The organism is Clostridium sp. AF21-20LB (assembly GCF_003478795.1).
GTDB lineage: Bacteria > Bacillota > Clostridia > Lachnospirales > Lachnospiraceae > Otoolea > Otoolea fessa.
In genome coordinates this window covers 1-56,918 of the sequence record NZ_QUGD01000017.1, presented here as the reverse complement: position 1 = coordinate 56,918, position 56,918 = coordinate 1, and the positions used below count along the sequence as shown (strand labels likewise).

Here is a 56,918-nt window from a genome sequence, read left to right as displayed (position 1 = left end):
TCTTGTCTATTTTTTCTGTTTTTCTCACTATGAATTGTATTTTTTTAGATAATTTATCATAACCCTTGTATCTAATCTCTTATTTATGTTATACTAAAGCCAATATTTTATCGAAAATATATCGTTTATTTTTTCACATTTATGAAAGGAGTTACACACCCTATGAGCAGACTCGTCATTCCAACCAACAGCGAGGCTCAGAATGTCGTAGAGGGACTTTACAAGGATCTGGAACGGCGCATCATCGCCAGCCCGCCAGGTCTTTGTCCTGTCGACCTGACCGCTGCATTTTTAAAAATGTGCCATGCACAAACCTGCGGCAAATGTGTTCCCTGCCGAATCGGTCTCGGACAGCTCTCCAATCTTCTGGAAGACATCCTAAACGGAAAAGGAACCATGAAGCATTTAACCATGCTGGAGGAAACAGCCCGTGTCATCGAAAGCACGGCTGACTGTGCCATCGGCTATACCGCTGCCCAGATGGTTTTAAAAGGTCTGGACGGATTCAAAGAGGATTTTATGGAACATATTTTACATAACCGCTGCCGCAGCAACCTCGACCAGCCGGTTCCGTGCGTAGCTTTATGTCCGGCCGGCGTCGATATTCCGGGCTACATCGCCCTGACTGCCGAAGGCCGTTATGCCGATGCCGTCCGCCTGATCCGCAAGGACAACCCGTTCCCGACCGCCTGCGCGCTCGTCTGCGAACATCCGTGCGAATCCCGCTGCCGCCGCAACATGCTGGACAAATCCATCAACATCCGCGGCATCAAGCGCGTGGCAGTTGATATGGCTGGTCATGTGCCGGCTCCTGTCTGTCCTGCGCCGACCGGAAAGCGCATCGCCATCATCGGCGGCGGTCCGAGCGGTCTTAGCGCTGCCTACTATCTGCAGCTGATGGGACACCAGACAACTGTCTTTGAAAAACGAAAGAAACTCGGCGGCATGCTCTTGTACGGCATCCCGAGCTACCGTCTCCCCCGCGAACGCCTGCAGAATGATATCGATGTGATCCTGGAAACCGGCGTGGAGATCCGCCTGGAAACCTCCATCGGAAATGAGCCGGGACAGATTTCTCTGGAAGATCTCCGCAAGGATTACGATGCCCTTTACATTGCCATCGGCGCGCACAGCGACAAGAAAATCGGCATCGATGGAGAAGACGCTGGCGGCGTGATTTCTGCGGTTGAATTTTTACGCGCCATCGGCGACGGCAAATATCCGGATCTGACCGGAAAGAAGGTCTGCGTCATCGGCGGCGGAAACGTTGCAATGGATGTGGCTCGTTCTTCCATCCGTCTGGGTGCTGAAAAGGTGGCCGTCGTCTACCGCCGCCGCAAAGCCGACATGACAGCACTTCCGGAAGAAGTGGAAAGCGCGATGGCAGAGGGTGTCGAGATCATGGAACTCTATGCCCCGCAGCGAGTAGAAGCCGACGAGGACGGCAACGCCAAGTCCCTCTGGGTATCCCAGCAGATGCCGGGCGAGATCCGCGGCGGACGTCCGTCTCCGAAATCCGTCGGCACAGACCCGATCCCGGTTGAATGCGATATCGTCATCGCTGCGGTCGGTCAAGGCATCGAAAGCCGCTACTTCGTAGAACAGGGAATCGACGCCAAATGGGGCGTGATCCAGGCGACTGGCTGGACCTCCATCCAGAACATGCCGGGTATTTTCGCCGGTGGCGACTGTGCAACCGGTCCGGCAACCGTGATCCGCGCGATTGCAGCCGGAAAAGTAGCGTCTGCCAATATCGATCAGTATCTCGGCTACAACCATCAGATTACCTGCGATGTGGAGATCCCGGAGCCGGATCTCTCCGACCGTACTCCGTGTGGACGCGTCAACCTGACCGAACGCCCAGCCGGAGAACGCAAATGTGACTTTACACTTACCGAATGCGGCATGAGCCTCAAGGAGGCGGGACAGGAAGCCAGACGCTGCCTGCGCTGTGACCACTTCGGTTATGGAAACTTCAAAGGAGGGCGGACCACATCATGGTAAATACGAATCTTGTATCCATCAAAATTAATAATATACCGCTGCAGGTTCCGGAAGGAACCCGGATTCTGGACGCCTGCCGCGACAACGGATTCCACGTTCCTTATCTCTGCTTTTTAAAGGATATCAACGAGATCGGTGCCTGCCGCGTCTGCGTGGTAGAGGTCAAGGGAATCCACCATCTCGTTACCTCCTGCAACAACCAGGTGCAGGACGGCATGGAGATTCTCACAAACTCCCCCAGAGTCCGTGAAGCCCGCAAGATCAACGTAGAACTGCTTCTTTCCCAGCATCATACGAACTGCCCCACCTGTGTGCGCAGTTCCAACTGTGAATTAAAGCAGGTGGCAAGCGATCTGAACCTGACGGTAGACCGCTATAAAAACGAATACCCGGAAATGAACTGGACTTCTACATTCCCACTGATTCGCGATGCTGGAAAATGCATCAAATGTATGCGCTGCGTCCAGATCTGTGATAAGATCCAGACCTTAAATATATGGGATGTATCCGGAACCGGTTCCCATACCACGGTCGATGTTTCCCACAATCTGGAAATCAAAGAATCCGATTGTTCTCTCTGCGGACAGTGTGTAACCCACTGCCCCACTGCCGCTCTGCAGGAGAGAGATGATGTGGAATCCATCAACGGTATTCACGGCGAACTGGCAAACGAGGAGAAGGTAACCGTTGCAGTGGTAGCTCCGGCCGTCCGGGCCGCATGGGGTGAAGAATTTGGTCTTTCGCCGGAATTTGCTACTGACAGACGTTTAGTATCCACCTTAAAATCCGTTGGATTTGACTATGTATTCGATGTTGACTTTGCAGCCGACCTGACCATTATGGAGGAAAGCAACGAGCTTTTAGCCCGCTTACAGCAGCCAGATAAATACAGCTGGCCTATGTTCACCTCCTGCTGCCCCGGCTGGGTCAGTTTTGCAAAGAGTCAGTATCCGGAGCTTCTGCCGCAGCTTTCCACTGCCAAGTCCCCGCAGCAGATGTTCGGTGCTGTCATCAAAACTTATTTTGCACAGAAAAAAGGCATTGCACCGGAAAATATCACCTGTGTTTCCATCATGCCGTGTATGTCCAAGAAGCGCGAACTGACTCTTCCGGGCATGGACAGCGCCGGAACCGGACAGGATATTGATTATGTTCTGACCACCCGTGAGATATGCCGTCTCATCAAGGCCGATCATATCGATGTATCCAGACTTCCGGAGTGCGATTTTGACGATCCTCTCGGTGAAGCAACCGGAGCCGGTGTGATCTTCGGTGCCAGCGGCGGCGTACTGGAAGCAGCGCTTCGTACCGCTTACCACACCGTAACCGGTGAAAATCCGGAGATCGACGAGCAGAGTCCGCTGAAGGTTCTGCGCCAGATCGGTTCCTTTAAGGAACTGGAAATCGATATCAAGGGTGTGAAACTGCACTGTGCAGCACTCAGCAGCCTAGGAGAGGCCAGACGCCTCATTCAGGCGATGAAACGCGGCGAATGCCACTATGATTTCGTTGAAGTCATGGCATGTCCGGGCGGCTGTATCAACGGCGGCGGTCAGCCGATCCGCCCATCCTTCCAGAATAAGCCGAAGGACTGCGCAGACCGCGACCAGTGCCTGCGTGCTTATGATGTAAACAGCGCAATCCGGTTCAGCCATGAAAACCAGGCCGTTCAGACACTGTATGACGAGTATCTTGAAGCTCCGTTATCCGATCGTGCACATCATCTGCTGCATGTGGAGGAATATTAATATATCCAAACGGTCACACAACAAAACCCCAGAGAGTTGCCGCTCTCTGGGGTTTTGTGTCATTCACAGATGACCAATCTGAGGCTAGTTACCAACTACTTACTCCATCTTTTCTTCTAGCCTCTCAGCTCTCTTCAATTTCCTCCATCTCCGGAATTGCCGAGATTCCGCCGCGGCGTTCGACGCACAGGCTTGCCACTGCGTTGCCGACCCTGCCAAACTGAATCATCTGCGCCCGGGTCAGGTGTTCCGGCGAGGTTTCTTCCTGCAGATAGGAGGCGAGAAAACCTCCCCAGAAGGAATCACCAGCGCCGGTTGTATCGACCGCATGGGAGGAAAAGCCCTCCGCTTTTACGATTCCATTTTCATTGCCGATCAGGGCGCCATCTCTTCCGAGCGTCACTGCCACCAGGTGCACGCCCTGACGGAGCAGATACTGAATCGCTTCCTCCGGGTCCTGATACGGGGTCAGAAGCGAGGTTTCTTCATCCGAAATCTTCATCATATCTACATAGGGAATCAGCGACTGCATCCGAAGCTGTGCGGTCTCCGGATCACTCCAGAGCGCCGCCCGGTAGTTCGGATCGTAGGAAATCACCGCACCGCTGTTTCTAGCAATATTGATCGCCTCATAGGTTGCCGTCCGGGATGGATCATCGGTCAGCGACAGGGAACCGACATGAAATACTCTCGTATTTTCCAGGATCTCCGGATCGATCTCTTTCATGCACAGATTCGTATCTGCCCCCGGCTTTCTCGCAAAGGCAAATTCGCGCTCCCCGTTTTCTTTCAGGCTTACAAATGCAAGCGTGGTAAAATACTTCTCATCCTGAATCAGGTTGTCCGTATTGATACCTGCCCGGATCAGGGTTTCCTTCAGGAAATCACCGTGCATATCCTTACCCACCTTGCCAATAAATGCTGTCTTCCTTCCAAATTTCGCAGCCGCCGCCAGCAGATTGGCCGGCGCACCTCCCGGATTCTGCTCAAACAGACGCATTCCCTGCTGTGAAACGCCTGCTGGAGTAAAATCAATCAGAAGCTCTCCCAGCGCTGTGATGTCTGTTTTTATTCTCATACGAATCATCCTCCGTATTACAAGTTATATCAATGGTGCCGCCATCCAGCCCTCTCACAGGCGGACAGCCACATCCGTTCGTCTCTCACAAGGAATTTTACTTCCGAATCGCGATATTTGCAAATTCTACTTTCGCGTCCTGCGCCAGCAGACCGAGCTCGTACTCCGGTTTCCGGAAAATACGATAGGTAAATGCCACCTGCTCGCCCACAAATACCTCTACCATGTCATGATCCACCGAAATCTTGACGTCGATTGCCGCGCCATTTTCAATCGCGAAGGTTTTCTCTGCCACGCGCACGCCATCCGGTCCCGGTTCCGTTGCTTTCGGAACCGCCTGGCAGGACTGCTCCCAGAACGGGTCAACTCCCATCGGCAGGGACAGAAGGGACACTCGCTGCATCGCCACATCAAACTCTAAGAACAGGCAGCCGCTTGCCTCCCAGTCGGATTTCAACAGGATTCCGAAGGAATCATTCGCTTCTTTCGGGATCACCGTGCCGGTAAACAGGAACTTTTCTTCCGGCTGCTCCAGGAAACCATACGAGGTTGTCCCGCATCCATCCAGCTCAACCGTTGTATCTCCATACAGCTTGTATTCTCCCATGACCGGAAGGTATTTCCAGTCAACTTTCTCTTTAAAGCAGTTTACATATTCTTCCGGAAGCTTCACGTCCAGCTGTCCGTCTGCCGTTGCAACGACCTCATGCGGAATACAGAACGTGCCACCCCAGTACCACTCGCCGCGGTCGCTGTTTTCTGCACGGTCATGCGCCCAGGCAAAATAGAAACGGCGCCCGTTGTCATCCTGCATGGATTTAGCTGCATAGAAGCGGCGTCCGCCGATGCCGTCTTTCTTCGGCTTTTTCCACGGTCCAAACGGAGATTTGGAAGTGCGGTAAATCGTGTTGACAAACTCGGAAAAGCGGGAATAGGAAAGATACCAGGTATCGCCTATCTTGTACATCTCGCTGCATTCCGGACAATTCGTATTGCCTGCCGAATACAACGGACCATAATACTCCCAGTTTACCAGATCTTTCGAGCGGTACAGGACGATACAGCCGCGTCTTGTCACCGGCATATCCAGCCGTCTCGCCGAGATCAGAATCCAGTAGCATTTATCTTCCTCATTATAAAATACATACGGATCACGCCAGTCCAGCTTTTCATATAACTCTATCATCGGCGTGATAACCGGGTTTGCCGCGTCCTTCGTCCAGGTGATACCATCCTCGCTCGTCGCATGGCAGATCGTCTGCTGATATTCTGCCGTCAGGCAGTAACCCGTATAGAATGCGTGATATTTTCCTTCGCCGTAGATAACCGATCCCGTCCACACGCCGGACGCATCCGGCTCATCGCCCTCGCCCGGATACAGTGCTGTCGGCAGCTCCTCCCAGTGCACCAGATCCTCCGAAACAGAGTGGCTCCATGTAGTACGCAGTCTCGCCGGATATACCGTGGTTCCTGGCGGGGATGTCAGTGAAAAAATATGATATTTACCTTCATGATAAAACGGAATCGCGTCACCGGTCGAATCCGCAAATGACATTTTTCTGAAAAAGTCCATTCTTCTCTCCTTGCCTTTCTAAATGTGCTCTTGGAATCATTTCTTTTTTCTGAGGAGTGCCAGATTGCCCTTCTGGGAATCCAGTACAACCGCGCAGGCAATGATCAGACCCTTTACAATCAGCTGCCAGTAGGAGCTGACACCGATCAGATTCAGACCATTGGAAATAATACCGATTACCATCGCACCAAATACTGTGCCGCTGATACGTCCGCGTCCGCCTGCCATCGAGGTTCCGCCGAGGACACAGGCTGCGATCGCATCCATCTCATAGCCACTTCCGACGGACGGCTGTCCGGAATACATTCTCGATGCCAGAACCAGACCTGCAAACGCCGCCAGGGCGCCCGACAATGTAAACACGATGATCTCGACTTTCTTGATCGGAACACCAGAGAGACGCGCCGCCTCACGGTTTCCGCCGATTGCATACACATAGGTACCAAATTTTGTTTTAGAAAGCAGAAAACTAAATACGATAATTAAAATAACCATATAGACAACCGGCAGCGGAATAATGTTAAACAGATAACCCGTTCCGATTGCAATGAAAAACTTATCCGTAATACGGGTGGACTGTCCGCCCGAATATACATACGCGATACCGTTGCAGACATTCATCATTGCCATCGTAATGATAAATGCCGGAACACGGAATTTCGATACAACCATACCATCAATCAGACCAGCCACAACACCGATGATGATGCCAGCCGCAATCGCCACGCCAATCGGAAGTCCCTGATTAACTACAAATCCTACGGTCAGAGTTCCGCTCATCGCTACGATCGCGCCAACTGCCAGATCGATGTGTCCGAGAATAATAATCAACGTCATTCCCAGTGCAATGTATGTATTAATGGAAATCTGTCTGAGCACTGAAATGATATTGCTCGGTGTCAAAAATTTATCGGTTGCCAGTGCGACTACCACACATAAGATAACCAGCACTCCAATAATTCCTGTATTTCCGGTAAATACCGAGAGTACCGAATTGCCTGCTGTACTTTTCTTTCCGTTCATCACTCTTCGCCTCCTGCTGCATACTGCATGATTCTCTCCTGATCCAGTTCTTCTCTTCCGAGCATTCCCGTCATTTTTCCCGCCTTGATGACACATACGTTATCGCACATATTGATGATCTCCGGCAGCTCGCTGGATACCATGATAACGGCGATACCCGCCTTCGCCAGCTCATTAATAACGGAATAAATCTCAAACTTCGCATTGACATCGACGCCTCTCGTCGGCTCGTCCAGAATCAGGACATCCGGCTTGATTGCCAGCCATTTTCCAAGGACAATCTTCTGCTGGTTTCCGCCGGAAAGACTTCCCGCTTCCACCAGTTCCACCCGGTCTGCCACTGCTTTGATATGAAGCTTTTCTTTATAATAATCAATCACTTCCTGACATTTCCGGTCGCTGATGGCAATTCCGTTAATATAAGAGTCAATCGATGCCAGCGTGAGGTTAAAACCGACCGTATTGCCAAGGACAAGTCCCTGTTTTTTCCGATCCTCCGGCACCAGTCCGATGCCCGCCTTGATTGCCTGGATCGGTGTCGTGAAGCGGACTTCCTTTCCATTTAAAAGAATGGTTCCGCTCTGGTATTTTCTGGCTCCAAAGATACATTCCATGATCTCGCTTCGTCCGGCTCCGACCAGACCCGCAAATCCCAGGATCTCTCCCTTTCTTACCCGGAAGCTGATATCTGAGAACACACCCTCACAGGTTAAATTCTTCACTTCCAACGCCGTTTCTGCATGTTCCAGATCGTTGTAATCTCTGGCATAGAAGCTCTCTAACTCCCGTCCTACCATCATGGCTACCAGCTCGTTCGCATTCGTCTCCGATGTTTTTTTCGTTCCCACATAGGCGCCATCGCGGATGATGGTAACTCGATCCGAGATCCGGAACAGTTCTTCCATACGGTGGGAAATATATATAATGCTTACCTGTTTTGCTTTTAATCTCTCAATGATTCCAAATAACTGTTCTACCTCGTCATTGGAAAGGGAGGACGTCGGCTCGTCCATGACGATGATCCGTCCGTCGAAGGATACCGCCTTTACAATCTCAACCATCTGCTGCTGGGCGATCGTCAAAGATTCTACCAGCGTATCCGGGTGGATATTGACCCCGAGGTTTGCCAGCATCTCGCCTGCCCGGCGGTTCGTCTCCCGCATATCCACGGTGCCGAATTTCGTCTTGATTTCCCGTCCCAGGAACAGGTTCTGCGCGACCGTCAGATACGGAACCAGGACGATCTCCTGATGTATGATTCCGATTCCTTTCTCCTGGCGTCCGAAACACCATTTATCTCAGCTTCCTGACCATTAATCTTGATTGTTCCGCTGTCCGGTTTATAAATTCCTCCAAGGACCTTGATAAGCGTTGATTTACCCGCTCCATTTTCTCCCAGAAGCGCATGAACCTCGCCCATTTCCAGGGAAAAATTGATCCCTGACAATGCATAGATCCCGGAAAAACTTTTCTTGATATCTATCATTTCCAGAATTGTTTTTCCCATAGAACCCTCCGTTTTTTAGAAATGCGGCAATGAACCCCATCGCCGCATTTTCCATGTTTTATTTTATTTCACGTAACTGTTAAGCTTCCTCGCAGTTCATTACTGCCAGTCGTTCAGAGTCTTCTCTGCCTCTTCTTTCTCTACCAGATGGGAATCCAGATATACTTTCTTCTCATCGATTGCGGTATCGCCGCCTACATATTTCTCAGCTGCGTCAAATGCATATTCTGCAATTTGAAGCGGAACCTGGCATGCAACTGCGGTGAACTCGCCGTCTAAGAGTGCCTGTTTTCCATCCGGGGATGCATCGATGCTATATACACCGATCTCGCCGGTCTTGTTTGCTGCTTGATAGCTGCTGCCGCACCCAGGGCAGACGGGTCATTGATACAGAAGAATGCTTCCAGATCCGGGTTTGCTGTGATGATATCCTCAGCCAGTCCCATCGACTGATCCAGCGCTGCACCGCCATCCTGCTGTGCTACAATCTCAAATTTATCTTTCTGATCGCCAAGACCCTCAAGGAAACCATTGACACGATCCACGCAGCTTTCATTGGACGGGAAATCCAGAACTGCAATCTTTGCGCCATCCGGATAATCTTTCGTCATCTGCTCGCCCACTAACTGACCTGCCATGTATGCGTTGGTTCCAACGAACTGTGTCACGAACTGTTCGATATCATCATCGATGACTGCGGTATCTACGTTGAAAATCGGAATGCCTGCGTCTGCAATCTCAGCCAGTCCGGAGGTAATACCTGCGGAGTCAACCGGGATAACAAACACTGCATCGTAACCGCTGTTTGCACAGTCAGATAACTGGCTGAGCTGCTTGTTTAAATCATAATCTGGATCCAGGCAGGTGTAGGAAATGCCGTTTTCCTTGCACAGCTCGCTGAGCTTTGCATCAATGGAACTCTGGAAAGTATTGTTTAAAGTATTCGTACAGAATGCAAACGATAAATCGCTGGTCTTTGCCTCAGCTTCCTGCGTATCTGCCGCTGCCTCAGAAGCATCAGCTGCCGCTGTTGTATCGGTACTGCTGGAAGAGCTACATCCTGCCAGCATTGCTGCCATCATGCAAATTGAAAGACCTGCTGCTGTAAATCTAAGACTTTTTTTCATAAATCTGATCCTCCTCTTACTTCATCACTGTTTAGTGCATTTCAAACGGATTGTTATAGTTTTCTTTTTATTTTTACGTAAAAATTTTTCTCTCTGGAAGGAGTCTCCCTGTCTGATATCTAGATATTACTCTATCCCATGCCCTTTCGTCAATACTCTTTTGGCATATTGCACTAATTTCAGCGATATATTCATCCTGTTTTATTGATATTTATGCACTTCTACCGCTCTTTCTGATTTTTTACGTAAATTTTATTTACCTTATCGTTTTGCTCCTATTTTTGTGCTATAATCAAAAAAACAGAAACACAAAACTGCGGCAAATTCAAATCCAGCCGCGCAGGAACAGCCGGACTAAATCCGTACCAGCAAGGGGGAGTTTTATGACCATCAAAGAAATCGCCGCAAAGGCAGGCGTCTCCATCGCCACCGTTTCCCATGTTATCAACCATACGCGCTATGTCAGCCCGGAACTGGTGGATAAAATCGAAGCTATTATTGAAGAAAGTGGATATTCTGAAAAAATCAAAAAAAAGGTGCGTAAAATCCGCAGCGGACGCAGTTCACAGATTGTCGCTGTCTTTCCAAATATCAAGAGCGCGCTCTACTGCGATCTGTGCAATCAGCTGCAGTCCTACGCGACCAGCCAGGGCTATCAGTTTTACACCGCCGCCACCAACGACAGCCCGGAAGAGGAGAAAAGCATCCTGCAAAACTTAATCTCCAGTGCCAAGACCATCGGCATCTTTCTCTCCCCGGCAAGCAGCAATCCGGCTGCCTATGCATTTCTATATGAATCCGGTATCCCTTTTGTCTGTGTCGAACGATTCATCGATGACGATGTCACACCGCGGATTCTTTTTGATTACACCAAAGCATTTCACTCCGCTACTTCCTATTTTTTTGAGAGCGGACACGAAAATGTGCTGTTTCTGGTAGAAAAAACAGACAGCCTCGCCAAACAGGACAAGATTGCCGGATATGAGCGGGCACTTCTCTCCGCCAACCATACCCTGAGCAGTTCCTGCATCGCGGAGATCAATCTGTATCAGTCCAGTGATACCATCAGCCTGAATATTCAGAAAAGTATCACCCGGTATCTCCCCACCGCTATCATCGCCGGCGGAAACAGGCTGACTATGTTTCTTCTCAAGGCGCTGCGGGAGCTGGGAAAAGACTGTCCGCGCGATATTTCCATCATCGGATTTGACGATATGCTCTGGTGCGAGCTGACCGCCCCACCGCTATCCTGCATCCACCGGGATATCGACCAGATGGCAGAACTCGCCTCGCAGGCACTCTTTGACGAGATCAACCACCTCTCCGGCGCACCTTTGACCCACTACGCAGATGTAGAGCTGATTTTGCGCGATTCCACCCGGATCATCGACAACGGACCGCTCGGTGAACACGCCGTATCTCCGGACAGCATCCGGCTCTCCAAGGAGGAAAAACAGCTTTTGCGAACCGGAAATTACCGCGTCGCCATCTCCTTCCACTGCACTGGAACTGCCTGGGCTGCCCTGCATCAGAAAGGCATCCGGGATGAACTGGAACAGTACGGAATCGATATTATTTCCACCATGGACGCCCATTTTGATCCTGCCCTCCAGAATATGCAGCTCGAAAGCATCAAAATGCAGCACCCGGACGCCGTCATCGCCATCCCCACCGACGATGTCCAGACGGGTCCGGCATTTCAGGAATTGTCCAAAATGACGCGGCTGGTCTTTTTAAGCAATGTCCCGCAGAACTTCAGCCGGAACAATTACGTCTCATGTATCTCCGTCAATGAGCGGGAAAATGGCACCAATACAGGGCGCATGATCGGCGAATACCTGAAAGAAAAACCGCACGCCAAAGTCGGCTTCATCATCCACGGCGCCATGTTTTACGGCACTACCGAGCGTGATAACTGTGCCGAGAAAATATTAAGGGAATCCTATCCCGACATTGAAATCACTGCCAGAAAGGGATTTATTCAAATTGAAAATGCCTACAAGGTATGCTATGAGATGATAAACGAGCACCCGGATATCCAGGCGCTCTATGTGAGCTGGGACCGCCCCGCCCTACTTGCCATCAAGGCCCTGAAAGCTTTGAACCGGACGGATATTGCTGTCTTTACCACAGATCTGGATTTTGAGATTGCAGAAGAAATGAATCAAGGATTTGTAAAAGGACTCAGCACCCAGAGGCCATATGACCAGGGAAAAGCGGCCGCTCTTGCAGTCGCTAAATCCCTGGTCAGTGATAACGTTCCTAAATATATTGGAGTGCAGCCCTATGTAGTTCATGAAAAACAGCTGAAACGTGCCTGGAAGGATATTTTCTTTGAGGCACTGCCGGAGGAGCTGGGGGAGAAGCAGATGGGTCAGTAGCTATTTTCCAAACCCATACACCTCTTCCGGATATGGCGCATCCCGCTTTCTTTTAAAATCTTGCCAACCACTTTCCCCCATGATATGATAAAGTTATTCGTAACAATTCCGTATCTTCAGAAAGGAGCATCATCGATGACACCCTTAAAAATCCCTGTTGGTATTTCTGATTTTAAAAAGCTGCGCGAAGACGGCTATTATTATATTGATAAAAGCGGGCTGATCGCTGATCTTCTGACGAATAACTCGGAAGTCACCCTGATTACCCGCCCGCGTCGTTTTGGAAAAACACTGGCGATGAGTATGCTTGCCAATTTTTTTGATATTCGAAAAAAAAGCCAGAATCTTTTTACCGGACTTCAAATCGAATCTCGTCCAGATCTATGCCAGGCATGGATGAATCAATTTCCGACGCTCTTTCTGACCTTTAAGGATGTAGACGGACTGGATTATGCTTCTGCCAGGGATATGCTCCGCTCCCAGATTGCCCGTCTCTGCAATGAACACAGCTATCTGGCAGACAGCCCTTCGGTTAATGAAAATGATCGGAAAGAGTTTATACAGCTTGCCGATATTGTCGATGGGAAACCGACGGATACTATGTTAAAAACCAGCATTCTGCTCTTGATGCGTATGATGCAGGCACATTTCCAGAAGCCCGTCATTCTGCTTCTGGATGAATATGATGTACCACTTGCCAAAGCCAGCGCAAATGGTTATTATCCGCAGATGCTGGAACTGATGAAATCCCTCATGAGTACAGCACTGAAAGATAACAGCACCCTGCGTTTTGCCTCTATTACCGGCTGTCTGAAAATCGCAAAGGAAAGTATCTTTACGGGAACCAACAATTTTGTTTCCGACACTATTTCCTCTTCTTCACTGGATGAATATTTTGGATTTACCCAGGCTGACATGGAAAAGCTTCTTCTGGATGCTGATATGCTTGATCGGGCTTCGCAAATCAAGGCGTGGTATGACGGCTATCACTTCGGTGCTTCGGATGTCTACTGTCCGTGGGATGTAATGAATTATCTTCTCGACTGCCAGAAAAAGCCAGATGCAAGGCCCATCGGTTACTGGAAAAATACCAGCGATAACGCGATCATCCGTTCGTTTATCGACTATGCCGGAAGCAATATCACGATGAAGCTGGAGGCGCTTCTTTCCGGAGGCTATATTCTTCAGCATGTGGAAGAAAATCTGACGTATGATTACCTCCATTCCTCCGAAGATAATCTGTGGAGTATCCTGTATCTTACCGGCTATCTGACGCAGGCTCGCATCGATAACCTTCCAGATGGTTTAACTGCCTGATGATTCCGAATGCTGAAATCCGGGAAATCTTCGAAAGTACCATTTTAAAATGGTTTAACGACAGCGCCAAAACCTGGAATCGGGAACAATTATTTTATGCTGTATGGCACGGCAACACCGACCTGCTCACACAGGAGATGAATGCCCTGCTGCGTATGACAATCAGCTACCATGATTATAAAGAAGATTTTTATCACGCCTTTTTAGCCGGAATTTTTGCCGGAGCCGGATATGTGGTAGAATCAAACCGTGAGCATGGCGAAGGACGAAGCGATGTGGTTGTATATGATCTGCACGGTGGACGAATGGCGATTTTCGAGGCGAAATATTCGAAAACATTTGAAAAACTCAGCGATGACTGCGACAAAGCCCTGCGCCAGATCGATGAACGCATGTATGCAAAAGAATTTGAGGGAAATTATGATGAAATTTTCTGTTATGGAATTTCCTTCTTCAAGAAACGGTGTATGGTAAAGGGGATAGGTAAATAATGCTGGCCGATAACCCTATTTTATAGCCAAAAGGAGCTGCTGCACGGTTTGTGCAACAGCCCCTTCTTACATCTTCACTTATTAAATTCTTACAGTCTCGCAATCACTGCGTCCACATATTCCTCGGTGGTTGCAGTTCCATGCAGATCTCTTGTCAGGTGCTTGCCTTCTGCCAGAACCTCATCCACAGCCTTGCGGATGCGTCCGGCGGTCTCATTTTCACCTAAGTACTCTAGCATCATGCAGGCAGACCACAGGAATGCGGTCGGGTTTGCCAAGTGCTTGCCTGCAATATCCGGTGCGCTGCCATGTACGGCCTCAAACATAGCATAGTCAGAACCGATATTGCTGGATGGAACGAGTCCCAGGCCTCCGATCAGACCGCTGCACAGATCCGAAAGAATATCTCCGTACAGGTTCTGCATTACCATAACATCAAACTGGTTTGGATTCATGACAAGCTGCATGCAGGTGTTATCGATGATTTTATCATCACCTTCAATCTCCGGATATTCCTTTGCAATCTCTTTGAAAATGGAAAGGAACATGCCATCGGACATTTTCAGGATATTTGCCTTATGAATACAGGTTACTTTCTTGCGTCCGTTCTTTTTCGCATACTCAAATGCATCGCGGATAATGCGCTCGCTGGCCTGTCTTGTGACAATCTTAATTGCATGAACCGTATCCGGATTTACCTGCTCCTCCACACCGACATAAAGTCCCTCTGTATTTTCGCGGAAAATCACAATATCTACATTCTTAAACGGAGTTTTTACGGCTGCGTTGGACTTAACCGGGCGGATATTGGCATACAGGTCATACTGTCCGCGGAGTGTTACATTCAAAGAGCGGAAGCCCTTTCCAACCGGAGTTGTAATCGGGGATTTTAAGAGTACTTTGGTGCGCTCAAAGGAAGCATATGCTTCCTCCGGAATCAGGGCACCATTGCGTTTCCACTCATCCTCACCAACATTGAAAATTTCATATTCCAGCGGAGCATCTGCCGCTTTTAAGATTTTTAATACATTATCAACCAGCTCCGGTCCGATACCATCGCCGCGAAATACTGTAATTTTATGACTCATTTCTTTATCCTCCTTCTTGATTTTCCCAATCGTAACTGTTCAGTACCTTCACAGTCACGCGCAAAAATCCATTAAAAATTTCATCGAAAGCTGCCAGAACAGGCTGACAGCTTTTCGAACAAACAACTTTTCAATTAAATTTCCCTTACAGAACAACTGCTACAATCAGGTTATATACCGCACAGCAGATAACGCTGATAGGTACTGCTACAAAGAGAAGACGGTTGAATAAGTGATTTCGGTCCTCCTCGTTTCCGCAGGAACCAAGAATCAGGCTGCCGCCGGATGAGAACGGGCTGATCGCACTGCTCTGTGCACCAAGAATCGTGCAGGCAAAGAGTGCTGCCGGATTTAATCCGGTTGCTGCCGCAAGTCCCGGAATCAGCGGGAACAGGGCCGGTGCTACAACACCGGTTGTAGAGCTGAAGAAACTCATAAATGCGCCTACAAAGCTGAATGCCAGCGGAATCAGGCTGTCGGAACATTTGAACCAATCCATGCAGATAATGCATCAATGGTACCGGCCTGAACTGCAACGGCGATAAGCATGCCGGCTCCGGCAATCATGAGGATGGTGTTCCACGGAACACGTGCGATAACTTCCTTCTGCGGTGCCAGATCAAAGAGCAGTGCGATGATGGTAAAGCAGAATGCCACCAGTCCTACATCAACCTTTCCGGCAATTTTTCCAATCAGTTCATTGCCAGGAACTGCCATCTTTAAGAGCGGGAATACCAAGACAATCACCATCATCAGAATCATTAAATGCAGGGTTGTTTTCTGTTTCTTGTCAAACGGCTCCGGGCGATTGAACGTTACGCCTTTTCCGATACCGCGGTTGCTCTTGAAACCGAAGCGGAAAATTGCAATCAGAATCAGAGAAAATACAATCGCGAAACCAAAAATTTTCATTTCATCTACAAAGGAATTCGTTGCTTCAAATGCCGGTTCTGCTTCATAAGCAGTATCAATCAGACCGCGGAATACGACGCCCAGCGAAGCTGTGGGGAAGTTTCCGCCTGCCAGTGCACCGCAGTTGATCGCCACCGCACCGGTCAGCTTGTCCATCTTTGCTTCCTCACAGATAAGGATGGTAATCGGTGCCAGGAATGCCAGAACGGTAAAGTATGCAGCACCCATAACAGAAAGTACAACTGCTACAAAAAATAATGCAAAAGGAAGCATGCCCGGAAACTTACGGCACATATAGAGAAGACTGGCCGACATTTTTTCAAGGGTTCCATTCACAGCTGCAAAGTTGTAAAACAGTGATACTGACAGGATGACGAACATGGTGCTGACCGGCCAGAAGCCAATCAGTTCTTTTGTTTTCAATCCCATGCCAAAACAACCAATCAGGTATGCAAAAGCAATACAGAAAAATCCCGTATTGATTTTCGTTTTATATCCCAATATAACGGCAACCGCAATGGATGCCACCAAAACTGCACTTAACATATGATGCGTCCCCCTATTCTTCGATGCCCAACAGTTTTGCCGGAATAGTGTGTGTCATATGGTACACGTGTTCTTCCGGAATTCCATGATCTACCAGATACTGCATATATTCTGCCAGCGCCAGCTCCCAATGCGGGTTTTCTGTCTGGCCGCCATCGGTATCAACCATGACATTTTTATAGCCAACCTCTTTGATGAGTTCCAGGTTGTCTGCCAGATTGCTCTTATACTTTCCGCCGCCCATATTCTGTGCATAGCAGCGCTCTAAGATAACGTCATAATCCTTTACCAGGCGAAGCTGATCCTCATGGCTCATGCCTACAATCCACCATTCAGGATGGGTTACAACGATGTTTTTTACTCCCATATCCCGTGCAGCTTCCACAACAGTGAAAATCTCCTCCGGTGCGATGTGAGCGGTTCCCAGTACCGCATTGTGGTCGCGGATCAGTTCCAGCACGGAACGAAGCTCCGGCACGATCTTTCCATCTTTTACGACCTCCACGCTCTGGCTCAGATCCTGGTTCATCTTCTGCATATGGTTCTTCGCCGACTGGGTCGGAAGCCATACCACCTTTGCTCCCAGGCGAAGTGCCACATCGACTGCCTTCGGATTGATGCCGCCGACTACCTTATTTAAGGTAATACTGCCAAACATCGTAAAATTGTTCGTTTTCCCGTGTACAATCTCGTTGTGGCGGTTGCACAGATAGGCCCGATCCATCGTGGTTCCCTGATGCGTCTTGATGACGATAGCGCGTGCCCCAACCCGGATCGCCGCCTCCATCAGTTCGAAATCATCATACGCCCGCAGACGCAGATCTGGATTCGTGTGAACGTGCATGTCGATAACACCCTTCATTAAATCCTGTTTCATCTTGCTTATTCCTCCTATTTATAATCGTCCACAGAGGCTTTTTCAAAGCTGCGTTCCCTCGCCGGATTTCTATTCGATTTTCCAGCCGCTGCTTCAGTCTCTGCCATTGATTTTTGCTTGTTTTTATCTTATACTATTTTTGTTATAGGAGAAAGACAAGATTTGTTATACCAGATATCGGAAATTCCGATATCTCGTAAGGGAGATTTTCATGGATTTAAAGGAACTAGACTATATCGTAACCGTCGCTAACGAGGGAAGCATCTCCCGCGCAGCTGAAAAACTGTTTATGGCGCAGTCGAGCTTAAGCCAGGCGGTCCGCCTGTTTGAGCAGGATCTGGGGACGCCGATTTTCGTCCGTACTGCCCGCGGAGTCCGTCCAACCTCTGCCGGGGAGGCATTTATTTTCCATGCCAGACAGATTTTACAGCAGTACCAGGAGGCACGCAGCGAGGCTTCGGATATTGAAAATTTAAAGGGCGGCACTGTCATTTTCGGCATCAGTACCTACCGGGGAACCTACCTGCTGCCGCCGGTCCTGAAAAAATTCCATGCCCTGTATCCACGGGTTCATGTGGAGATCTGTGAGATGGACAGTATTGATCTGGAAAATAAGATTTTAGAGGGACTTTTAGATCTGGCGCTGATAGCTGCGCCGCCGGTTCGGATCAAACACGGTGTGGATTTTCTGATGCGGGATGAGATCATGATCGCCACCACCGCCGACCACCCGGTCATGGCGTTTGCGAAGCCATGTGAATCGGAGCCGGAACAGATGTGGATCGACCTAAAGGACACCGCACCATTTGAGTATATTCTGGGACCGCCCAGCACCGTCCTCGGACGGACTGGCCGCCACTCCCTGCGAGAGGCTGGCGTGGAACCGCTGGGACTCGACACCTACCTCTCCGCCTCCTTCGCTGCGGCGATGGCGCGGGAGGGAGTCGGACTCGCATTCACCTACCGTTCCTGCCGCATCATGCGGGATGAGTTCCGCTATCTGCGGATCGGGAAAGATGGTATTTTCCTCGATCTGGCGCTCGCCTGGCCCGCTGGAAAATACCGCTCGCGGGCGGCGATGGCGCTCGCGAAGCTGTTTCAGGAGATGGCGCCGGAGCTGTTGCGGAGGTAATTTTCTTAAAAAGCTTTTTTCAATCTATCAAAACAGCCGCCCCGCGATTCATTTCATCGTTCGCGGAGCGGCTGCTCTTTTAACTATATTTACTCAAAGCAAACCCGCTCTGCCCCTTCAATCTGAAGAGTGGTCTGATAGAATTTGGTCAGAGCACTGATTGCATACTCCACATCCTTCACACCTGCCGTTTCGTAACAGGAATGCATCGCAAGCTGCGGCAGACCGATATCGACGGCATGGACGCTGACCTGCGTGTTGGAAAGGTTTCCAAGGGTGGAACCGCCTAAAATATCACTGCGGTTTGCAAACACCTGAACCGGAACACCTGCCTCATTGCAGACATTTGTAAATACCGCACGGCTGAATGCGTCCGTGGTGTATTTCTGGTTCGCGCTCTCCTTGATGACGATACCTTTGTTCATCCAGGAGCAGTTGACTGCATCCGTCTTCTCCCCGTGGTTCGGGTGAACGGCGTGTGCGTTGTCGCAGCTTACGAGGAAAGAACCGGCAACTGCCTGATAGTAGTCCTCCGGCGTCTTTCCAAGTGCGCCGTTGATGCGGTGCAGGACATCCTGTAAGAAGGTGGACATCGCCCCCTGCTTCGTATTGGAACCAACTTCCTCATTGTCGAAGCAGCAGTATACGCTGACATCGCGCTCATTCTTCGCCTCCAGGAATGCTTTCAGGGAAACGTAAGCGCACTGTAAGTCGTCCAGTTTCGGGCTGGAAACGAACTCATCCGCATACCCCCAGATCGTACCCGGCTGGCGGTTTACAAGGAAGAGATCCTTCCCTAAAATATCCTCCGCTGCCACACCAAGCTCTTTCGCAATCATCGCGTCAAACGCGCCTTTTTTCAGCTCACCAGCGGAGAACAGCGGACATAAATCAACCTGACGGTTGTATTTGTATCCATTGTTCACCTCACGGTTGAAATGAATCGCTACGTTCGGAATGATGATCAGGTCTTTATCGATGTACAGAAGTCTCGCGCTCACGCCCTGACCGTCTTTTACCAGTACACGGCCTGCAACGGTCAGAGGGCGGTCAAACCAGGTGTTGTCGATCATGCCGCCGTATGCTTCCACATCGAGGCGCAGATACTCGCCCGGACCATTTAACTCCGGCACACTCTTGATCTTGTAAGTCGGTGAATCACTGTGGGAGGCACACATCTGGAAGTGATAATCAGTCAGCTTCTCTCCTACGCGAAACGCAATGATACTGGAATGGTTGCGGATTGTATAGTAATCTCCGCCCTGTTTCACGTCCCAACGAGCCGACTCCGGCAGGTATGTAAAACCTGCCTCGTCCAGCATACCCTTGATTGTCTCGATGGAATGAAACATACTCGGGCTGTTCTCAATAAAAGTCAGTAATTCGTTTGCAGCATTCATTATGCAGACTTCCCTTCTCTCTTCTTAATCGCCGGTAAGATAAGACCCAGTGTTACCAGGACAATCGGCGTAATGACATTCAGCACAGTTGTATACATATCGCCCTGCTTGTACATGCCTAAGATACAGCAGGCTGCTGTTACGAAGAAGCACCATGCACCGAAGCCAAGAGCGACTCCGTTATTCTTTACAAAGCGGTACTCACGTTCAAACTTGTTCGTGTGTTTACGAAGCATGAAGTAAGCGAAGAATACCCACAGATAGCGCATCGGCATAGTAACCGAGTTTAACTGGGTCAGCTGACGCAGTACAGTATCTGCGTTCGGAACCAGGACCTGAGCCAGGATAATGGAACCGGACAGGATAACAACCATCCAGATACCATTGATGTAAGCGCCGAATTTGTTCTTCTTTAACAGCTTGGTCGGGATGAACTGACGCGCATCCTCGTTGTCAAGCAGCATACGCAGCGGTGCGTCGATGCTGACTACCAGCGTCGAGAACTGTCCGATCGCGTTGCAGGCTGCGTAGATGATCATGAGCAGATTGCCGACACCGTAGTACTCACCCAGTTTCTGGAATGCCCAGTAAGAACCGTTTGCGTTGTAGGAGTCAAAATTCTCCTCAATCAGTACCGGATCAAACATCATGCCCATTGCGATGGTACCGAAGATCGCGCAGACAATAACCATGATTGCTGCAAAGATCATGCTCTTCGGAAATCCCTTTGCCGGATCCTCTACCTTGTTTACATACGGGGAGATCTTCTCACAGCCGCCTACCGCAAATACAAGAATGGACAGGCTGCTGAAGTACTTCCAATCAAAATGCGGGATCAGATTCTTCATGCTGAAATCAACAGACAGGTAACCGCCGTTCGGGTTGATTGCCGGTGCAGCGAACATCAGCAGAATGTACAGGATACTCATAACGAACATACTGGTTCCTGCTAAGGTTGCCATCTTTTTCAGCGGATTTAAACCGCGGCTTGCTACCCAGCAGAAGAACAGCAGAACGGCAAAAGTAACGAGCTGTACTGCCTTTGTGTTAAAGGACGCATACTTCTCTGCGTTCTGGAAAATCATCCAGCTGAGCGCTTTCAGACCGCCAGAACCTTTGGATGCGATGTAGGTGACATGACACGCCCAGTAGGTCCAGCCTGCGTAGTATGCAGCCTTCGCACCGGTTGTCTCATGAATCCAGGAACTGACACCACCGCCCGAATTCTTAAATGCGGAACCAAGCTCTCCGACCATCAGTGCGTACGGTACAAAGTACAGTGCAAACATCAGAATCCAGGAGAAGATAACCTGTGTTCCATTGAAGTATATGAAACCATTTAAAACGTTTCCAAATGCCCAGAGGGTGGAGAAACACATAAAGGAAAGCATATACCACTTGATTTTGTCTTGTGACTTGTTCATATCTTATTTTCTCTCCTTACTGCCAGTATCTTTTCTATCTTCTCATATGCTGCGTTAATTGTCAAAAGTATTTTTTATTAACCCAGTATTTTCCAGTCGGATTTGGTAGTATTCTGTTGTTTGCGTGTATTTTTTGTTAAAGTCTCACAATATATACCTATTTCCCTCGCAAAAAAAGCGGCGTTCCGTTCCGAATCGCCGCTTTTTTCCTCTTTTTGTACGTGTCACAAAAACATACGGTCTGTGAACTGCCGTATCGTCCGTGACAGAAATACACTTTTTGTCTAAAAATCCATTTTTTACCGGGCAAATGCCGATCCATGAGGATTTTATGCCCCTTATTTTATAAGCATTTTATTATATCATTTTCGATATATACACCTCCTCCAGCGCCACGTTAACCCCCGCGCAGAGGAAGTGCCAGAGACTTAACTTCTGTCCCTACTTCATGTAACCTTTCAGCGCCCACTCATACGTCTCGATCGCCTGCTGCAGGTTCATGTTAGCTGTCTCTTTGTCGATCTGTTTCTCCAGGAAGGAAACTTCCTCGCTCTTGTACTCCAGCTGGGTCGCCATGCCAAGCTCCAGCTTCTTCTGCATCGCATTCATCGTCTGCGTCTCTGCTGCCAGGGACGCATCGGCAAGCTGCAGGGCTGTCTGCTTCTGCATGATGTCGTTGTAGAGTGTCTGCATACCGGAGCGGATCGTCTGTTCCTGGTTCTTGATGGTGCGATCCATGTTTTTCTTATCGGCTGAACCTTCTGCCATATTGGCATAACCGCGCTTGTTGGACTGTAAGGACAGGTTCTGCTCGAGTGCCGTCTGCGTGTCCGCCGCCAGGTTCATCGCCGCGATCCGGGTGAGATCCGCCTGCGGCAGATCCTGGATATCCGGTTCCGCGTCATAGGACCATCCGGTCTGGACGCAGAGCTGCTGATGCTGGGCCTGAAGTCCCGCTTTTGTCTGGGTCAGCGTGGACTGGAGCGACTGCAGCGACTTCTGTGCATTTAACACATCAATCTGGGTCGCCTGACCTAGCTGCTGGCGCTTCTGGGTCAGCTGCATGGAAAGTTCCTGCAATTCCACTGATTTCTCCATCAACGGAATTGTCTTTTTGATCTGATTATAAGCAGCAAACGCCGACTGCACCTGCGCGACAACCGCATCCTGGCTGTTGATATAGTCCAGACGGTCCATCTCGCTGTCGCGGTAAGAAGCATCGGCAGACTGCTGGGTTTTTAACGCATTCTGCTCCACCATGACGGACGCTGACATCAGGCTTGCGTAAGCACTCGCCATGCCCGGCACCGCCAGAAAATCCTCAATCTGATCCGCCTGATCCCGCAGGTTATCCGCGCTGTCGTACAGATCATTCGCCTGATTGTACTGCTTATCCTGCACTTCCTTCGCATTCTTTGTGTCGCGCCCTGCCTGATAGGTCGTCTGATTGTTTAAATACGTCGGGTTGTACTCCTGTACCAGATACGGCAGTTCGCTGTATTCCATCACATTGTCCTGAAGCTTCGCCCATGTATCTGCGTCATAAGCAAACTGCGGGCTGGCTGCCAGCGCCGCAAACGGTCCCTGCAATGCCAGAACCGCTGCTGCCGCTGCGGTCAGAAGCGCCGTTTTCCTTCTTCTATGTTTCATTTCTGGTTCCTACTTCCTTTCTGTTACCACCATGTTATCTTACGGCACTTTCTGTTCCAAAAGTGCCTACCCGTGAATAGTAACCTGTTCACACCTTAAGTAAACTGCCATTCCTGACGGATTAATTCGTCACAATCAGACCTTTCACAGCCCACTCGTAGTTTTCCACAGCTTTGGTATATTCCAATTCCGCGCTCTTATACGACGCCACACTGCTGAGCCAGGAGCACTCAAGCCCTAAATAATTGGCTCTTGAGAGCATTCCCAGTGCGTTCTGGCGCTTTGCCGCCTCGTAGCTCTGCGCTGCCGCCTGATATCCAGCCGTCGCACTGTCATACGCCTGTTTCTTTGATACCACCGCCGCATAGAGGTTCTGAACCGTGATCGTCACCGAATCCTCGGTATAGGCGACGTTTCGCTTCTTGACTGTGCGGTTGGAAGACCCTTCCGCTTTCGCTGCACGCACAGACATAAAATCATAATTTGCGCTGACCGCCGCCTGTGTATCGGCTGCCAGATCCATCGCCGCAAGGCGGGTGGCATCCGGAACCGGCACATCCGCAAATGTCACCGGCGCATCCGCGTCAAATCCAAGCAGCATCAAAATATTCTGCTTGAGCTGCAGTGCCCCATTCTCTGCCTGCTGGGCGCTGGAATTGGCCTGCTGCAGCGCCTTCTGCGCCGTCAGGACCTCCTGCGCGGAAGCACGGCCGAGCGCCTGCATCTTCTGTGCGGCATCCGCATTTACCTGGCACATTTCCACATTCTTTTTCGCTGTTTCCACCTGCGGGAGCAGTTCCTCATACTGGATGATCAGGTTCTGCACCGCCTTGACTAACTTATTCTTTGTCTGACGCAGGGTCCGGGCATAGGTGCCGGAAAGCTCCTTGTTCGTGAGCTTTGCCCCCTGTTTGCGCAGCTCTCTCGCTGCCGCCTTGTAGCCCTCAAACAGCTCTCTCGTCTCCGCATCCATATCGTCGGACTTCAGGTCCATCGCATCTTCCATGAGGGCGCTCGCCTCTGCCGCCAGGGCAGTTCCCGCCGACTGGCTGGTCGTCTGGCTGTAGAGCTGGGAACGCAGGTTTAAGTACGTGCTGTTGTACCCCTCGATTCGCCATGCGATCTCGCCATATTCCAGCGTCCCATCCTCTAGCTGTTCTTTGGTGTACGGGGAAGTTTCCTCCTCCACCTCGGTATTGCCGCCCGTCAGCACCGGACCGGTCGCATCGTCGCCGATCAGCGCATCTGAGCCGATCCCCGGCGTTTTAGCCGCATATGCCGGCATCGTCATAGCCGTGCTGACTAACGCCGCCTGTAAAAGAATGGCAAACAGTTTTTTCCTGTTTTTCTTCATCTTACTCATCTTCATTTCCTTTCGGCGCTCTGCGCGCCCGCTCCCGATTCTATCCCAGCGCCCCGTTTCAGGATGCCGAGTGTCAGGGCAAACCGTTCCCGGATACGGTTTTCCGGAACTCCGTCGTGAAAGCTCTTGATCTCCATCGCGATCGACATCATCGCCATGCGGAAAAAACTCATATATTCCTCCCAGCCCATCTTCCGCAAGGATTTTCCCACGCACGACTCATAGGCGGCACGTTCCAGCTTCCGTCCACGCACGACGCGTGGACTGTCCGGATCGGAGCTGAATATATCAAAGGTCAGCGCCTCACGGCTGCTGCACTCCATGATGTTGCGGATGAAATCGGCGCGTCTCTCATCGCGGCACAGGGCAAGCGAACCGTTTAAAAACTGCTCTAACATCTCCCAGATGTCCCCCTGCGCCTCTTCAAGGCAGCGCACGCCGCACTCATAAAATTCATTGATAAAACTCTCACACAGATATCCTAAAACATCCCATTTACTGTCAAAATACGTATAAAAACTGCCCCGGGAGATCCCGGCATCTTCTATCATACGGTTGAGCGATGCTTTTTCTATCGTTGTCCGCGTATATTCAGCCATACACGCGTCCCGGATTTTCTTTTGTTTTTCCTCCGGCAACCGCTTAAATCGTTCCGACGGCATCTTCTTCTCCCCCTTTTTCTATCCGTACAGGCAGCTTCCCCGCCCCGGGTCCGCCGCCTGACAGATTCACTGCTTAACCTGCTTTTCCTTAGTCGCAGTCCAGCTTATCATACTCATCTTCTTTGCCTTTTCCCATGTTATAAACCACTCTGTAGAAGGACGGAAGCAGTACCAGCGTCAGGATCGTCGCCGCAACCAGACCGCCGACGTTTACAAGCGCTAAGCCCTGCATCATCTTGCCCGCCTTACCAAACGCCAGACAGTTCGGGATCATCGCAATGATGGTCGTCAGTGTCGTCATGCAGATTGGGCGTACACGGATCGCACCTGCCTCTACCAGCGCCTCGTCTAACGGCATCTCCATCCGCAGCTGGTTCACCGTATCCACGTATAAAATACCGTTGTTTACAACCGTACCGACCAGCATCAGGAAACCAAGCATGGAGTTCATACTGATCGGGCAGTCCGCCAGAAACAGGAATCCAAAGGAACCGATCAAACTGAACGGGATCGTTGCCATAACCATCAGGGAGAATTTCGGGGACTCAAACTGGATCGCCATGACAATGAAAATCAGAAAGATCGCTGTGACAAGCGCCATTCCCAACGCGGAAAGCTCCTCGCCCATCGACTCATCCAGGCTATTGGTCGCCATCTCAACGCCGTACGGGAATTCCCAGTTCTGCACGAAGCTCTTGACATCTTTTTCAGCCGTCTTCTTATAATCTGCCTGTGCCTGCATCGTGATCGATACCTGGTACTGTTTCTCTTTTCGTGAAATCTCCTGTGGGCTATCCTGGTAGTAGATCTCTGCCAGATCCTCCAGCGGAAGCGTATTACCCGTCGCCGTCGTGATCATCATGCCCTGCAGTTTCGCGATGGAATCGTAGCGATCCGGCGCAAATTCTACCTTCACGTCCTGATCATTGCCGTTGACGGAGATCGTCGCCGCTTTCACACCGCTTAAATTACTGTATACCATCGAACCGATGCTGGCCGGGGTCAGTCCCTCTGCCTCTGCCTTAACCGGATCCACATTTACCTTGATAACCGGCGCCGCATTCTCAACAGAAGAATGTACCTGCATAACATCCTCGCGCTTGCGAAGCTCAGTTACCAGATCATCCGCTGCCTTCTTTAGGGTGTCGTAATCGGTACTCTGCAGATCCACCTCAATTGAATCACCGCTGCTCATGCTGCTGCTCATACTGCTGCTGCCCTGTTCCAAGGTAATGGTCGCATCAACGTAGTCTGTGTCGCATATCTCCACTTCTCGATAACCTCGTCCGTGGAAAGTTTTCTCTTATCTTTTAAGTAGGCATTCAGCGTCACATCACTTCCGGAAGTCATGCTGACACCACTGTTTCCATATGTCATCAGGTAATGATCCACATCCTCGTCTGTCTCTACCATATTTTCCAGATCGAGCACAGTGTCACGGATCGCCGATACCGAATAACCCGGTTTCGTCTTGATCGTCATCGTGACGATACCTTCATCGATCGAAGACATCAGCTCCAGGTTCAGTCTGGACGCCATGAGGATGGACAGGACAACCAGCACTGCAGTCGTTCCGAATACAAGCGCATAGCGCTTGATGACATGCGGCATATGCTTGCGATACCAGCCCTGGATGCCTTTGATTATACGTCCTGCCGGCGCATGATCCTTCTCAACCGGATGCCAGAACATATAGCAGAGCGGCACGATGATGACTGCTGAGAATAAGGAAGCCGTCATACAGAAAATGATCGTGTACCCGAGCTGTGTAAAGAGCTGTCCAGACATACCATTTAACATCAGAAGCGGAATAAATACAACACAGGTTGTCAGCGTACCGCCGGTGATCGAGCCGATCATCGTGCGCGTACCTTCCAGCGCCGCATCATAGAAATCCAGTTTTTCCTTTGCCCGGAAACATCCGTCGAGGACGTTGATCGAGTTATCAACCATCATACCTACACCGAGAACGAGCGACGTCAGGGAAATAATATTCATTGAGAATCCCATCGCCGCCATACAAATGATCGCCAATACAACGGAGATCGGAATGGACGTACCTACGATGACCGACGCACGCAAATCGCCATAGAATAAGAACAGAATGATCATGGACAGGATGATCGCCAGGATCAGGGTCTGGATTACGCTGCTTAAAGACTGTTTCAGCGTGTCACTGGCATCATCTACCACGGTGATTTTAAGACCCGGATACTGCTTTTCAATTTCCTGCACCTTCTTGGTTACCTGGTTAGAAACCTCGATCGCGGTGGAACTCTGCTGTTTTTTGATTCCCAGGGAGATAACATCTTCGCCATTGTAACGTCCGATCGAGCTTGCATCCTCCAGCGCCTCATAGACATTTGCGATATCAGAAAGATGGATCGTCTCACCGTTTGCCAGCGGAAGTACGACATTTTTCAGACTTTCCGTGCTCTTAAATTCGTTGCCGACACTGACGTCGAGATCCTGTTTTCCAACCCGGACATCGCCCGCCGGGATCGTGAAATCGGCGGCACCGACTAACTGTGCAACCGTATTCATATTCAGGTGGTACTGTGCCAGTTTTTCCGGAATCAGTTCCACGCGGGTGTAGCTATCCTGACCGCCGGCAATCGAAACCTCGCCGACCGAGCTTAATTTCTCAAACTCAGGAACAATTTTGTCATCTACATATGTATAAAGGTTCTGATCAGCGTCGCCGCTGACTGCCAGCGTAACCGTCGCCATCGAGTTGATATCCAGCTCCATGATATTCGGATCGTTGGCATCGTCCGGCAGATCGCTCTGAATGCCATCTATCGCCTTTTTCAGGTTAATGTATGCGGTATCCATGTTGGTACCGTACTCATACTGGACAATGACGATCGATACATTTTCACGGGAAATGGACTGTACCTTATCGACCGAGTCCAATGATGTGATCGCATCTTCTTCTTTCTTGGTAACCAGATCGGTTACGTCCTCCGGGCTGGCTCCCGGATACACCGTAGCGATGATTAACATCGGCATCTCCATCTCTGGCGTCAGTTCCAGCTTCATGCCCATGACGGACTGAAGGCCGAAGTACGCGATGGTAATCAGACAGAGAATGATGGTAACCGGACGCCGCAGTGCGAGTTTTGTCAGTCGAATCATTCTTTGTCACCTGCCTCTGTCGTCTCCGCTGCTGTCTCATTGTTTCCGTCTGTCTGCGCGCCATCGGTATCCTGTGCTAACAGGACTTCTCCCTGATCCACCAGCTCGTTGCTCCAGCTCACGATGACCTGGCTGTCACTCGTCAGACCCGATTTTACTTCCATATTTTCATCGTCATAGATACCTGCTTCGATCTCGGTCTTCTCCGCTTTTCCATCCTCATAGAGGTATACAAACGGGGCACCGTTGTCATAGCTGACTGCATCGACCGGAACGGTCAGCACCTGGCTGACATGGTCCATGATAACCGTCATTTTTACGCGAGAACCATTCGTAAGACCTGCTGCATCCGGCACCATCGCACGCGCGTCATAAAGGCCGCTGCTCTCGTTGACCATAGATCCGATTTCGGTTACAGTACCGGTGTAATCCGCACCATTTTTCTCCAGCGTCACGCTGTCGCCCAACTCCATCGTCTGGTGGATCTTCTCGGTGATGCCGAATTTAACCTGTAACTGGCTGGCACCGGAGATCGTGCAGATCTCGCCTGCCGGAGATACATGATCATGCGGCTCGACGCTCCGGGACTCGATCACACCGTCGATCGGCGCCGTCACGGTCGTGTATTTCACCTGCAGATCGTACTGGTTCTTCGCAGATTCATAGGAAATCTTCGCATTCTGTGCGCTGTTTTGTGCCTGCTCCATCGCCTCCTGGGAGACAAAACCATCAGCAAAGAGCGCCTGGGTACGGCTTAAATTGCTGTCCGCATTCTTTAAGGCAACGGAAGCCGCATCCACCTGTAGCTTTAACGCTGTCAACGCGTCGGAATCGATCTTGCACAGCGCCTGCCCTGCCTGGACCGTATCGCCCGCCTGGAAGTAAACCTCCAGCACCTCGCCGCTCATCTTCGGCATGACGCTCGCGCGGGACTGCGGCTCTACCAGTCCGGTCAGATCCGTGTACAAGCTGATGTCCTGACGAACCGGATTTTCTACTCTTACGGTTGGACGGGATTCATATTCCACCGCCGTATTCTTATGACCGCATCGGGACAAAACGACAGCGCCAACAACTACAATCGCAGCCAGCGCCAGAATCTTTCCTCTTTTTTTCATAATTTCCTCCATCTATGCTTGTTCTTGGTAAAAATTTTTCTCAGTCTATATTTTACTCATCTCGTATACACTTTGCCACTCCCAAGTTCGGACAGGTGTGTACACAAATTTGTCAAAATGTATCCATCTATGTTCATCTTTTTTCATAGAACCCGAATTTTCCTGCCGCTGACCGTTTTTTCCGGATACATGAGAGCAAAAACGCAGGAAAAACCAACCAAATACCGCTGATTCCTCCTGCGTTTCCTTGTTCCATTTTCTAATTGATAATAATTCGTAACTGTTCAGTACCTTCACAGTCACGCGCAGACCTACTGAACAGTTACAATAATTCTCAAAACTGCCGGAAACCTGCTTTCCTAACGGACCTGCATAGGGTCGCACCCGGTGCATTTGCGGATCACGCTCATGAACGTGGCGACGCGCTCCTTCACATCCGCCTCATCCTTAAACGGCGCGTCAAACGCAACTCCCATAACCGAGAAAATGATGATCTGCACCGCCATCGCCGCCTCCGGCATCGTCAGGTTCTTAAACATACCAATCCGCTCCAGATGGTTATAAAAATACTGGTACACCTTTTCTCCCATCTGACGGCGCAGCGCCATGAACTGTACCGACTCGGACAATGCCCGGATATGCTTCTGGTTTTCCATGATATACATATACAGCTGTGTCAGCGCCTTCTCCGGATCTGGCTGGCTCATCGTCTCTTCCATGATGCGCTTCATCTCGCGTTCCATCCGGTATTCCATCAAATCATATATATCTTTAAAGTAATAATAAAATGTTTTTCTTGTGATCCGGCTCCGCTCAACCAGCGCCGTAACCGTGATCTTCTCGACCGGTCTTTCCGACTCCAGCTCGATATAAGCCTCTACAATCCGTTCCTTCGTATTTCCCTGCTGCATACTCTTTTCCTCCGGCAAACCGTTGTTGTTTTAGTATAGTTTAAAATTCAACAAACTGCAAGTATTGCCTGAAATTTCCATGTTCCTGCGATGAATCCGCGTTACTGTTCACGGATAGGCACTTTTGGAACCGAAAGTGCCGTAAGAAAACGTGCTTACTTGTCAACAGCAGCCGATACGACCGGTCCGCTTTCGTGTTTCACACGCCCTTCCACCTGCGGCAGTTTCTGCGAGTATACAACCACCCGGTCGCCTTCCAGTATCTGCGTACCGCCGTCTGGAATGATGATCTGGCTGCCCCGCTTTATCATCACAATGATCGTATTCTTATAGAAGCGTGCCTCCGCGATCTTCTTACCGCACCAGCGGTGATCTGGTGTCATCAGAATCTCTTTTAAAAGGATTCCCTGGCTGTCCGTAAAGCCCTCTGCACCCAAGACGACGGTATCCCCTTCCAGAATTACAGTCTGCCCTTTGGGCACAATCGTCTGCACGCCGCGCCGGATCACTGTGATTAACATACCCGGAAGCATCTCAATCTCACAGATTTTACGGTTTTTCCACGGATGATTGTCCCCGATCGGAAGCTGCACGAACTGAATCTGCATATCGCCCGTATAGTCCGAGAACGTCCGCATGACATCGGTCGAATTGTCGATCATGTCGCATTTTTCTGCCACCTTCGGAAGCAGCGAACCCTGAAAAATGATGGAAAATAAAACAACGCAGAACACGATGTGGAATATATCATGTTTCATATATCCCTCACTGAGCGTCGCCATGATCGCAAATACGATTGACGCCGCACCGCGCAGACCCGCCCAGGAAATAACCAGATACTGCCCGATCGGCGGTTTCGACGGTGCGAGCAGCAAGCCAACCGCCGCCGGACGCGCCACAAATGTTAAAAACAATGCGATTGCGATCGCCGGAAGCACGATCGACGGCATCTGCGAGGGAAACGCCAGAAGTCCCAGTAAGAAAAACAGAAGCATCTGCATCATGCCGGTAAACGCATCAAAGAAGCCAACCAGCGCTTTCTGGTTCTTCAGCTCCTGATTTCCAAGGATAATACCGGTCAGATACACGCTTAGGTAGCCATTTCCGCCAATCTGGGATGCAAGCGCGTAGGAAATGATTGCCGCCGCAAAGACAAAGATCGTGTCAAATCCCTCGCCATAAAAGGCATACCGCTTTAAAAGCCATGTCACCAGCCACGCGACCGCCGCGCCGGTCAAAAGCCCAAATGCGAGCTGGCGGATCAAAAGCAGAACCGCCGAACCGCCGCTCACACTCCCCGTCATCGCAGACAGCAGAATCACCGTCATCATGTACGCAAACGGGTCGTTGCTTCCGCTCTCTAACTCCAGCATGGATGCCGTGCCGTATTTGAGGTTCAGCTTGCGCGAACGCAGGATCGAGAACACGGATGCCGCATCGGTCGATCCAAGAACTGCGCCGAGAAGCATTCCTTCCATCAATGCCATCTTAAGCACCAGATGACAAAACAGCCCGGTCAAAAACGCCGTCAGCACTACACCCGCCGAGGATAACAAAATCGACCGCCCCGCGACCGGCTTCGCCTCACTCCAGCGCGTGCCGAACCCGCCGTAAAACATAATAAAAATCAGTGCCACCGAGCAGACCTGTTCCGCCAGTGCAAAATTGCCGAATGGAATCTTAAAAATACCGTCCGATCCAAACAGCATTCCCAGCATAATAAAAATAAACAACGTCGGCACCCCCAGCCGCCCCGAAAGACGGCTTCCCGCGATGCAGACAAGGATAATAATCGCTACGACCAGAAGCGCAAATGAAGTTGAAATATGTATCATTCCTTTCTATGTTTAGTAGGTATCATAAATGTGGTGTTTTTATAATGATACAATATCTCTATGCCTCTTTCGTGTTAAGATTCCATTAAAAAGAGGAAATCTTACAGCGACAGATCTCCCTTCGCCCGCGCCCTCCGGTCGCGGATCGACTGGATCACCGGCACCAGGAACATTGCGACGATACCGCCCGCAAATCCATTGTTATAGAGGTTCATGCCCCCATACACGATCCCGACATTGAGCGCCACCGACGCGTGCAGAAAACCGGCTAACACGCCGCATAAAATTCCAAACTCTCCGGCGATCGGCGCCAGCGTCGTGGAAAAGAGCAGCGCCAGAAGTGCCGACGGATTCGTGATATCCCACGCCCGGACGGTACTCGCAATGCAGACGCCCGCCATGATCGGGAAAATATTCCGCAAATGTTTTCCAGTCGCACTGAATCCAACGATGGTAAAGATTCCGCCGATCGTCGGTCCATTTAGGTTTCCGCCGACTGCCAGCACAAAGAAGGTCGCAAACAGACCATTGAGTCCCATGTTGAGAAGCGTCACCGCACCGCCCAATTCCAGCAGGTAATCGGTACCGCCGATTCCCGTTGTCGCAAGGAGTTTTTCATAGCCTAAAAGCGTATCTTTTCCGCGCCACAGCACTGCCACCACCGACATGCCTGCAAACAGGACAAATAGCAGCCCTAAAAGCATCGCATCATTGCCGGAGGACCAGATAAGACGCGCCTCCGTCTCAATTCCAAAGGACTTAAACGTGGAGACCAGGACCGTCGCAATGATACCAGAGGCAAATCCCACATTATAAAGGGAATATCCCTTATGGGCATAGTGGGAATGCGTCGCGAGCGGTGGAAGCACGAATCCGATACAGATTCCCACCAGAATCGTCACACAGAAGCGCTGCCAGAGCGGCAGCTCCACCACGTGCATCAGCTGTGTGATGATCGGAGACAGGCTCGTTCCGTAGATGCCGACATAAATATAGTTGGATAAGTGCATTTTATGATATTTTGCATAGAGAAATACACCCAGAAAAATCGCCCAGATATTCATCAGATTTTTTCCGAACAAAGAGAATCCAAACATCAGACAGCAGGATGTGATCGTATGCCCGTCCATCTCCATCCCAAGACTATAGACAAAGTAGATGCTGATAAGCGCCATCATCCCGGCATTGACAAACGCGGCTCCCATGCCGCCGACCGCAATATAATCGGTGATCAGGAAATCCGGTTCCCTTATGATTTCATAGATACCAGTCACAATGGAGTCAAACGGCTGTATAATCAGCCCCACTGAAATGAAATAGATCGGAATCAGTGCCAGAAGAAAGAATTTCATCTCTCTGGACAGAGATTTCACTGTAGTCATATACGCACACCTTTCAAAAAAGGGATGCAAAAAAGATTCCGCATCTTTGCACCCCGACTGTTAACATTCTATAAAAATGGTTACTATTCTATTGTATTGGATTTTCAACTGTTTTGCAACTGATTTTTTTCTCACTGTAACCCGTTATGAAACCCGTCCGACAGAACCGGCTGCCCCCATTCTCATGTGAAATTGTTACTCTTCCTCCGGCGCACTTCCCAGCACATAACCGCGCTCTTCCAATATTTCGCGCAGCTCATCAACCACCGCCCCCAGCTCTTTACCTTCCTCGTCGATCGTGATGTCCGCGTATTTCTCAAAATACGAGATCCTCTCATGGTAGAGATCCAGAAGTGTCATGCCGTCTTTCAGCGCCACGCCGCGGTCCTTGACATCGCCGACGCGTTTTACCAGCTCGTCATAGGTAATTTTCAGATAGACAACCAGTCCGATGGATTTTAAATGTTCCATCGCTTCCTTTCCGTAGATCACGCTGCCACCCGGTGCGATGACCGCCTGCTCGGCTTCCACCCCCGCGTTGACGCGGTTCTCCACATCGAGAAATCCGTCCAGTCCCTGTTCTTCGATGATCTCGCGCAGACGCTTACCTTCCTGTTCCTGAATCAGCAGATCCACATCTATAAAGGAATAGCCCAGTCTCTTTGCTAAAAGCACTCCGACCGTGCTCTTTCCTGCGGACGGCATACCAATCAGGGTTACATTATTTTTCATCTTTGGCACCTCTTCTTTTTCTTTACACTCCATCCAAATGTTCCAAGAAGCTCTGAAAGCCCATAATAGCCGCCATGCGAATACACAATCGGTTCCGCCTTTGCAAGCTCCAGGCTGCCGCGCTCGTTGAGCCACTGCTCGTCCACGCTGACACCCGTTACCTCTGCCAGAAACATATGATGTGACCCCAGTTCCTTGACTTCGGTCACCCGGCACTCGATCGCGACCGGGCTTTCGGCGATCACCGGCGCCTTCACCGTCTGCGCCGGAACCGGTGTGAGCCCTGTCTCCTTCCATTTATCCACATTCCTGCCGGAGCGGACGCCGCAGTAATCGGTCGCATACGCCATCGACTCCGTCGCCAGGTTGATGACAAACTCACCGCTCTCCCGCAGCATATGGTAAGAATAGCGCTCCGGGCGCACCGAAATGTACGCCATCGGCGGGTTCGTACAGATCGTGCCCGTCCAGGCAATCGTGATGATGTTGCTGTTTCCTTCGCAGTCCGCCACTGTGACCAGCACCGCCGGAACCGGATAAATCATATTGCCCGGCTTCCACTGGGCGCGCGGTCCCGGAGTGTTCCGGGTCTCCATCCGTTTTTTCAACTGTCCTTCCGGGTTCTGCCTTGCTCCTCCCCGGCGACGCTCTTCTGGCTTTCCAGCCGCTCTCTTCTGTGCCATCCCTATATCCTCTTAATCGTTGTCCGGGAGAAGTTTGATCCGGACCATGATCTGTTTCACCATGCTTCCTTCCGGCAGGCTCATATCATCGATATGCGTCTGTGCCGGCAGATCGCCCTCTTCCTCCAGCTCCAGGCTGATCCAGTTGTACGCTGCCTCCCGCGCATTTTCCACCGCATCCTCCAGATCCGGACCTTCCGCCTCGCAGCACTCCAAATCCGGGAAATATGCATCATACCCTTTTCCATCTTTCTTAGGCGTAAAAACCGCCGGATATACAAATGTCATGGTATCCTTCCTTTCCGTCCGACCTTCCTGCCCTGCACGAACTATCACTGGATTTTCCGTATGAAACAATCCCGTCCGCGCACTGTCACCTGATTTACTGCTCCAGTGTCACTGTCAGTGCCGGAATCAGCTGTTTCTTTCTGGAAACAACGCCCGGCAGTGTTGCCGTCTGCTTCAGCTCTTCATTTGCATCACCTACGTGGAACGCATCTGCCACAACCTGTGCCGCCCCCTGTCCAACACAGAGAAGTTCGGTCGTCTCCGTCAGGATATTCGTCAGCATGAAGAAGAGCATATCCAGACCTTCGTCCTCACGCGCCTTCTCCATAAACGGCAGCATACGGTTCTTCAGCTTTCCAAGCTCCTCTGCATTCAGGGAGTTGATCTGACCGACGCCGAAGTTTGTCTTTCCAGCTGAGAATTTCTTGAAATCCAGATACAGAATCTCTGCATCGCTCTTGCCCTTTAACTCGCTGCCTGCCTCAAACATCTGGTTTGCGAACTCATCCAGCTTGATGCCTGCCATCTCAGCCAGAGAAACCGCTGCCGCCCGATCCATCGGTGTGCAGGTCGGAGAACGGAACAGAAGCGTATCGGAGATGATCGCACTGCAGAGCAGACCTGCGATGGTCTTGTCGATCTCCAGCCCCTGTTCGCGGTACATCTGGAAGATGATTGTTGCCGTACAGCCGAGCGGCTGGTTACGGAAGAAGACCGGTCCGACTGTCTCCACAGTACCCAGACGATGGTGGTCAATCAGCTCCAGGATATTGGCATTCTCGATGCCGTCTACAGCCTGGCCGCGCTCATTGTGATCGACCAGAATCACGTTCTTGCCGCGCGCACCCAGTAAGTTACGGCGGGAAATCAGGCCTTTGTATTTGCCTTCTTTATCGAGTACCGGGAAATGACGGAAACGCTTGCTTGCCATCACATCCTTAATATCATCGATGAAATCATCTGTATCGAAGGTGATCAGCTTCTCAGTCTTCATGAAATAGCTGATCGGCATACTCTGGTTAATGAGACGGGCTGCCGTGTAGGTATCATACGGAGTTGTGATGACGGTACAGCCGCGCTCCTGTGCCAGTTTTTTGATCGTCATGGAAACGCCAGCGCCCTCACACACGATGATACAGCTTGCACCCATCTCGATCGCGCACAGCTGCGACTCATAGCGGTTGCCGAGGATAACCAGGTCGTTCTTTTCAATATAATATTCCATCATATCCGGATTAGCTGCCGCAATCAGGACTTTTCCTTTATCAAAGTACGCTTTCTCATCGCCAACAAAAATCGCGCCCTCCAGGGTCTCGATGATATTTGCATACTGAGTGCATGCCTTGGAAAGAATGCTGCTGTCGTATACATTCATATAAGAACGGGTAATATCGCCGACTGTGATCAGACCTTCCAGTATATTCTTATCGGTAACAGCCGGAAGTGTTACCAGACCATCCTCCTGCATCAGGTTCCATGCTTTTCTCAGGGAAATATTCTTGGAAACACCTGGAGTCTCGCGGATCTCAATATCCTTGACCTGCGTTTTGACGGATTTAATCAGTTTCGGCACATCTACCTTAAAGTAATCCAGTACGAAGGTTGTCTCCGGGTTCAGTTCTCCGGCACGGCACGGTACATATTCGCCGCCCGTCTGAAGTGTTTTGAAATTCGCATAGCCGATTGCAGAACAAATCGAATCCGTATCCGGGTTTTTATGTCCAATTACAATCGTTTTCTTTGCTTTTTCTGCTGCCATTTTTTCCTCCTGATTCGCACCGTGCGCTGCAAATTCTGCCATTTTTCTTTCTATCCTCTGTTTTGATAGAGAAACCTCTGATTCATGAAACTTTTTTGTACAAAATCGCCAATTTTCATAATCTGTTTACACGGTGTTCATATTTTATTCATATCTTATTTTTATACTAAAAGCATAAAAGATTTCACTTTTCAAATTTGTTTTATAGTGATTTTGCACATAGATTTTTCATAATTGCCCCGGATGCTTGACCGCTCCGGGGTCTCCTCTTGTCTACAGCATTTTTTGGCATATCTGAACGTTTTTCTATCCCTATTTTCTTCAAACGTCCAGCCCCTTTACCCTGCACTCTGTCACTCAAAACAAGGCGTCTAATCGTAACTGTTCAGCACCTTCACAGTTACGCCTAATCTAAGATCAGTCTTGCCGCCCCATAGATACCTGCATCATTTCCCAATGTTGCCAGGCGAACCTCGCCCTTATTCTCAGAGATCGGGGTCAATTCGCGGTAATAGCGGTCAATCCAATCCGTTAAAAAAGTCCCCGCCTTGGATACGCCGCCTCCGATGACGAAAATCTCCGGATCCACGGTCATCGAAATGGTCGCCAGCGCCCATCCGAGATAATAGCACACGGTGTCCATAACCTCCAGCGCCAGTGCATCCCCGGCTTTTGCCGCATCCAGCACATTTTTTGCGGTGATCGCATCACCGTAGGCACGCATCACCGATGCATCCGGCTTTGCCGCCATCTTCCGTCTCGCCTCCCTGGCGATACCGGTCGCGGACGCTACCTGTTCCAGACAGCCGTGTCCGCCGCAGTTGCAGGTTTCTTTCTCGCCCTCGCGGATATGGATATGACCGATCTCACCGCCCAGTCCGTGGCGTCCTGCAACGATCTTCTGATCGTGTACCACGCCGCCGCCGACACCGGTTCCCAGCGTCACCATCACGATATCATGGCAGCCCTTGCCGCCGCCCTGCCACATCTCGCCGAGCGCCGCCACATTAGCATCATTACCGGAGCGGACCGGCATTCCATCTAATAACTCACTCAAAATCTTCTGCGGGTTCAGATCGCGCCATCCCAAGTTGACGCAGACCTCCACATAGCCGTCCGGCTGCACCGGACCCGGGAATCCCATACCTGCACCGATCACGGCGTCCATCGGGATTCCCCGCTCGTTCAATTTCTTCCTGATCGAAGCGGCTACATCCGGAAGAATGTACGCCCCATTCTCTTCCTTGCGGCTCGGAACCTCCCACTTATAAACAAGCGTTCCGTCCGTCTCAAAAATACCAATCTTAACCGTCGTTCCGCCGACGTCTATCCCAATACATTTTTTTTCCATGTCTGGATCCCTTCCCTTACGGCTGCACTGGCAGCCTTTCTTCTATGCCCTCATCTTTTTTCTGCGCTGGCTCTTATTATACGCAATGCATCCCCGTTTTGCAAGGTTTGGAAAGCAAAATACACCTGCCTGCCGGAGAAAGGCGCATTTCTGCTTAAGCGGTACCGCATTCTTTTCTGCCGACAGACAGGTGCCTGTCTTTTATCTTATTTTTCTTTCAAAATCAGCATTATTTCAGGCTCTTAGCCACCTCTACCACATGCTCAACGGTAAAGCCGAACTTCTTGAACAGAAGCCCTGCCGGTGCGCTGGCGCCGAAACTTTCCATCGCGATGATCTTGCCGTCTAAGCCGGTGTACTTGTCCCAGCCGAAGCTCCAAGCGCCTCTACTGCTACACGACGGCGTACTTCTCTCGGAAGTACGGACTCCTTGTACTCCTCGCTCTGCTCCTCGAACAGATCCATACACGGCATGGAGACAACGCGGACTTTCTGACCTTCTGCTGCCAGAGTCTCTTTTGCATGAACCGCCAGGGCTACCTCGGAACCGCTGGCAATCAGAATTAACTCCGGTGTGCCCTCGCAGTCGTCGATGATGTAGCCGCCCTTTAATGCCTCACGGCTGCTGCCTGCCATCGGCTCCAGATTCTGTCTGGTCAGCACCAGTGCGGTCGGTGTGTGCTCGGAAGTAACAGCACTGTACCAAGCTGCCTCTGTCTCGGTCGCATCGCACGGGCGGAATACATGGAAGTTCGGCATCGCACGCAGCGCTGCCATCTGCTCGATCGGCTCATGGGTCGGTCCATCCTCGCCAACGCCGATGCTGTCATGCGTAAATACATAGGTCAGCGGCACGCCCATCAGTGCAGACAGTCTTGCCATCGGTTTGCAGTAATCACTGAATACAAAGAAGGTCGATACATACGCACGCAGACCGCCGTGCAGCATGATGCCATTTCCGATCGCTGCCATCGCAAGTTCGCGGACACCGAAGTGCAGGTTACGTCCAGCTCTGTCCTCCTTGGAGAAGTCGCCCGCATCCTTCATGTTGGTCTTGTTGGACGGTGCTAGGTCAGCAGAACCGCCAAACAGGTTCGGCAGAACATCCTTGATGTAGTTGATCAGGCGTCCGGAGATCGCACGGCTTGCTTCCGGTTTCTCCTGTTTTGCCCAGAATCCGGCGTCATCTTTCAGCGCCTCGCCCGCCTTTGCATTGTGATACTGGTTCCAGAGCGCTTCCATCTCCGGATATTCCTCGCAGTAAGCGGCAAACATCACGTTCCATGCAGCTTCTACCTCTGCCTTCTGCTCTGCGATCTCGGAGTAGTTTTTGTATACCTCTTCCGGTACGAAGAACGGCTCTTCGCTCGGCCAGTTTAAGTTCTTTCTGAGTGCTTCCACATTCTCCACGCCCAGCGGCTCGCCGTGTGCGCTCGCCTTGCCCTGTTTTGCCGGGCAGCCGAAGCCGATCTGCGTCTTGATGGTGATAAAGGACGGATGCTCGGTATCTGCCTTTGCAGCCTCGATCGCCTTGCCGATCGCGTCGATATCATTGCCATCTTCTACAGTGATCGTCTGGAAACCAAATGCCTGCATACGCTCCTGTACATTCTCACGGAATGCGATGTCGGTGCTTCCCTCGATGGAGATGCGGTTGGAATCATAGAGAACAATCAGCTTGGAAAGTCCCAGGGTACCTGCCAGAGAGAATGCCTCAGAGGAAATGCCTTCCATCATACATCCGTCGCCGCCCAATACATAGGTGTAATGGTCAACTACCGGATAATTTTCTTTGTTGAATACGCTTTCCAGATGTGCCTCAGCCATCGCCATGCCGACTGCCATACCCATACCTGCGCCCAGCGGACCGGTCGTTGCCTCAACGCCAACGGTATGACCATATTCCGGATGTCCCGGAGTCTTGGAATCTAACTGGCGGAAGTTCATCAGATCTTCTTTGGAAAGATTTCCGTAGCCAAACAGATGCAGCAGAGAGTACAGCAGCATGGAACCATGACCGCCGGATAAGATGAAACGGTCTCTGTTCTCCCACTTCGGGTTGGCTGGGTTATGGTTCATATGATGTGCCCACAGTTCATAAGCCGCTGCTGCACATCCCAGCGGAAGTCCCGGATGACCGGAATTTGCCTTCTGGATTGCGTCTGCGGATAAAATCCGGATCGCGTTTACGGATAATGTGTCAATCTGATTCATAAGTAACCTCCTGCTATGTATCTTAATTTTAAAAACTAAACGTGTGTTATTTGAGGCGGATCTCGCGCATCCGGTCGCCGCCGCTGATAATCAGTGAATTGAACGCGCGGCCGCGTGTTACCTGCGCCACAGAGAAATCAAACTCCCCGGCAAACCGCTCCTTGCCGGACAGACTGTAGACCCGACAGGAATTTTCGTTATTTAGGATGACGAAATCGCCCTGTATATTTATGTTACGCCACGAATACGAGAACTCCGCCGTACCCATAGCGGTTCCATCGGATTTAAACATGCTCAAACGGCTCTCACTTCCGCCCTCGGTGTTGTCCGAGATGACCGCCACATAGTCCTTCGACCATGCCACGCCGCGGACTTCCCCGTCGATCTCCGCCTGGCGCACCAGCGCCGGGCTTGTTACATTTTCCAAAGAGAAAAATGCCACCTGATCATCCGCAAATGCACACGCGTGATCCTCGTCGAGAAACCGGACGCGCGGACAGATGCTGTCTCCCAGCTCATCAAAACCTCCGACCAGACGGTCTGGATAATTCTTTCCATATTCGGAGAAATTGTAAAATACAATCCGGTTTTTGAGTGCCCCGTCCTGCAGATACAGGTCGGAAAGCATGACCTGCGTACCATCCGGCGATAAGGAAACGTCCATCAGGTAACCATTTCCCGACATAACCGTCTTGATCGCCCAGTCAAGCTCGCTGCCGTCTTTCTTGAAAAAGGTCACATACGAAGCATTGCTGTCCTCCACCAGCGCCGCCACGATGCCGTATGCCGATACGCTGACGCGCAGGATCGGCAGAAGCGTCGTCGCCTGTCCCTGGCTTCCGGTCTTGTCCACAATATAAATATCATTGCCCTGCTGATCCCCGATCACGGCATAATCGCCGTTGACATAGCAAATCGGTGATTTCAGCTCATAACTCATCGACCAGACCGCCTTGCCGGACTTGTCCAGATAGGAAGCTCCGTCCTTCGTGTATTTCAGGACATTTTCTCCAAACGGGACAAATTCCGTCGTGCTGCTCTCACTCGCCGCGATCTCTCTTTCCCACGCCACCGTATAGTCCGTGTAGGCATGGTTATCTTTATAATACATAAAACCAGCCGCCAAAAGCGCCGCGATTAACACCGCCGTCAGCACCCTGCGGAGACGTTTCCGTCTGGAATGGCGCTCGGCTTTCTCCGCCACCTCTTCCTCATTTTCCCCGTGGCTTATGCCCCGGCGGGGAAACATGTCCTGCGTGGCGGTGTCGATCACACGCCCTCTCAGCTGCTTTTTCTTCTGTTCCCGTTCAATCGGTTCATCTCACTCATTTTTTTTATCTCCTGTAGCTGGACTGCCATCTTGATTATACACTATTTTAGATGGTTTGGCATTATCTTTTTGCTATTCTCCGGACACATCCGGCAGCACCAGCGTCTGCCCTGCGATAATGCGGTTTTCATCGGTCAGATGGTTGACCGCAAGGATATCGTCCAGATGACGGATATTGCCATAAAGCTTAAAACAGATCCCATAGAGCGTCTCCCCGTCCCCGACCGTGTACGTGCCGCCGGGCTTCAAGTTTGTGACCGGATAGTCCTGTCCCGCCGTCGAATTGCCGCCCGGATTCGGCAGGTCGCGCTGTGCCTCCGGCTCCGGCAAAATGTACGGGGCTTTCGTCTCCGCCATTTTTCCGTCCTCTTCGCTCTGCCCGCCGGAAGCCTGTCCATTCTGTCTGCCTGCTATGGCAGTGCCCTCTGTGTCTCCATCCGCCGCGCTCTCAAGTGTCCATTTATGCGCCTGTCCTCCGTTTTGCGCTGTTGTTCCGTCTGCATCCACATCCGCGCCGGCCTCGACGCTCTCAAGCGGCGTCACACTGCCGCGGAGCTGTTCCACCGTGACCGCCTCTTTCCCGTCCGCAGTGCCCCGCACACCATCCGGAAGGACGGATACCAGCACACTCTCCATCTCGCGCATTTTCTGGTAATTGCCGAAAAGCACCACGCCGCCGGCAAGCACCGCGACCGAAAGCACGCCGCACAGCGTCCCCAGCGCCCGGATCGTCCCGTAACGCGACGCCGCCTCCTGCTGCCGCTCTTCCATCCGGTTACGGAAATCGCGGATCACCCGATCGCCGGTGCCTGTCTCCACCCGGCGGGCGTCCTTCCGCAGAATCATATAGTCCTGCATCATCTGGTTTTTCTCGTAGTATATATGATATCCTTTCAAACGGTAAAACCCGTCCTCCGACATCACATAGTATGCCGCCTCACCGTCCACACCGCTGTTTATGTACATGAGCTGGTTTTTCCCACCGAAATACTGCTTGTGCAGCCGCCAGTAGGTCAGGGGACTTAACATACACCCCGGCGCGCCGCAGATAAACCACCCCTGCACGGTCTTTTTTGGAAATGTCTCCTCCATCCGCTGGTATGCCTTTTTCCATGCCGCCTCCGAAAAGACAATCTTCTCCCCGGACGGCACAACCTCCTCCATCTCCAGCGCCCCGTCCACAAAGAGGCACGGAACCTCCTGCTGTGGATCCGAATTTCCGAGCAGCAGCCCGACCCGGAGTCCCGGTCCGCCGGATGGATATACCTGTTTCAAATACGTGTTTACATAATCCTCCACATACAACCGGACCACCTCATCCCGCTCGCCGATCTGCCGGATATTTTTCGGCAGTTCTGCGCGGGAACCAGAATATTCTCCCATATGTTCACCCCGCTATGATAGATTCTCCTGAAACCGGGTCTGTACTTGCTTCCATGATTTGATTGCTGCACCGCGCAGCATTTTCAGTGCTGAAAATACCTGCTCAACTACAGTAACATTATTTTCCGTAATTTCAGGAGTATGATGAATTTCTTTCCGCCTATCATAACGCCGATTGCATGCAAAATTTGTCAAACGGAGGCAGCATCCAGGCAAAAATTTTCGACAAGCCCGATCCCCGCGCTGATGCAGTCTGCCAGCTGCATGACGAGTGCCAGGCGGATGCTCTGCAGCATCATCGGATCGTAATGGCTGCAGCCCGCCACGATCCCGGTGATAAAGAGATCTCCGACCGCGTGAAGCTCCTTGCAGACGCCAAGCCCCGGCTTTAAAGACCCGCGCCCTAACGTGACATAGCCGACGTGGCTTTCATCGCCAACCGAGGCATCGACCGCCACCACCAGCGCATCCGGGTAGCCATTTTTTAAAACCTGCACGTAATGTTCCAGGTTCATCGCGTGCACGGGGCGATCAAGTGTTCCGAATACCAGCGTACCGCGCCGCCGTTCCTGTTTGAGTTTATATCCGATCAACGGTCCCAGACTGTCTCCGGTCGAGCGATCCGTGCCGATGCAGAGGAAAACCAGTTTCTTTTTATGCCTTCGGGTCATTTCTTCCTGAATCAGCCCACTTAACTGCCCTGCCAGCTCTCCCACCGCGTCCCGGCGGGCTGAATTGTAGTAATATATCTCCGGACTGCCACCGAACCGGCTGCGTCCCCGTCTGTTCATCTCCCACACCGTCCTGTTTTCTCCCTGCCTGTTGGACAGGGGTTGTTTTACCTTTATTATAGGCGGGGTGGCAGGAAATTATGCGAAAATTGAAGGATATATACACGGACGAAAAAAGATGTGACAGAAGGCAGCTTTACAGCGCCCGGTGTCACATCTTTTTTCTGGTTGTTCCTATATCTAATTATTTATTTTTATGAAATAATTTCCACAGTTTACTTTCCGCCGCGTTCGCGGTACTCTGCAATGACCTCGCTTAAATTAACGGCTGTGCTGTTATCCAGAATATGTTTCAGCGCGTCCAACTTTTCTGGATTCAGAAATTCCTTGCCTAAGTAGCACTCGTAGGTATCTGTGATAAAGATTCTCTTTTCCTTGATTACCGTCTCGGTATAGTGCAGGCGGCTCTCGACCTCCTGATGGCCTTCTTTGAGTTGTTCGAGCTTTGCACGGCTGTTGCTGGTGATCTCATCGGTCAAGATGGTTTTTGTCACATTTTCGAAGGTGTTTAATGCGTCCTTTTTCTTCTTCGCCGTCTCCTCCAGCTCCTGCTCCATCTGGGAGATCTCATCGTCGTATTTTTCCAGATCGTAGAGCGCTTCACTGCGATCCCGGCGGATCGAGGAGGTGATCACCGCGATCTTGCGGTTGTTCGCCGCGATCAGACTGCGGATCGAACGTCCTTCCTGCAGTGCCGCCAGATGGCGATCCTTCGTCCAGTTTCCAATCAGGATATACAGTCCGCCAAAAACAACCACATCCACGCCGTAGATCATCGCCAGGTATAAAGTTTTCTGTTCTGGAAACAGCTTGTAGATGCCGCACGGGATCAACAGGAAACAGATCGCAAAGGTAATCAACACCGTCAGAAATTCTTTGAATCCCTCGGGAAATACAGCGCATAGTACAGTGGGCTTTTGCAGACAAATGGAACACGATCCGACTGGAACAGCGTCCGCATCCGCACGGCAAGCTCTCGGTTGTGCGCGTGAAGCTCCTGCGTTTCTTCCTTAATCCGCTCCTTGATGCCCTGGTTTTTCGCCTTTTCGCGGCGTGTCCGCGTGCGTTTCAGCTTATCCTGCAGCTTCCCAAGCTCATCGTCATAGCTTTTTTCAATCTCATCCCGGCGCTTTTTCACGGTCGAATTCACGGCATCCGCCACCGCTTTCCGCTCCGTCTCCAGCACGCGCAGACGCTTTTTCTCTTCCTGAGCAAGCGTCTCCTCCTGTTTTTCAAACTCCGCCAGTTCCACCACTGCCTGTCTGGCGTCTTCCAGAAATGTTTTCACATCCGTTATCGCCTGTGCCATCTCGCCCCTCCCGGTCTTTGTCTTTTTGTAACGGCTGCCTGCCCTTTATTCTTCCAGCACCTGTATCTCCAGATAATCGAAATCGATGCTCTCGATAAAGTTGTCCTGGGTAAAACGCGCCTTATCGTGACGTTTGAACTCCTCGATCGTCTTATCCAGCCAGACCGGATGCCCCAGATCAAAGGCATAGCAAATCTGGTCGATCGCGTCAAACACCATCGCCGTTCTCGACATTGTATAATCACCGTTGCTGATCACAATATCCCTAAGCATCCGGTTTTCCTTCATCATTTTTCCCCAAAGACGAAACATCCTGCCGTTCCTTTCCCGCTGTCAAATTTCATTTTTTCCGTGTCCGGATGTTCTCTCCGGACATCTTTTCTCACAATCTTATGTCCAGTATATCAGCTTTTTTAAGAGTTGACAAGGCGGGGCTTTTCGGCAAAATTCACTGCCACTGTGTCATCGTGCAGCACTTCCCATTTTCAAAAGAAACTGCAGATCTTCCTCAATCCCCCGCACATTTCCAGAAACGTCCATCGCATACTCCATGACCCACTCGGCATCCGGCGTCGCCTGCTTTGCCAGTTTTAAAAAGCAGTCAAAATCAAGTGTTCCCTCATGAATCCTCTGATGGCTGTCGTGGACACCGTCGTTGTTGTGGAGATGGTACGCCACAATCTGGTCCGCCAGCGCGTTTACGACCCGCTTAAGCGACCAGCCGTTCGCCCAGGCGTGCCCGATGTCGATGAGCACCGCATACTGTTCCCGACGGCACAGATCGATAAATTCCTGCTCATCGAAGAGACGGTTTCCGCGCTCCAGAACTCCGGCATTCTCCACGACCACCTGGGTTCCCGCCTCCTCACACAGCTGTTTCACGGTGTAATAATTTTCACAGGAAACACGGACGCGGTCTTCCTTCTCGCCCGGTATGATGCGGCAGTTGTTGTGATGATAAACGAGATATTTGCTTGAAAGCTCTTTCGCATACGAAAGCGTCTTTTCAAGCAGCTCCATCGTGCGCGCATACTCTACAGTCCCCTCCGCTGCCGAATGCTCTGCCTGATAATATGGACCATGGAAGCTGACCGGGACTTCCTTTAAGAGCGGCATGGCGTCCCGCAGGTTCTTCTCAAAGCATTCCTCATGAAACATCGGAAACACCTCGACTCCCACCTGTCCAGGAAACCGTTTGAGATACGGAAGAACCTGACCGAACTCGCTGCCTTTATACATATTAGTGCTGATAAGAATTTTTCTCATGATTGCATGTCTCCTCTTCAAAATATACGTTCATAATCTTGTTTTGAAAACACTTTTTTCGCTCTATTATCTCTATTCTTACTGGGCGATCGCCTTTTCCAATTTCGGCACCGCCAGCTTTTCCTGTGCGCGGATCACCATCTCCGGGTAACCGAGCGATTTCTCCGTCCCGCGGTCAAACAGATGCAGCTTTTCCGTCTCCACATGGATGTATACCTTCTCACCCGGCTGTGGAATCTCGCCCTCGCGGATGGCAATCAGCTCGTTCTTGTCTCCCTCGACCTGAATATAAACACCGTACCGGTTTCCGTAATCCTCCACGTAACGGACCATGCCCTCGATCGACCGCTCCTGCGGGGTGCGGCTCATCATCACGTGTTCCGGGCGGACACCGGCGTACAGCAGTCCCGACGGGCACTGCGCGGCGATCCGCTGCCAGATACCCGGAAGTTCTACCTTCTGTTTCCCGATGACAAGCGCCCCGTTATGATATTCCGCCTCCACGATATTCATGGACGGCGAACCGATAAACTTCGCACAGAACACGCTTGCCGGACGATTGTACACGTGTGACGGGGTATCGAGCATTTCCATCTTGCCCCGGTACATGAGCGCGATCCGATCGCCAACCGTCATCGCCTCGATCTGGTCGTGCGTAACGTAGACTAACGTCGGGTGGTACATTTCATGGATTTTTACCAGTTCTTTTCTCGCACGCATCCTAAGCTGTGCATCCAGGTTTGACAGCGGCTCGTCCAGAAGGAAATAGTCGGCGCGCTTTACCACGGCTCTCGCCAATGCCACTCTCTGGCGCTGTCCGCCGGAAAGCTCCTTCGGCTTCCGATCCTCCAGCCCTTCCAGTTCCAGCATTTTGAGGACTTCTTTTAAGCGCGCATCGATCTCGTTCTCATCCATCTTGTGCGCTTTTAAACCATATATGATATTATTCTTGACGCTCATATGCGGAAACAGCGCATAGTTTTGAAACACCATCGAGACACCGCGCTCGCCGCACGGCACATCATTTACCACCTGGTCGCGCATCCACAGGTTTCCGGCGGTCACATTTTCCAGTCCCGCAATCATGCGAAGTGTCGTCGATTTTCCACAGCCGGACGGACCTAATAAAATCAGGCGTTCGCCCTCCTTTACCTCCATGCAGAGGTCCTCCACGACCACATTTTTGCCATACGCTTTTTTAACATTTTCAAATACAATATTTTTCATTGAATTAATCTATCCCTTTCTTATGTCCAGCGCAATCTCCCGTTATCCCTTCAATCCAGACGCCGCAAATGTATTGATGATATAGCGCTGGAAAATGATATACAGTACCAGCGGAATCAGCATCGTGAGCACCGACACCGCCATCGCGATCGTAAATTCCGTACCGCCCTCGGCGCTGATGTACATCTGCAATGCCAGCGACAGCGTATAATTTTCCTTGGATTTTAAGATCAGCACCGGCCACACATATTCATTCCACGAATTGATAAAGAAAATGATGCCGGTGGAAATGATGGACGGACGCACCAGCGGAATCACAATGTCGCGCATGATTTTCATGTGCCGGATATTTTCCATCCGTGCCGCTTCAATGAGTGCCAGCGGGATTCCACGCATTGCCTGGCGCAGCAGGAAAATTCCCAGCACATCCGCCAGCTGCGGCAGTGCGACGCCCCAGATGCGATCGCGCAGACCGATCTTAGAGATCAGAAGATAATTTGGAATCATCGTGACCGTAAACGGGATGAACAGCGTGCTTAACATAATAAAATACAAAAATCCTTTTCCCTTAAACCGGAAATAGACGAACGCATACGCCGCCAGAAGTCCCGTAATTGTCTTAAAAATCGTGACCGTCGATGCGATCAGAAACGTATTCAGCGTGATTTTCACAAACGGCAGTTTGTCAAATACATGCCGGTAATTTTCCAGCGTCGGATGCAGCGGAATCACCTGAAAAACCGTGTTGAACGCCTCCTGCATCGTCTTGAAAGAGTTGGAAATTGCAAATACGATCGGCATCAGAAGGAGGAAAACGACCACCACCAGAAACAGATGCCAGCCGATCTGTCTGTCTTTAGTTTTCATAGTAAACCCCCTTTTCTACAAACCGGAATTCCAGCACCAAAAGAATGATAAAGAGTGCCATCGTCATGACCGATACCGCCGAGGAAGTTCCTGTTTTATAGAGTGTAAACGCCTCATGGTACGACATATAAATCAGGTTCGAACTGGCATAGTTCGGTCCTCCCTGTGTGACGACCTTGATCGGCGTGAACACATACTGGAGTCCCTGCACGATCGTCGTAATAAACACATAGATTCCAGTTGCAGAACTCATCGGCACGACGATATCCTTAAAAATCTTCCACATCGGCACATTTTCCAGACGCGCCGCCTCGATGACCTCCATTGAGACACCGGAGACACCCGCCAGAATGTTGATGAAATTGTAGCCAAACGTCTTCCAGGTCGTGATAATGCAGAGTACCGCGATGACCCAGCCCTCCGTTTTCGACCAAAACGGCAGTTTCAGCCCAAACCAGCCTGCCACAATCGCGACTGGACCCGAAATCGGATTCAGAATCCATGTATACAGAATCGAGCCGACGACCAGCGAAATCACACTCGGCAGGAAAAAGACCGCCTTGTAAAAACTCTGTCCCTTTTTGATGACGCACGAAAGAATGAATGATAAAATGTACGGCATCACAAAGTTAAACACCAGAAGAATCACGATGTACCAGAATGTATTGCCAAAGATTTTCCATGTATTCGGATCCTTCAAAACGGAAATATAATTCCCCAGTCCCACAAACTTCTTGACCGGCTTTACCATGTTCCACTCAAAAAAGCTTAAATACAGCGTGTAAAAAAGCGGATAAAACATAAATACCGCAAACATGACGAGCGACGGCAGCAAAAAAACATATCCAAGCGCTGCCTGTTTTTTGTCCTCCCGATTCAAACTATTTCCTCCATTCTAATGTACGCTCGGAATCTTTCGGCGCCTGCCCAGCCACAACAGCAGGTGTTGGAAAGACCCTGAGCCTGCATTTTATGAAGGGGCTGCCGCCAAACAGCTCTTTTGCGCTCCGGCCGCTTCCTGCGTCTTATCTGCACGCAGTCCATTCTGCCAAAACACGTTCTGCTATTCCGCAACACCCCCATTCTCATTTCTGTCCTAAATTTTGTAATGATTTTCCTGCCACCCGAAAGCTGTTCCAAGCGTCAGGCTGCCTGTCCCTACTGTGCATCCAGCAGCTGGTTGATCGCATCCTGTGTGCTCGTCATACCATCTTTCGCAGATACCTGACCGCCCAGAATCTGGTCTCTCATATCCAGAAGAAGCTGCTCTGCCTCAAGGCCTGCATCGCCCGGAAATGCGGTCCATGATACAACGCCGTCCATCTGCTCAATCGCTGCATTCATCATTGTGTTCTCAGCCAGAAAATCTTTCAATCCATTTTCTGCCTCTGCCACATCTTTTCTCGGCGGTACATAACCGGTTCCCTCGGTCCATGCTGCCATTGATTCTACGCTGTAAAGATACTTCTCAAACTCCCATGCCGCCTGAATCTGCTCATCGCTCTGCGCGGTGATGGCTAAGAAACAGCCTCCTGCCGGAACCTTGCGCTCCTTGTCGTTCCACAGCGGGGATTTCACGGTTGCTACGTCAAACTGTGCCCCCTTCTGTACGGAAGCGCGTCTCGCAATGGTGGTGTAAAGCATCGCGCAGTTGCCGTCGATAAAGCTCTGGCAGCCCTCTTCCCATGAAACATGAAGGGCAGAACCATCTTTTACCATATCCTGCATCATCTGCATTGCCGCAATGCCGTCCTCAGTTGCAAAGCTTGCTTTTTTCTTGCCGGATGCATCCGCAGTCAACATATCCGCTCCCGCGCTCTCAACCAATGCCTGCTGCGCCCAGAAATCTGCCGGTTCCTGCATATAGAAACCATATTTTCCTGTCTTCTCTTTGACTGCCTCGGCAAATTCCTGTACTTCCTGCCAGGTCTCCGGTCCATCTTCGGAAAGGCCCGCTTCTTTTAAGAGATCTTTATTGATGTAGAGAACCGGGCTGCTTAAGGAGTACGGGATTCCGACCTGCTCGCCGTTGCTGTTGACCGCCAGGTCTAAGACATTTGGAAGGAAATTGTCGGTTAAGAAATTTGCATCCTCGCTGTCGAATTTATCAATCGCATCCTGCGGCGCCACATAGTCAAAGTTATTGGAGAAATAATCCAGAAATGCCCAGCCAATCTGAACAAGCGCCGGTGTATTTCCGGTCGCCGCTTCCGCCTGCAGATTCTGCATCAGACCTTTGTACATATCCGGGTTGTATTTCGCTACTACCTCGATGTGATCATTTTCCTCATTAAATTTCTTTACCAGATCGTCTACGACCAGACCTCCCTGGGTTTCTGCGTTACAGTGCCAGTATTCAATCACCGTTTTATCGCCGGATGCCGCCTTCTCTGCCCCGCTCTCTCCGGACGCGCTCTGTGTGTCGCTGCTTCCTGTCGCCGAGCTGGATGCCTGGCTGCATCCTGCCATCAATGTCATCGTGCCTGCCATCGCAAGCGCCATCAGACGTCTCATACTTACCTTCATTCGTTCTCCTCCTGCTGCGGTGTCCCATCTCCCAGTCTCTCTTACCTTGGAACCAGCCATCTATGTCAAAATCGTGATCGGGAGTCCTTTGCCGCGCTTCTCTTCTGTCAAATCACTTGTGCTGTGTCCAGATTCTATCTTAAAGATGGTCTGTAAAATGCAGGAGGCGATTTATGTAAAAATTATCTATAATTTTTGAAAATTGTTTTTTCGAGGTTCTGCGGCATAAAAGAATGTGCCTTTTTGTGTAATGGGGAATTCCAAGAAATTTCCTATTACACAAAAAAACGCCTCTATCAGTTTTTGCTGATAAAAGCGTTTTTTATTCTATGTTCCGTTTTCTATGTTTATATCCGGGCTGCAGTTTCCTTCATGGAACATGCCGGAGAGAATGCCGCAGAACGCATACTTTTTTATATGTCCGCCCCCTACAGTCTCTTAAGCAGCGCCTCTCTCGCTTCCTCATAGCCCGGTTTGCCAAGCAGTGCAAACATATTTTTCTTATAGCTCTCTACGCCCGGCTGGTTGAATGGATTGACACCCAGAAGGTATCCGCTGACGCCGCAGGCAAATTCGAAGAAATAAAAGAGCTGTCCTAAGCTGTACGCATCCATCGCCGGGATCGTCACTTTCAGGTTCGGCACACTGCCGTCGGTATGTGCCAGAATCGTGCCGTTCATCGCACTCTTGTTGACGAAATCCACGCTCTTGCCAGCCAGATAGTTCATACCGTCCGTGTCAACATCTTCTTTCTTCAAAATGACCTCCGCCGAAGATTCAGCCACTTCCAGAACTGTCTCAAACATGATTCTCGCGCCGTCCTGGATGAACTGACCCATCGAATGAAGATCGGTCGTCAAATCAACCGCTGCCGGGAAAATACCTTTCTGATCCTTGCCCTCGCTCTCGCCATAGAGCTGTTTCCACCACTCCGATACATAGTGCAGGCTCGGCTCATAGTTTGCCACAATCTCGACCTGTTTGCCCTTCCGGAGCAGAATGTTGCGGACCGCCGCATATAACAGAGCAGAATTCTTCTCAAACGGAGTCTCCAGTGCATTCTTTCTCGCGTCTGCCGCGCCCTGCATCAACGCATCTATATCCGCGCCGCTGACCGCGATCGGAAGCAGACCGACTGCCGTCAGGACGGAGAAACGACCGCCAACATCATCCGGAACCACGAAGGACTCGTATCCCTCTTCATTTGCCAGATTCTTGAGTGCGCCCCGCGCCCGGTCTGTCGTCGCGTAGATTCGCTTGTTTGCCTCTTCTTTACCATATTTCTCAATCAGCATCTCCTTAAATACACGGAATGCGATCGCCGGCTCCGTTGTCGTACCGGACTTGGAAATAATATTGATAGAGAAATCTTTTCCATCGACCAAATCCATCAGATCATGGATGTATTTGCTGCTGATGCTGTTGCCAACGAAGTAAATCTCCGGTGTTTTTCTTTTTTCTTTCGGAAGATTATTGTAAAAACTATGGGACAGGAACTCGATCGCCGCTCTTGCGCCCAGATACGAACCGCCGATACCGATTACCAGCAGGACATCCGAATCCTTCTGAATCTTCTCCGCCGCTTTTTTGATGCGTCCGAACTCTTCCTTATCATAGTCCACCGGAAGGTCGATCCATCCAAGAAAATCATTGCCCGCGCCGGTCTTTTCTACCAGCGTCTCTCTTGCCGCCTGCACGCCCGCCTTGATACCGGCGATCTCTTCCTCATGAATAAATGCAGCCGCTTTTGAATAATCAAAGATCACATCTTTTCCCATATGTTTCCTCTCCTTTGCATTTCAGCCGTCCGCAGGCGGCGTGATTACTTTGTCAAAAACTTAACTTATCTTTATTATAGCAATCTGGACACCCGTGTGCAACCAGTTTTCAGTTGGAATCATCATTTACAACCCCGATAAATACTCCCTCATAATATCCCCCCAGAACCTGCGCCTCCTCGCGGCTCAAACCTTTCATCCAGTCACCCGCATTTGCCTCGCCATTTCGTGTTTTCCGCGTATCCCGGCTTGCTGCAATCTGGTCGAGGCTCTGCTTCAAATACTCCATTTCCTTGTCGCCGGGACGCTCCTTCGCTTCCTGCCTGGGACCCGTATTGTTTTCCGTTTCATTTCCTGATACCATCCGGCGATCCGTAAGATGCCCATCTGTCTCATGCTTGTCCCGTTCCTCCGGTTCGCGCGGTGCAGTGCGAACTGCCCGCATCAGATTCTGTGCCCGTGCATCCCGCTCACGGAACGGATTCACTCTCATCGCTGTCCGCGATTTTCCTTTTTCAAACTCCGTTTCTCCCAGATCCCGGTTATCCGTTTCAGCACCATCCCGACCGCTCACGCCGCGATCTGCCCGCAGCGTACTCTGCAGCCATTTCGGCATTTCCCGCACATTCGAGTCCACGCCAGCAATTCCGCCGGATACTCCTGAAGCTCCGGACATTTCCTGTCCGCGCGTCTCCTTCTCACGTGCCGCCCGAAGGAACACCGAATTATCCACATACTCCAAAAGCGCCGTTTCCAGCCGCTGCTGTTTCTGGTCAATCTGGAAACAGCTCTCGATAAATGCCAGAAACAGACCGCTCATGACAGCTGCCGACGCATACAGCACAATATAGCTCGCATCCAGCTCATACCAGTATGCCAGAAATGCCTCCGCTGCTCCGGTCAGAAGCCCTAAAAGCACCATTTCCATTGACACGCCGTTCCACGCATCCAGCGAAATATGTAAAAATGAAAATCCGTCAATCTGCTTATCCAGATATGCCTGCGTGTTCACGATGTTCTGACCCAGGCGGCAGGTATTTTCCAACCGCTGCTTCAGATTTTGAAGATTCTTGTTCCGGGTCATCGCCATGTTGTCAGTTTCTTTTAATAATCTTTTGTAGAGGCTCCGTGTAATCAACTTGCTGACAAATCCGATCATTCCGATCGCCGCAAGAACGGACAGCGCTTTTCCAGTTTGTAAAAATTCCAGCATAAAAAAGCTCCCCTTTCTCTACTTCCGGATCACTTCCGGATGGCTTGCCACAGGTCAGGTTTAGGCGCTTCGCAGTTTGTCTCTTGCAATTTGCTTTTTACAATCTGCTTTTTGCATTCTGCTTTTCACATTCTGTTTTTTGCGCCTGTCAAATCCCGCCTGCATCGTGCTTTATTATATCCGCCGAAAGAGTCTTTGTGAAGATGAGAAAGGGGAAAATCGTTCGTCAAATTCTGCCTTAATTCGATTTTTATAGGTATTAATAATGCGTATCATGCAAAATTTCTGGTTGTTAAAAATTCCGTCTGTGAATCATATTTATGACTCATTATGCCTCATACCGGGATGCCATTTCAAGCAGTAGGTTTACCGAATGCTTGATCGCCTGCGCCTCAAATGCCGCATAGTCCATACCTGCGCTGTCATCCGCCTTATCTGAAATGGCACGGATAATCAGGAACGGGATTCCGTTTAAATATGCCGCCTGTGCGATCGCTGCGCCCTCCATCTCGGTACAGCTTGCGCTAAACTGCTCGATCAGCCACTCCTTTTTTGCCTTATCCGAGATAAACTGGTCGCCGCTTACCACGCGTCCCGGAAATGCCTGAATCTCCGGATTGACCTTCTGGTTGCACTCAATCGCCAGCTCGCGCAGCTTCTCATCCGCCTCAAATGCAAAGGTATCTACACGCGGAATCTGTCCGATCCGGTATCCAAATCCGCTCGCATCCATATCATGCTGCACCGCATCCGTCGATACAACGATATCGCCAATGTTGATCTCTGCACGCAGGGAACCGGCGATACCTGTGTTCACAATCGCACTGATATGGAACCGATCCGCCAGAATCTGACTGCACATACCTGCATTTACCTTGCCGATACCAGAGCGAACCACAACTGCGTCCTTTCCGCCCAGTTTGCCCTGATAAAAATCCATACCGGCTACACTTGTCACGGTAACATCCGTCATTTTCTCCTTGATCTGAGCCACCTCTTCATCCATCGCTCCGATGATTCCTAACATCTGTTTGCCCTCCTGTTTTTCTGTTCTTTATTCTTCTGCCTTTCTTTTATAGATTTATAGAAAAAGAAATTCTTACTATTTGATCTTCTGCGCTTATACCCCTGCATCTCTTTCCTCAAATCCATTGGCTGACTCGGCTCTACAGTCAGTGTGTGCCTGCACCATCATTTTTCATTTGAAAATCGTTCATTTACTTTATAATAGCGCAGCCGCATCGTTACCATGTATACCTTGTACAAACAATAACACCGTATCTTTTCATGAGTATACTGGATTTTTGTTATCTTGACAACACCTTTACTGGCAGACTATAATCATTTTACTGCGGTGGATTCCCGCCACAGCAGATTAAAACACATACCATTTTGAGGAGGTTTTACCATGACATACAAGACAAAGGGAGTCTGTTCCCGTGAGATTAATTTTGAAGTAGAAGATAATAAAGTAAAGAATGTGCAGTTCGTCGGCGGCTGCTCCGGCAACACACAGGGCGTTGCCCGCCTGATCGATGGCATGGATATTGACGAGGCAATCTCCCGCATCGAAGGCATCCAGTGCGGCTTCCGCCCAACTTCCTGCCCGGATCAGCTGGCACAGGCGTTGAAGGAGTATAAGGCGAACGTGAAATAAGTATCCTTTGGTAGATTCTTTCTGACCCGCCGACATAGTGAAAAACCATTTTAAAACCCCACCTGAAAACATCTGGAATTTTGAATCAGAAATTCCTGGATGGTTGCAGGTGGGGGTATTTATGTGATCGCTTTTTTCATACTATTTCGTGTTGCAAATATAAATTTAGTAACACTGTCCCCGTTTTAATTAGTCGCCGTATTCAGTGATATTAATCCCTCCTGTTTTTGTCATAAACGACTGTCCCTTTCCATTTGCCTCGACATAATGAATTCCTACCACTCGATATTTATAACCTGTTTTCTGATTCTTCACAGTAAATTCATTTGTCATTCCCGATAAATCCTCTGTCGGAAAATCTTCCTTTTTGGCATCATATGTATATCTAGAAACCTCCACCCATTTACCATCTTCTTCTCGCTGCAATATTGCAATATTTTTTATCTTATCACATTCTACATGAGCTAATGTTTCGATAATAATTCCAATATCTCCCTTTCCCAAATTACTAATACGAGTTGTTGCCGTATCAATAATGCTTCCCCTCGGTTCTATTCCTACTGCTGTTCCTTCTGCAGAATTTTCATCCAATACTACTGTTGTATTATAATCTGCTGTTTCAACAGAAAAGCCATTAACATTTTTTTATATCTGCTGCCTGAACTTGCATTGCTGCCATTACCATCATAAATCCAGCACAAACTAATGAATAAAATTTTTTTCTCATAAATCCTCCTCTAAATAAAGATTTTTAATCATTCTACAAAATTCCTTTTGTGGCATTACCCCAGAAATTTGATAATAGGCATCTTCTTTTTTGTAATAAGAACTATATTCTATTTTCCCATTTTCAACAT

Annotated in this window: 48 protein-coding genes and 1 pseudogene; 7 read left to right on the top strand and 42 right to left on the bottom strand. The window is 50.4% G+C overall.

The annotated features are described in order from the left end of the window. Positions 1 to 162 precede the first annotated feature (162 nt). Positions 163 to 2,004, top strand: coding sequence for an NAD(P)-binding protein (locus DWX76_RS09675; RefSeq protein ID WP_118570565.1), 1,842 nt, complete (start codon positions 163 to 165; stop codon positions 2,002 to 2,004). Further along, entirely contained in the window at positions 1,998 to 3,752 is a 1,755-nt protein-coding gene (locus DWX76_RS09670) for a [FeFe] hydrogenase, group A (protein ID WP_118570564.1), read from the top strand. The genes DWX76_RS09675 and DWX76_RS09670 overlap by 7 nt, the downstream gene beginning before the upstream one ends. A gap of 124 nt (positions 3,753 to 3,876) precedes the next feature. Here DWX76_RS09670 and DWX76_RS09665 read toward each other — a convergent pair whose 3' ends face one another. The 6 genes from DWX76_RS09665 to DWX76_RS09645 form a co-directional block, all read right to left on the bottom strand. Next, positions 3,877 to 4,830 carry a carbohydrate kinase family protein gene (locus tag DWX76_RS09665; protein WP_182427361.1) on the bottom strand — a complete coding sequence of 318 codons (954 nt, stop codon included), beginning with the start codon at positions 4,828 to 4,830 and terminating at the stop codon, positions 3,877 to 3,879. 97 nt (positions 4,831 to 4,927) lie between these two features. Further along, a complete protein-coding gene (locus DWX76_RS09660; RefSeq protein WP_118570563.1) occupies positions 4,928 to 6,403 on the bottom strand; it encodes a glycoside hydrolase family 32 protein in 1,476 nt (491 codons plus the stop codon). A 36-nt stretch (positions 6,404 to 6,439) separates the two neighbouring features. Beyond that, positions 6,440 to 7,426 carry an ABC transporter permease gene (locus tag DWX76_RS09655; RefSeq protein WP_107001726.1) on the bottom strand — a complete coding sequence of 329 codons (987 nt, stop codon included), beginning with the start codon at positions 7,424 to 7,426 and terminating at the stop codon, positions 6,440 to 6,442. Next, the gene (locus DWX76_RS09650; RefSeq protein ID WP_412694042.1) at positions 7,426 to 8,652 is read right to left on the bottom strand and encodes a sugar ABC transporter ATP-binding protein; all 1,227 of its coding nucleotides are present in this window, start codon (positions 8,650 to 8,652) and stop codon (positions 7,426 to 7,428) included. The genes DWX76_RS09655 and DWX76_RS09650 overlap by 1 nt, the downstream gene beginning before the upstream one ends. Next, on the bottom strand, positions 8,649 to 8,933 hold the full coding sequence (locus DWX76_RS15120) for an ATP-binding cassette domain-containing protein (protein ID WP_412694041.1): 285 nt from the start codon (positions 8,931 to 8,933) through the stop codon (positions 8,649 to 8,651). Before DWX76_RS15120 ends, DWX76_RS09650 begins: the two co-directional genes overlap by 4 nt. A 275-nt stretch (positions 8,934 to 9,208) precedes the next feature. Then, positions 9,209 to 10,060: a substrate-binding domain-containing protein gene (locus DWX76_RS09645; RefSeq protein ID WP_412694040.1), complete on the bottom strand. Its 852-nt coding sequence runs from the start codon at positions 10,058 to 10,060 to the stop codon at positions 9,209 to 9,211. 383 nt (positions 10,061 to 10,443) lie between these two features. On the opposite strand from DWX76_RS09645, the gene DWX76_RS09640 reads away from it, so the two are divergent. From DWX76_RS09640 to DWX76_RS15115, 3 genes are all read left to right on the top strand, one after another. After that, positions 10,444 to 12,441: a LacI family DNA-binding transcriptional regulator gene (locus DWX76_RS09640; RefSeq protein ID WP_118570562.1), complete on the top strand. Its 1,998-nt coding sequence runs from the start codon at positions 10,444 to 10,446 to the stop codon at positions 12,439 to 12,441. A gap of 135 nt (positions 12,442 to 12,576) precedes the next feature. Beyond that, a complete protein-coding gene (locus DWX76_RS09635; RefSeq protein ID WP_412694039.1) occupies positions 12,577 to 13,758 on the top strand; it encodes an AAA family ATPase in 1,182 nt (393 codons plus the stop codon). Beyond that, positions 13,758 to 14,249, top strand: coding sequence for a PD-(D/E)XK nuclease domain-containing protein (locus DWX76_RS15115; RefSeq protein WP_412694038.1), 492 nt, complete (start codon positions 13,758 to 13,760; stop codon positions 14,247 to 14,249). The genes DWX76_RS09635 and DWX76_RS15115 overlap by 1 nt, the downstream gene beginning before the upstream one ends. Positions 14,250 to 14,338: 89 nt before the next feature. Here DWX76_RS15115 and DWX76_RS09630 read toward each other — a convergent pair whose 3' ends face one another. The 4 genes from DWX76_RS09630 to DWX76_RS09620 all read right to left on the bottom strand — a co-directional run bounded on the left by DWX76_RS09630 (position 14,339) and on the right by DWX76_RS09620 (position 17,672). Then, positions 14,339 to 15,337 (bottom strand): isocitrate/isopropylmalate dehydrogenase family protein, encoded by a 999-nt coding sequence (locus tag DWX76_RS09630; protein WP_118570561.1) that lies wholly within the window; start codon positions 15,335 to 15,337, stop codon positions 14,339 to 14,341. A 145-nt stretch (positions 15,338 to 15,482) separates the two neighbouring features. Then, the gene (locus tag DWX76_RS14480) at positions 15,483 to 15,836 is read right to left on the bottom strand and encodes a hypothetical protein (RefSeq protein WP_243022523.1); all 354 of its coding nucleotides are present in this window, start codon (positions 15,834 to 15,836) and stop codon (positions 15,483 to 15,485) included. Further along, the gene (locus DWX76_RS09625) at positions 15,806 to 16,795 is read right to left on the bottom strand and encodes an SLC13 family permease (protein WP_243015340.1); all 990 of its coding nucleotides are present in this window, start codon (positions 16,793 to 16,795) and stop codon (positions 15,806 to 15,808) included. The genes DWX76_RS14480 and DWX76_RS09625 overlap by 31 nt, the downstream gene beginning before the upstream one ends. A gap of 13 nt (positions 16,796 to 16,808) precedes the next feature. After that, positions 16,809 to 17,672, bottom strand: a complete 864-nt coding sequence (locus DWX76_RS09620; RefSeq protein WP_022360659.1) for a DUF6282 family protein — start codon at positions 17,670 to 17,672, stop codon at positions 16,809 to 16,811. A gap of 211 nt (positions 17,673 to 17,883) precedes the next feature. Here DWX76_RS09620 and DWX76_RS09615 point away from each other — a divergent pair, with 211 nt between their 5' ends. Beyond that, positions 17,884 to 18,804, top strand: a complete 921-nt coding sequence (locus tag DWX76_RS09615) for a LysR family transcriptional regulator (RefSeq protein ID WP_118570560.1) — start codon at positions 17,884 to 17,886, stop codon at positions 18,802 to 18,804. 89 nt (positions 18,805 to 18,893) lie between these two features. Here DWX76_RS09615 and DWX76_RS09610 read toward each other — a convergent pair whose 3' ends face one another. The 31 genes and pseudogenes from DWX76_RS09610 to DWX76_RS09465 all read right to left on the bottom strand — a co-directional run bounded on the left by DWX76_RS09610 (position 18,894) and on the right by DWX76_RS09465 (position 55,431). Then, positions 18,894 to 20,204 (bottom strand): M18 family aminopeptidase, encoded by a 1,311-nt coding sequence (locus tag DWX76_RS09610; RefSeq protein ID WP_118570559.1) that lies wholly within the window; start codon positions 20,202 to 20,204, stop codon positions 18,894 to 18,896. Beyond that, positions 20,204 to 21,628, bottom strand: coding sequence for an APC family permease (locus tag DWX76_RS09605; protein WP_118570558.1), 1,425 nt, complete (start codon positions 21,626 to 21,628; stop codon positions 20,204 to 20,206). The genes DWX76_RS09610 and DWX76_RS09605 overlap by 1 nt, the downstream gene beginning before the upstream one ends. Before the next feature lie 441 nt (positions 21,629 to 22,069). Continuing rightward, positions 22,070 to 23,278 carry a TolC family protein gene (locus DWX76_RS09600; protein ID WP_118570557.1) on the bottom strand — a complete coding sequence of 403 codons (1,209 nt, stop codon included), beginning with the start codon at positions 23,276 to 23,278 and terminating at the stop codon, positions 22,070 to 22,072. Positions 23,279 to 23,399: 121 nt separating this feature from the next. Beyond that, positions 23,400 to 24,641, bottom strand: a complete 1,242-nt coding sequence (locus tag DWX76_RS09595; RefSeq protein ID WP_182429769.1) for a TolC family protein — start codon at positions 24,639 to 24,641, stop codon at positions 23,400 to 23,402. Positions 24,642 to 24,643: 2 nt separating this feature from the next. Then, the gene (locus DWX76_RS09590) at positions 24,644 to 25,303 is read right to left on the bottom strand and encodes a TetR family transcriptional regulator (protein WP_118570555.1); all 660 of its coding nucleotides are present in this window, start codon (positions 25,301 to 25,303) and stop codon (positions 24,644 to 24,646) included. An 88-nt stretch (positions 25,304 to 25,391) separates the two neighbouring features. Next, the gene (locus tag DWX76_RS15110; RefSeq protein WP_412694037.1) at positions 25,392 to 26,573 is read right to left on the bottom strand and encodes an efflux RND transporter permease subunit; all 1,182 of its coding nucleotides are present in this window, start codon (positions 26,571 to 26,573) and stop codon (positions 25,392 to 25,394) included. After that, positions 26,507 to 28,441 carry an efflux RND transporter permease subunit gene (locus DWX76_RS15105; RefSeq protein WP_412694036.1) on the bottom strand — a complete coding sequence of 645 codons (1,935 nt, stop codon included), beginning with the start codon at positions 28,439 to 28,441 and terminating at the stop codon, positions 26,507 to 26,509. The genes DWX76_RS15110 and DWX76_RS15105 overlap by 67 nt, the downstream gene beginning before the upstream one ends. Next, on the bottom strand, positions 28,438 to 29,559 hold the full coding sequence (locus DWX76_RS09580) for an efflux RND transporter periplasmic adaptor subunit (RefSeq protein WP_227589701.1): 1,122 nt from the start codon (positions 29,557 to 29,559) through the stop codon (positions 28,438 to 28,440). The genes DWX76_RS15105 and DWX76_RS09580 overlap by 4 nt, the downstream gene beginning before the upstream one ends. A 359-nt stretch (positions 29,560 to 29,918) precedes the next feature. Beyond that, positions 29,919 to 30,470, bottom strand: a complete 552-nt coding sequence (locus DWX76_RS09575) for a TetR/AcrR family transcriptional regulator (RefSeq protein WP_117796615.1) — start codon at positions 30,468 to 30,470, stop codon at positions 29,919 to 29,921. A gap of 155 nt (positions 30,471 to 30,625) precedes the next feature. Beyond that, positions 30,626 to 32,305, bottom strand: coding sequence for a potassium/proton antiporter (locus DWX76_RS09570; RefSeq protein WP_118570554.1), 1,680 nt, complete (start codon positions 32,303 to 32,305; stop codon positions 30,626 to 30,628). Between the two features lie 101 nt (positions 32,306 to 32,406). After that, positions 32,407 to 33,687 (bottom strand): DUF1576 domain-containing protein, encoded by a 1,281-nt coding sequence (locus DWX76_RS09565; RefSeq protein ID WP_107001742.1) that lies wholly within the window; start codon positions 33,685 to 33,687, stop codon positions 32,407 to 32,409. 195 nt (positions 33,688 to 33,882) lie between these two features. Next, positions 33,883 to 34,419 carry a shikimate kinase gene (locus DWX76_RS09560; protein WP_022360009.1) on the bottom strand — a complete coding sequence of 179 codons (537 nt, stop codon included), beginning with the start codon at positions 34,417 to 34,419 and terminating at the stop codon, positions 33,883 to 33,885. Further along, the gene (locus tag DWX76_RS09555; protein WP_333489860.1) at positions 34,416 to 35,102 is read right to left on the bottom strand and encodes a flavin reductase family protein; all 687 of its coding nucleotides are present in this window, start codon (positions 35,100 to 35,102) and stop codon (positions 34,416 to 34,418) included. The genes DWX76_RS09560 and DWX76_RS09555 overlap by 4 nt, the downstream gene beginning before the upstream one ends. 12 nt (positions 35,103 to 35,114) lie before the next feature. Beyond that, entirely contained in the window at positions 35,115 to 35,390 is a 276-nt protein-coding gene (locus DWX76_RS09550) for a type II toxin-antitoxin system HicB family antitoxin (protein ID WP_107001743.1), read from the bottom strand. 94 nt (positions 35,391 to 35,484) lie between these two features. After that, positions 35,485 to 37,149 carry a putative manganese-dependent inorganic diphosphatase gene (locus DWX76_RS09545; protein ID WP_107001786.1) on the bottom strand — a complete coding sequence of 555 codons (1,665 nt, stop codon included), beginning with the start codon at positions 37,147 to 37,149 and terminating at the stop codon, positions 35,485 to 35,487. Positions 37,150 to 37,555: 406 nt separating this feature from the next. Then, positions 37,556 to 38,500, bottom strand: coding sequence for an ROK family glucokinase (locus tag DWX76_RS09540; RefSeq protein ID WP_117796613.1), 945 nt, complete (start codon positions 38,498 to 38,500; stop codon positions 37,556 to 37,558). Between the two features lie 229 nt (positions 38,501 to 38,729). Beyond that, positions 38,730 to 40,714: pseudogene (gene tkt, locus DWX76_RS09535) on the bottom strand (transketolase). A gap of 46 nt (positions 40,715 to 40,760) precedes the next feature. Beyond that, the gene (locus tag DWX76_RS09530) at positions 40,761 to 41,987 is read right to left on the bottom strand and encodes a DUF5711 family protein (protein WP_243022522.1); all 1,227 of its coding nucleotides are present in this window, start codon (positions 41,985 to 41,987) and stop codon (positions 40,761 to 40,763) included. A 129-nt stretch (positions 41,988 to 42,116) separates the two neighbouring features. Continuing rightward, on the bottom strand, positions 42,117 to 43,427 hold the full coding sequence (locus DWX76_RS09525; RefSeq protein ID WP_118570552.1) for a LysM peptidoglycan-binding domain-containing protein: 1,311 nt from the start codon (positions 43,425 to 43,427) through the stop codon (positions 42,117 to 42,119). 191 nt (positions 43,428 to 43,618) lie between these two features. Continuing rightward, complete coding sequence (yyaC, locus tag DWX76_RS09520; protein ID WP_118570566.1) at positions 43,619 to 44,218, bottom strand: spore protease YyaC; 600 nt, start codon at positions 44,216 to 44,218, stop codon at positions 43,619 to 43,621. Positions 44,219 to 44,433: 215 nt separating this feature from the next. Next, on the bottom strand, positions 44,434 to 45,081 hold the full coding sequence (locus DWX76_RS15100; protein WP_412694035.1) for a hypothetical protein: 648 nt from the start codon (positions 45,079 to 45,081) through the stop codon (positions 44,434 to 44,436). A gap of 2 nt (positions 45,082 to 45,083) precedes the next feature. Further along, a complete protein-coding gene (locus DWX76_RS15095) occupies positions 45,084 to 45,527 on the bottom strand; it encodes a hypothetical protein (protein WP_347475117.1) in 444 nt (147 codons plus the stop codon). 45 nt (positions 45,528 to 45,572) lie between these two features. Then, on the bottom strand, positions 45,573 to 45,839 hold the full coding sequence (locus tag DWX76_RS09510) for a hypothetical protein (protein WP_107001749.1): 267 nt from the start codon (positions 45,837 to 45,839) through the stop codon (positions 45,573 to 45,575). Positions 45,840 to 45,989: 150 nt separating this feature from the next. Continuing rightward, positions 45,990 to 46,793, bottom strand: coding sequence for a sugar phosphate isomerase/epimerase family protein (locus tag DWX76_RS09505; RefSeq protein WP_227589700.1), 804 nt, complete (start codon positions 46,791 to 46,793; stop codon positions 45,990 to 45,992). 78 nt (positions 46,794 to 46,871) lie between these two features. Then, positions 46,872 to 48,020, bottom strand: coding sequence for an ABC transporter ATP-binding protein (locus tag DWX76_RS09500; protein WP_117796609.1), 1,149 nt, complete (start codon positions 48,018 to 48,020; stop codon positions 46,872 to 46,874). A gap of 42 nt (positions 48,021 to 48,062) precedes the next feature. Beyond that, a complete protein-coding gene (locus tag DWX76_RS09495) occupies positions 48,063 to 48,887 on the bottom strand; it encodes a carbohydrate ABC transporter permease (RefSeq protein WP_022360021.1) in 825 nt (274 codons plus the stop codon). Further along, on the bottom strand, positions 48,877 to 49,767 hold the full coding sequence (locus DWX76_RS09490) for a carbohydrate ABC transporter permease (protein ID WP_022360022.1): 891 nt from the start codon (positions 49,765 to 49,767) through the stop codon (positions 48,877 to 48,879). The genes DWX76_RS09495 and DWX76_RS09490 overlap by 11 nt, the downstream gene beginning before the upstream one ends. Before the next feature lie 278 nt (positions 49,768 to 50,045). Then, positions 50,046 to 51,413: an ABC transporter substrate-binding protein gene (locus DWX76_RS09485; protein WP_117796607.1), complete on the bottom strand. Its 1,368-nt coding sequence runs from the start codon at positions 51,411 to 51,413 to the stop codon at positions 50,046 to 50,048. Positions 51,414 to 51,841: 428 nt separating this feature from the next. Continuing rightward, entirely contained in the window at positions 51,842 to 53,191 is a 1,350-nt protein-coding gene (locus tag DWX76_RS09480; RefSeq protein WP_118493415.1) for a glucose-6-phosphate isomerase, read from the bottom strand. A 109-nt stretch (positions 53,192 to 53,300) separates the two neighbouring features. Further along, positions 53,301 to 54,404 carry a hypothetical protein gene (locus tag DWX76_RS09475; RefSeq protein WP_118570551.1) on the bottom strand — a complete coding sequence of 368 codons (1,104 nt, stop codon included), beginning with the start codon at positions 54,402 to 54,404 and terminating at the stop codon, positions 53,301 to 53,303. A gap of 328 nt (positions 54,405 to 54,732) precedes the next feature. After that, positions 54,733 to 55,431 carry a 5'-methylthioadenosine/adenosylhomocysteine nucleosidase gene (locus tag DWX76_RS09465; RefSeq protein WP_022360026.1) on the bottom strand — a complete coding sequence of 233 codons (699 nt, stop codon included), beginning with the start codon at positions 55,429 to 55,431 and terminating at the stop codon, positions 54,733 to 54,735. Between the two features lie 381 nt (positions 55,432 to 55,812). Between DWX76_RS09465 and DWX76_RS09460 the strand changes: the two genes are divergently transcribed. Further along, entirely contained in the window at positions 55,813 to 56,061 is a 249-nt protein-coding gene (locus DWX76_RS09460) for a TIGR03905 family TSCPD domain-containing protein (protein ID WP_022360027.1), read from the top strand. Positions 56,062 to 56,250: 189 nt separating this feature from the next. On the opposite strand, the gene DWX76_RS09455 is transcribed toward DWX76_RS09460, so the two are convergent. Further along, positions 56,251 to 56,652 (bottom strand): hypothetical protein, encoded by a 402-nt coding sequence (locus DWX76_RS09455; RefSeq protein WP_147353851.1) that lies wholly within the window; start codon positions 56,650 to 56,652, stop codon positions 56,251 to 56,253. Positions 56,653 to 56,918: the final 266 nt, after the last annotated feature.

Coding starts and splice junctions, on each gene's coding strand:
- DWX76_RS09635 (WP_412694039.1), top strand. CDS start 12,577: ATGACACCCTTAAAAATCCCTGTTGGTATTTCTGATTTTAAAAAGCTG.
- DWX76_RS09570 (WP_118570554.1), bottom strand. CDS start 32,305: ATGATACATATTTCAACTTCATTTGCGCTTCTGGTCGTAGCGATTATT.
- DWX76_RS15105 (WP_412694036.1), bottom strand. CDS start 28,441: ATGATTCGACTGACAAAACTCGCACTGCGGCGTCCGGTTACCATCATT.
- DWX76_RS14480 (WP_243022523.1), bottom strand. CDS start 15,836: ATGGATTGGTTCAAATGTTCCGACAGCCTGATTCCGCTGGCATTCAGC.
- DWX76_RS15115 (WP_412694038.1), top strand. CDS start 13,758: ATGATTCCGAATGCTGAAATCCGGGAAATCTTCGAAAGTACCATTTTA.
- DWX76_RS09485 (WP_117796607.1), bottom strand. CDS start 51,413: ATGAAGGTAAGTATGAGACGTCTGATGGCGCTTGCGATGGCAGGCACG.
- DWX76_RS09625 (WP_243015340.1), bottom strand. CDS start 16,795: ATGTTAAGTGCAGTTTTGGTGGCATCCATTGCGGTTGCCGTTATATTG.
- DWX76_RS09620 (WP_022360659.1), bottom strand. CDS start 17,672: ATGAAACAGGATTTAATGAAGGGTGTTATCGACATGCACGTTCACACG.
- yyaC (WP_118570566.1), bottom strand. CDS start 44,218: ATGAACAGACGGGGACGCAGCCGGTTCGGTGGCAGTCCGGAGATATAT.
- DWX76_RS09505 (WP_227589700.1), bottom strand. CDS start 46,793: ATGAGAAAAATTCTTATCAGCACTAATATGTATAAAGGCAGCGAGTTC.
- DWX76_RS09550 (WP_107001743.1), bottom strand. CDS start 35,390: ATGACATTTGTATATCCGGCGGTTTTTACGCCTAAGAAAGATGGAAAA.
- DWX76_RS09605 (WP_118570558.1), bottom strand. CDS start 21,628: ATGAACAAGTCACAAGACAAAATCAAGTGGTATATGCTTTCCTTTATG.
- DWX76_RS09495 (WP_022360021.1), bottom strand. CDS start 48,887: ATGAAAACTAAAGACAGACAGATCGGCTGGCATCTGTTTCTGGTGGTG.
- DWX76_RS09510 (WP_107001749.1), bottom strand. CDS start 45,839: ATGTTTCGTCTTTGGGGAAAAATGATGAAGGAAAACCGGATGCTTAGG.
- DWX76_RS09590 (WP_118570555.1), bottom strand. CDS start 25,303: ATGCCGTCGGAACGATTTAAGCGGTTGCCGGAGGAAAAACAAAAGAAA.
- DWX76_RS09615 (WP_118570560.1), top strand. CDS start 17,884: ATGGATTTAAAGGAACTAGACTATATCGTAACCGTCGCTAACGAGGGA.
- DWX76_RS09655 (WP_107001726.1), bottom strand. CDS start 7,426: ATGAACGGAAAGAAAAGTACAGCAGGCAATTCGGTACTCTCGGTATTT.
- DWX76_RS09580 (WP_227589701.1), bottom strand. CDS start 29,559: ATGAAAAAAAGAGGAAAGATTCTGGCGCTGGCTGCGATTGTAGTTGTT.
- DWX76_RS09610 (WP_118570559.1), bottom strand. CDS start 20,204: ATGAATGCTGCAAACGAATTACTGACTTTTATTGAGAACAGCCCGAGT.
- DWX76_RS09645 (WP_412694040.1), bottom strand. CDS start 10,060: ATGAAAAAAAGTCTTAGATTTACAGCAGCAGGTCTTTCAATTTGCATG.
- DWX76_RS09670 (WP_118570564.1), top strand. CDS start 1,998: ATGGTAAATACGAATCTTGTATCCATCAAAATTAATAATATACCGCTG.
- DWX76_RS09630 (WP_118570561.1), bottom strand. CDS start 15,337: ATGAGTCATAAAATTACAGTATTTCGCGGCGATGGTATCGGACCGGAG.
- DWX76_RS09465 (WP_022360026.1), bottom strand. CDS start 55,431: ATGTTAGGAATCATCGGAGCGATGGATGAAGAGGTGGCTCAGATCAAG.
- DWX76_RS09640 (WP_118570562.1), top strand. CDS start 10,444: ATGACCATCAAAGAAATCGCCGCAAAGGCAGGCGTCTCCATCGCCACC.
- DWX76_RS09575 (WP_117796615.1), bottom strand. CDS start 30,470: ATGCAGCAGGGAAATACGAAGGAACGGATTGTAGAGGCTTATATCGAG.
- DWX76_RS09460 (WP_022360027.1), top strand. CDS start 55,813: ATGACATACAAGACAAAGGGAGTCTGTTCCCGTGAGATTAATTTTGAA.
- DWX76_RS15095 (WP_347475117.1), bottom strand. CDS start 45,527: ATGGCACAGGCGATAACGGATGTGAAAACATTTCTGGAAGACGCCAGA.
- DWX76_RS09555 (WP_333489860.1), bottom strand. CDS start 35,102: ATGGCACAGAAGAGAGCGGCTGGAAAGCCAGAAGAGCGTCGCCGGGGA.
- DWX76_RS09675 (WP_118570565.1), top strand. CDS start 163: ATGAGCAGACTCGTCATTCCAACCAACAGCGAGGCTCAGAATGTCGTA.
- DWX76_RS09660 (WP_118570563.1), bottom strand. CDS start 6,403: ATGGACTTTTTCAGAAAAATGTCATTTGCGGATTCGACCGGTGACGCG.
- DWX76_RS09500 (WP_117796609.1), bottom strand. CDS start 48,020: ATGAAAAATATTGTATTTGAAAATGTTAAAAAAGCGTATGGCAAAAAT.
- DWX76_RS09665 (WP_182427361.1), bottom strand. CDS start 4,830: ATGAGAATAAAAACAGACATCACAGCGCTGGGAGAGCTTCTGATTGAT.
- DWX76_RS09560 (WP_022360009.1), bottom strand. CDS start 34,419: ATGAAAAATAATGTAACCCTGATTGGTATGCCGTCCGCAGGAAAGAGC.
- DWX76_RS09475 (WP_118570551.1), bottom strand. CDS start 54,404: ATGCTGGAATTTTTACAAACTGGAAAAGCGCTGTCCGTTCTTGCGGCG.
- DWX76_RS09600 (WP_118570557.1), bottom strand. CDS start 23,278: ATGAAACATAGAAGAAGGAAAACGGCGCTTCTGACCGCAGCGGCAGCA.
- DWX76_RS15120 (WP_412694041.1), bottom strand. CDS start 8,933: ATGGGAAAAACAATTCTGGAAATGATAGATATCAAGAAAAGTTTTTCC.
- DWX76_RS09595 (WP_182429769.1), bottom strand. CDS start 24,641: ATGAGTAAGATGAAGAAAAACAGGAAAAAACTGTTTGCCATTCTTTTA.
- DWX76_RS09480 (WP_118493415.1), bottom strand. CDS start 53,191: ATGGGAAAAGATGTGATCTTTGATTATTCAAAAGCGGCTGCATTTATT.
- DWX76_RS09545 (WP_107001786.1), bottom strand. CDS start 37,149: ATGGCAGCAGAAAAAGCAAAGAAAACGATTGTAATTGGACATAAAAAC.
- DWX76_RS09540 (WP_117796613.1), bottom strand. CDS start 38,500: ATGGAAAAAAAATGTATTGGGATAGACGTCGGCGGAACGACGGTTAAG.
- DWX76_RS09565 (WP_107001742.1), bottom strand. CDS start 33,687: ATGACTACAGTGAAATCTCTGTCCAGAGAGATGAAATTCTTTCTTCTG.
- DWX76_RS09525 (WP_118570552.1), bottom strand. CDS start 43,427: ATGGGAGAATATTCTGGTTCCCGCGCAGAACTGCCGAAAAATATCCGG.